Below are 57671 nucleotides of genomic sequence, written 5' to 3' on the forward strand. Positions count from 1 at the left end.
AATCTGTTCTTGGGGATATTTATTTAGAATCTCCTTAACAATACCCATCATCGAACCAAGATGCATTGGAATATGTTCAGCTTGAGCAATAATTTCGCCTTTACTGTTAAAAATAGCCGTCGAACAATCTTTTCTTTCTTTAATATTTGTAGAATATGCGGTTTTAACTAGAGTTGCTCCCATCTCTTCAGCAACCGACAAAAGTTGATTCACAATAAGTTCAATAGTAACTGAATCAATTTTCCCCATTTATAACGACTCCTTTCCATTACGGATGAGGAGATTCAAATAATGATCAACCGTCATCGTTTGGTCTGGTAATATAACTGTTGTTGAATCCATTTGCTCAATAATTGCTGGACCTAATAATTTATCACCTGGTCTCAGATCGTCGCGACTGTAAATTGGTGTTTTCACATAACCGTCAGAAAAAGAGACATTCCTGTAACTTTTAACAGGTACTTTTTCACGCGGCTCGCTTTCTACATAACGAACTGGTGCTTTTGGTTGTTCACCAACTGCTGTCAACCGGTAGTTAACAAATTCAATATCAGCATCTTGCTTACTATAGCTGTATACTTTCTCATGTTCCTTATGAAACAGCTCTTTTAATACATCCAAATCTAGTAATTGATCTTCACTAAAGGTAACGGTTAATTCGTAGTTTTGTCCGACGTACCGCGCATCAATACCATAAATATATTTTCTTTTATCTTCAGATACCTGTTCTTTTATTAACAGAGCTTCTCCCTCAGATTTCATCTCTTCAAACAATGTAAGAATGTCGCACTTATTTTCTTCGTTTGGCTGAATTGGGTAAGTTCGAACATAATCGGATCGAACATCAGCCACAAGCAGTCCCATAGAGCAATATGTTCCTGAGGCCGGCGGTACAAGGACTCTTGGAATATTCATCGCTTTAGCAACAGAAGCAGCATGCAAACCTCCAGCTCCCCCAAAGGAAACAAGTGTAAATTCACGAGGATCATAGCCTTTTTCCACGGAAACAAGACGAATAGCCCGGGCCATGTTCGCATTTACAACGTTTAAGATACCCTCAGCCGCGCGTTCCCTGTCTATGTTCGATTTTTGGCAAATATGTTCGTTTATTGCTTCTTCGGCTGCACTAATATCAAGATCCATTCGACCGCCAAGTAAGTGGTTTGGATTTATGCGACCAAGAACAGCGTGTGCATCGGTTACGGTTGGCCGCTTGCCTCCTCTGCCGTAACAAGCCGGTCCAGGTTTTGAACCAGCACTTTCAGGGCCAACTTTAAGCGCACCGCCTTCGTCAATCCAAGCAATTGAACCGCCGCCTGCACCGATCGTAACAATATCAAGCATTGGAATTTGTGCTGGAAATCCTTCAATTTCTCGTCCGGTTGAAATTTGCGGTGTTCCATTATCAATCAAACTAACATCAGCAGATGTACCGCCGACATCAAACGTAATCATGTTCTTATATCCAGTTAATTCACCTAGGTTTTGAGCAGCTACTACACCTGCAGCTGGGCCGGAAACCGCTGTTCGAATAGGCTGCGAAACTGATTCCTGGATGGAGATAATGCCGCCATTGGATTGAGTAATATAAGGGTCAACCTTAATCCCGTTTGTTTGCACTTTATCTCGAAATCTTTCCATATAGCGCTTAATAACAGGTCCAAGGTAAGCATTTAATACCGTTGTACTTAACCTTGAATATTCTCGGAATTCTGGAACAATTTCATGTGAAGCCGAGACATATGCCTCGGGAAAATGTTCTTTTAGAGTATTAACTATTTCCTTTTCATGCTTTGGATTAATGTAAGAAAAGAGGAGACAAACCGCTACCGCTTCTACACCTTCATCTTTAAGGGAACTAATACTTTCAAGCAACGCTTCACGATTTAATTCTTGATGAACAGAGCCATCCGCATATAAGCGCTCTTCCACTTCTTCACGGAGATAGCCTTTCACAAAAGGCTCTGGTTTCCTTTTAAACAAATCATACAGATTTGGCCGGGTTTGATCACCAATCTCAAGCAAATCTCGAAATCCTTTTGTTACTAAAAGACCAGTATCTGCACCTTTTCTTTCAATTAAAGCATTAGTTGCAACAGTTGTTCCATGTGCCAGATAATCAATAGATTGAAGGGGCACATCATACATCTCAGCAATTTCCTTTATACCCGTCATAATGGCAACTGAAGGATCATCAGGAGTAGAATAAACTTTATGGTTTTTAATTGTTTTGTCTCCTACATTGACTAAAGTTAAGTCTGTAAATGTACCGCCGACATCTACGCCAATCATGTATTTCATACGATTGTGTTCTCTCCTCTCAAATCTATGTTGTGTTCAAAAGCGCCAAAATACCCGCAAGTTTTTGTTGCTACTTCTGTAGCAAACGAAAGTGCCTTATCCACTTCACGTTCTTTTAAATAACTGTAACAAAAGCCAGCCATAAAACTATCACCTGCACCAAGCGTATCGACAGGTTTAATATCTTTTGCAGGTTGTTCGTAAATAACGCCATTGTGAATGGCTACACTTCCTCTTTCCCCTAAAGTAATAACAACCAAGGAAGCGCCCATATTTGAAAGATATTTTAATTGGTCTTTAACCTTTAACGGATCCAAATGTTGCCCAGAAAAGAAAGCGATATCAATAAACGATAAAAGGTTAAGCTGATCTTCTGTAGCTCTATGGGAAAAGTCATAAGAAATTGTTAAACCTAAACTATTCCACATTGCAATATGTTCATCAACATTACCATCTAATGTCGTATGGACTAAATCCGCCCCTTTTATCATCAAATTGGTTGATTCATTTACACAAAACTGATTCCTTACACCGTGATCGCTTCCTGTAAAATGGCGGTCACCATCTATAAGTTCAATATAGGCAGCTGCAGTAGCTCCTTCTTTTACAGCAAGTTTAGTTATGTCTACCTTTTCGTCAATAAGCGCCTCTCTAAGCGATTTACCAAAATAATCATTTCCGACAGCGCCAACATAGGCAGTCTCCGCACCAAGGCGGGAAGCGTGAACGGCAAAATTAACCGCTCCGCCTCCTGGAAATCCCTTTTTTAAGTGCTTATAGACATCTATACAATTATCCCCTACTGCAATAATTTGCATATTTCCTCTCTCCTAGTATTCTACTTTCCACATGTAGCGGCGTGTTGGCAGCGGATGATCTCTTTCTTGAGCTAAATGCCAAGCAAACCATTGTAAGGCAATATGTACGCCAAATGGTGCAAGATAAGGATGAATCTCAGGTAATTCTTTAAGATCAAAAACGATCGTATCCGCTTTATAACGATTAGCAAAGTTTAATGCTCTTTCCGCAACCGGACGGCTTTCATCAGTACCTAATAAGAAAATCATCGGTTGACCTTCTTCAACAATTTCAAAAGGCCCATGGCGAAACTCTCCTGCGTTAATATGAGAAGCGTGAATCCATTGCATTTCTAAAAGGGTACAAACTTTGAACTGGTAAGCAAGACCCGCAAGCATCCCTGTAGCAACTAAATAATAACCTTTTTTGTCTTTATACTGTTTGGCAAGAGCTTTACCTCTTTCTTCTGTTACATTAATGATTTCTTGAAGTTTCTCAGGTAAAGCGGAAAGCGCTTGCCATAATTCTTCACCAAATGCTTTATTGCCGCTTTGAATCACAAGTTGTGTGGTAACAAGATAAGACATGAAAAGTTTAGCTAAGTTAACAGCTGGCGTATTATAAACAAGTGAATTTTCAGCGCCTTTTTGTAGCGGCGTATCATTAAGACTGAAACTAATCGTTTTTGCTCCTCTTTCTTTCGCTAAATCTAAAGATTTTAAAACTTCTTCAGTCGTACCTGAATGGGAAGCAAGAACAACAGCCGCTCTTTCATTTAAACGTTCTGGTGCTCGGTTAACAAATTCCCAACCTGTATAAGCATCTGCTGGAATACTAGAGTATTTATCCAAGATGAGTTTAACAGGTTCCATAATAGCTCTTGAACCTCCGCAGCCAACAAAATAGACTTGATCTATTCCTGAAGCCAGCCATTCCTTAACGATAGCTTCGACCTTATCATGATAATCTTTATAAATCTTTGAAATACCATCCTTTAAAATTGAACCTTCCAAATAATTTAAACCAAATTTAGATTCAGTATTGATCATTTTTTCTCCTCCTATTTTATCATGAAAACAATTTAAATTATCGGAACAAATAAATTGTTCTATATTGTTCTATTAAATTATAAAAATATTGGGTGCTAATTGTCAAGAAAAAAATAGAACAATATAGGACATTTAAACCACAAAAAACATTAAAGGTTATTTAAATAAAAACAAAACCCCTTATATTTGGGGTTAAATAAACTTAATAGATTATTGACAATTCCAAAATCCAAGTATATACTTAGAACATAATAGGTCAATATGATTCAAGGGGTTCATTGCTATGTCGTATATTGACTTAAATTAATGAAAAATTAAAACGCTTACAAATTTATAAAAAAGGAGGACTAGAATGAAAAATATTAATGCTAGAATTGAACGTATCCCTGATAACCGTTATAACAAAAAACTGCTTTCTCAAACTGGACTAGGGTACATATACGATACTTTAGATGGTACATTGCTGTCATTTGTCTTACCTGTTGTAGCTGGTGTCTGGGCACTATCTTCACAGCAAACAGGGGTTCTTGGAAGTTCATTATTTATTGGTTACTTATTCGGCACTCTCTTTTCGGGATATCTCGCTGATCGCTTTGGAAGAAAGAAAATTATCATGTTCACCCTAGTCGTCTACAGCCTTGCAACTTTATTAAGCGCTTTCGCAACAAACTGGGGATTTTTCTTCTGGGCACGGGTGATAGCAGGATTCGGGACGGGCGGTGAAGCAGCAATTATTGCACCGTATCTTTCCGAATTAATATCTAGTAAATTCCGTGGACGTTACACTGGTCTTTTAACTGGATTCTTTGCAATTGGTAACATTTGCGCGGGACTAGTCTCTTATTTTATTGTACCTTTATGGGACAATGGTTGGCGAGTGGCAATTTTTATCAGCGCTTTGCCTATTTTTATGATTATTGTTTGGCGCCGGCATCTACCGGAATCTCCTCGCTGGCTTGAACATAAGGGACGTTACGAAGAAGCAGATAAAGAAATGACCAAGATAGAAGAGCAAGCTGAAAAATACTTAAAAAGAAAGCTCCCGGAACCTGAATTTGAGAATAGCGTCGAAGTCATCCCAGAGAAAACATCTATTTTAACGCTTTTCTCTAAACAATATGCAAAGCGCACGATTATGCTTTGGCTTCTCTGGTTTGCAATCATGTATGTCAATTTCGGTTTTTTGACTTGGCTGCCAACATTGCTCGTAAAACAAGGGTTTGAAATTGCTTCATCGTTTTTGTATTCAATTATCATTTATATAGCACAAGTTCCAGGTTATTTACTAAGCGCTTTTCTCCTTGATAAAATAGGAAGGAAATTAACACTTATGATAGGCATGATCTGTGCTATTATATCTGCTTTATGCATGGGCTTTGCATCTATTGCCTTTACAGTCGTTTTGTTTGGGGCTTGCATGTCATGCTTTATGACAATGAGTATAGGTGTTATCTATGCTTATACGCCTGAACAATTCCCAACCGCCATTCGTACGACTGGCATGGGATCAACTTCAGGTTTTAGCCGTTTTGGCAGCATTCTCGCCCCCATCGTCATTGGTGCCATTTACCCGCTCTACGGTTTTACCGGAGTATTTATAATGCTAACAGCTGTTCTTATATGCGGCGCTTTAGTCGTTTTAGTTCTTGGTTCAGAAACTAAAAATAAATCTTTGGATGAAGTGACTGAACAAATGGAATCATCCAAGGGAGAACCCTATAAAACTAATCATCTTTAATAGTTTTTAATACTATAAACCATAAACTTTGCTTCCTTTTATTATAAAAAACTCCTCTATCTGATAGAGGAGTTTTTATAAATACCTATTATTTCAAAGAAAGCACCATCCGCTCTCTCTTACGCTCAACTTCTAAAGGGGTTTCAAAAAAGTCCGTCAATTCTTGTTCAGTTAAAACATCGGATGTTTGCCCGGCTCTAAACACTTCGCCTTGTTTGAGCAGCAATGTGTGACTGAAGCATGGCAAAATTTCTTCAACATGGTGAGTCACATAGATGAGTGTCGGTGCATCCGGCTGGTTTGCTATTTTATCTATCATTGATAAAAGTTGCTCCCTGGCAAAGATATCAAGGCCTGTACATGGTTCATCTAAAATTAAAAGTTTTGGTGATGCCATGAGTGCTCTTGCTATTAAAATCTTTTGCCGCTCGCCTTGAGATAATGTTTCATATCTGCGGTAACGGAATTGTTCACATCCCAAGTTTTTTAATATTTTCTCGACTTTTTCGATATCACTTTCCTCTGGTTGCTGATAAAGACCGATTGAAGCGAATTTTCCGCTTAAAATAATATCCTCAACGGTATCATGGCCGTACAGCCTCTGCTGCAATGATGAGCTTACCCAACCGATCAATTTGCGAAGCTCCGGTAAAGGCGATTTGCCAAACTCGTAGCCTAGTACCGTTACATCTCCTTTTGTCGGAAACATATAGCCGTTAATCAAATTTAATAGTGCTGTTTTCCCAGCTCCATTCAGACCTAAAAGACACCAATGCTCCCCTTTCTCCACTTGCCAAGAGACATCTTTTAAGATTGTTTTGTCGTCACGCTGCCATGTCACATTTTTTATGTCGATGATCATGCTAAAGCTTCCCTTCTTCTTAACTATTAGTATATATTTTTTAAAATATATTGATTATTTGTTACTAGTATCATAGCAAAATGAAGGGGTAATTGTCTAAAAGACTCTAAATAGATTTATCCACCGCCAATGTTCACGGATAAAGATGACTGTCTCGGAAAACCGCTTGCTAAATCACCAATATCACTTGTCGTTCCGCCAAGTTCATTCTAACTTGGTTTAAATGGCTTTGCAGTTATCTGAGGTGAAATATATTACACCGTTACAGAAACAATTTATAAATATTATAAAAATTTGACATACTAATAAAAATAATGTACATTAACTAATGGCGAACATTTTCAGTTTAATATAAATAAAATATTCGTATTTAGAGGTGTAAACCATGGAAAATGTGTTTGATTATGAAGATATACAACTGATTCCGGCAAAATGCATCGTAAACAGCCGCTCTGAATGTGATACAACAATAAACTTTGGAGGACGCCAGTTTAAATTACCTGTCGTTCCCGCAAATATGCAGACGATCATTGATGAAAAGATTGCTATTTACTTAGCGGAAAATGGTTACTTCTATATCATGCATCGTTTTCATCCTGAAAAACGTGCATCTTTTATTAAAGACATGAAAGCACGCGGATTATTTGCATCAATTAGTGTTGGTGTTAAAGAAGATGAATATCAATTCATAAAACAATTATCAGATGAAAATCTCACACCGGAATACATTACGATCGATATCGCACATGGCCATTCCAATGCAGTGATAGAAATGATCCAGTATATTAAAAAACACTTACCGGATAGTTTTGTCATTGCAGGAAATGTCGGAACTCCGGAAGCAGTAAGAGAATTGGAACATGCCGGAGCTGATGCGACAAAAGTGGGCATCGGACCAGGCAAGGTATGCATCACCAAAATTAAAACTGGGTTTGGAACAGGCGGTTGGCAATTAGCTGCGCTGCGTTGGTGTGCAAAGGCTGCAAGCAAACCAATCATTGCAGACGGCGGTATTCGTACACACGGAGATATTGCAAAATCAATTAGATTCGGCGCTTCTATGGTCATGATTGGTTCATTATTTGCCGGACACGAAGAATCTCCGGGAGAAACCGTTGAAAAAGATGGAAAAACCTATAAAGAATACTTTGGTTCAGCCTCCGAATTCCAAAAAGGCGAAAGAAAAAATGTCGAAGGCAAAAAAATGTATGTGGAACACAAAGGTTCTTTAAAAGATACCTTAATAGAAATGGAACAAGACCTGCAATCCTCTATCTCTTATGCGGGTGGAAACCAGTTAGAAGCCATCCGTAACGTGGATTATGTTATTGTGAAGAATTCAATTTTCAACGGTGATAAAGTATACTAATGGCTTCAAATATATTAAGGAGAGCAAGTACTTTTTGTATTTGCTCTCCTTTGCATTTTTCATTTTGAAAAAGCGCCAAGGACACTATTTGCATTTCCAACATGCACACGTAAAGGCAGATAAAGTCTTTTTACAGAGGGAAATTTTGATTTCGTGTAACCAATATTCGGCCTCTTATCATTTAAAATATCTCTATCTATTCATCAATACGTTTTTGCTTCTTCAAAAGTATGTTCACTGTCATAGACGACTTGACCATCAGAAATTGTAAGCTTCACTTTTGTTTCCAGTATTTCTTCAGGACGAACTTCAAAAAGATTTCTATCTAAAACAACAATGTCCGCCAGCTTTCCAGCTTCCAAAGTGCCCAATTCATTCTCTCTAAATGTTCCATAAGCAGGGCTTTTCGTATAATCTTTCAATGCTTCGGCCAGTGAAATACATTCATGAACATGCCATGGCCGTCCATCACTTGAAATCCTTGTCACAGCCCGGTAAATTTCCAGCATTGGGTTTAAAGCGGCAACAGGAAAATCAGTGCCGAGCCCGACTGTTACCCCTGTGCTTTTTAATGTATTAATCGGAAAGACAAACGGTTCTTTTTCCTTGCCGATACGTGCAGTATATGTTTTCCTTTCGCTTTGAGCCATAAGTTCCGGCTGCATGGAAGCGAGTACACCCAATTCGCTGAACCGCGGAATGTCATCTTCTTGAATAATCTCCACGTGCTCGATGGTATGTCTCGAGTCCCTTTTTCCATTCGCTTTTTGCGCTTCTTCAAAGGCATCAAGAGCCAAACGGACCGCCCCGTCACCTATCGCATGGAAACGGATGCGAAATCCTTCTTTATCCGCTTCAACGACTTTTTTCTTAATTTCTTCTGGTGTATAAACCAATTCTCCCGAAGTTTCCGGATCATCCGCATAAGGGCCGACAAGATAAGCAGTACGGCTCGTGATGACCCCGTCAATAAACCCTTTCAAGCCTGAAAATTGAAGTTTATCAGATGCATAGTCTTTACGATATTGTTTGAGTCTTTCCATCTCAAAATCAATAGAAGGGAAAATATGAACTCGGGTTGTTAATTGGCCTTTTTCATCAAATTCTTTAAACAGCTCATAATACTTTTCATTATTATCGCCGTACATATCATTGACCGATGTCACGCCGACACTGGCAGAAAGCTTCAGGAACTTCTCCATTAATTCTTTTTCCTTGTCTTTTGAAAAATCATAAGCCTTTTGGTCAACCAATCTCGTTGCTTTTTCGTATAATATACCAGTTGGTTCACCATTATCATCTTTGTTAATAAATCCATAAGGCGGATTTTCAGTATCTCTATCAATATTGCAATATGCCAATGTTTTACTATTCACCCATGCATAATGCATTTCCGCATGATAGAGCAAAACGAGTCGATCCGGAATGACTCGATCCAATGAGGATTTGTCCGGCAACTGTTTGCCTTCCCAGTAGCCGGCATCCCAGCCGACCCCTATAATCCATTCTTCATCCGGACGTTCATCCGCATACTGCTTCACCATTTGCACAGCCTCTTCCTCCGACCTTGCTTCTGAAAGATTGACACCATTCTCTAATATCGTGCCCATGATCAGATGGAGATGAAAGTCATGAAAGCCCGGCACAATCAATTGATCAGCATAGTCATAGATTTTCGTATCCGGACCTTTAAACACCTCAACTTCTTCCTTTGTACCAACTGCTGCAATTTTGTTATCAACAATGGCAATAGATGCCGGGATTGGCTTATCCCCCGCACCGGTAAATACAGCGTTGCTTGACAAAATAATATCAGCTTGATTTGTATGACTCATAAAAGAATTCCCCCGATTTTTAGTGTTATCATCATGCTTCAGTATCTAAAAAGACATCTGAAGGCGATTGTTTAAACATTTTTGTCTGTTTCAAAAGATAAATGAAACCAATAATAAGCCAAACGCCTCCTAAGACCAATGAAAACTTACCTAGGTTTAACCATAATGCAAAAATAAGAACCGCCCCTATCAAGGGAAGAACGAGATATTTGATTGATCCTTTAAGTGAACGCTCCTTATTTTTAATAAAATAATGGGTAATAACAGAGATATTGACAAAAATAAACGCGAAAAACGCACCGAAGTTAATGAGAGATGTTGCGAAATTCAAATTAAATAACATCGATGAAAGTGCGACGGCACCAACAATTAAAATATTAAAAACAGGCGTATGAAATTTTGGGGATATGTATCCAAACAGCTTCTTAGGAAGAATATTTTCTCTTCCCATCGCATACATAATCCGGGATGCACTGGAGCCTGACGCGATGGCTGAGGTAACGCTTGCCACAATCCCCATAGCAACAAAAACTGATTTTAGAAACATGCCGCCGATTAAATAAAAAATCTTATATTGGACAGATTGCGGATCAGAAAATGAGCTGATATTCGGATAGACTATTTGTAATAAATAGGTTGCTATAACATAGATAACACTTCCGATGATCGGAATTAAATAAATAGCCTTAGGAAGTGTTTTAGTAGGATTTTTCGTCTCCTCCGATAAAGCTGTAACAGCATCAAACCCCAAATAGGTAAAACATAAGACTGGAATAACCCCGGCTAAAGCCGAAAATTTTACGTTGTGGTCATAAAAAGGCAAGATCGAAAAGGATGTTCCTCCTCCATCTCCATGCAGCAAATACTTTAAGGCAAAAAAGACAAAGAGAATAAACGACAGCATTTGCAGAAGAAAGACATAAGTATTAAAATTCGCAGCAAATTTAATACCAAGGATATTGATTGTTGTGATAACGATTACAAAAATAATAATCCAAACAAACATTGGAACAGCCGGAAAATACGCTTTTAATGAAATGCTTAAAAGTAAAGAGCTTATCATAGGACTTAGCATATAATCCAGCAATATTGCCCAGCCAACCAAGAATCCTAAATAAGGATTAATGGCTTTTTGAGTAAATGTATAAGCCGCTCCCGCTGAAGGAAATGCTTTTACCAACTGCGCGTAACTGTACGCTGTAAAAAGCATGACAAATAAAGCTGCAATATAACCCGCAGCAATCATCCCTTTACTTTCAAAGGCAGCAACACCATATGTCCCGAACACAGTCCCAGGCGCCATAAAGGCAAGTCCAAAAAACACCACATGGCTTAAACTCAACGATCTTTTAAGTTTCCCCTGTTTTTCATTGTTCAATTTAACCGCCCCCTTTTTCCGATATTAAAACAGCAGCATCAATTGTCTTGTTTCTATGCCCCCTCTTTCTATTTTAAAAAATAAAAATAAATGTTTCTATTCACTACTATGCAAAAATTATGCCAAATCACGTAATTGTCAAACATATCTATAAATATTAATTTCTTAATTATATCGTATATCGATTTATGACCTTTTGCATATTTTATTCATTTTTGACTAAAAGCTGTTAAATGCTGATTAAAAAACTCTCTCACCATAATCAAAGTGAAAGAGTTATACAACACATTTATATAAAGCTTTAAAATTTAATTTTAATATTTAAAAAAAGGCAAGGGTACTGCTGATGATAAAAAGGGGACAAAATGTACGGAGAACTTTCTATTTTAGAAAGCTGGTGTAACTTTTTAGCATATGATGCGTCAAGTTATCTGTTTCTATTATTGCAATGGGGATTATGTTTTATATAAGATATGCTTGGATTAGGAAAAGACCGATATGCCGTAAAGCTGATTATCAAAAAATTCAATAAGGGGTTAAAAATCCTTATTTGAAATAAACTAAACCTTAAATTATAAAACATTAGCCTAATTGCTTTTACACGTTATGAGATGGAATTTTAATCAAAAGAAGAAGTGGTAAATTATGCAGAACCATCAAACGAGGGTATAAGTACTGATGACCATTTTACGGATTCGGAATAAGTCCCTTGCCTTGAATAAACACGATTAATTTTAATGTCAAAGTGTTTTACATAATTCGTAAATATTTCATAAATGATTATACTCTATAACAAGTCATTTTGTGAAGGATTTTTTTGCAGATTAATGAAAAATTTTGAAAAAGATAGTCAAAAAGGCTTGGTATTTGTATACTACATTCACTGCTGAAAAATCGGAGAGGAAAATCCCCTCCTTTAATTAACGAAGATCCTGATTATTAATTGAAATTGGCGAACCGGTTGAAGTATGCTGATTAATCCAATCGAGTGATCCTTTTGAAACTGACTGCCAGTCAGGGATTTGTTCCTTATGCTGCTCTACCCAGCCCATGCAGTATTGCGGATCAATATTATTTTCTTGGCATTGTGTTAAGAATGACTGAATGGATTTTTCCGTACAATTTTGCCAAGATCCGCAAGTATCATTCCATATGTCCTCAATGATTGTTTGTGAAGAATGATTGTTTTCAATAGGCACAATAAATCGCTCCTTCTGTAAGGATAATCTAAACATTGACGTCATTTAGTATGTACTGTACATTTTCTGCCATTCATAACAAATGACCTTGCTATTTTTCCACTCGAAATTCCTCGTCAACCATTTTCTTTGCATCATCGATAATCGCATTCTCTTGAATGTCATGCATCACTTTTTTGTGAAGCTCTTTTTCTATTGCGTTTTCATTCTCATGATTCTTTTGTCTTGAAGTCTTATCGGACATATTAGCAGCCCCTCTCAAATTTCATTTATAAAAAAATATTTTATTACCATATCCTATAGGAATTCCGTTTTTCTACTCAATGGGTACGGTGGTTAATGGATTCAAATACTTCATCAAGTGTTTTGAACCCTTTCCGCTCTTTACCATTTTCTCCTTGGATTGTCCAAGTTTGCTCAGCAACAGCAAGTTCGTTCTTATCGTTTTTGATAAACGGCATATTGATCATATAAACCTTGCCATCCTTCTTAACCGTATAGCCTATATAATAATTTTCCCCTTCACCTTCCTCTTCATAAATGCCAACATGGTCAATATCGAACCTGATCATAACGTTCTCCAGGTCAGCGCTCATATGATTTAAAATTGTTTCTCTTGATATATATTCCATGATTTAAAACTCCTGTTCGTTGTTATATTGAAATATGGCTTACTTCATCTATATTGTACGAGAACAGACAAAAAGATAACCAAAAAATCCAAATTTCTTAACGGTGCTAAAACCTTAATTTCACAAGCTAACTAAAACTTAAACAATATTTATTTATACATTTGGCATCTAAAATGGCATCCACTATTTGGATAAATCTGTTTTTATGAATATTTTAAAAAGTGCTTGATAATAGAGCTTTATACCTATAAACTGAATATATGAAAATTGTCGAAAGAAGCGTGAAATTGGGGATTTTTATAAAATGGAGGGTTATTATGAAGACTGAAACATTAGATGAGCTTATTTCCACAGTAAAAGATGATGTTATTAAATGGCGCAGGCACTTCCACCAAAATCCAGAGCTTTCCTTCAAAGAGGAAAAAACATCTCAATTTATTTATGATACCCTGCAAACCTTTGAAAACTTAGTCATTACTCGCCCTACCAAAACGAGTGTCGTTGCTCGTTTGATTGGATCACAGCCCGGAAAAGTATTGGCACTGCGTGCGGATATAGATGCGCTTCCGATTCATGAGGAAACCGATCTGCCCTTCGCTTCCAAAAATCCTGGTGTCATGCATGCCTGCGGTCACGACGGACACACAGCTATGCTCCTTGGAGCGGTGAAGATTTTCACACAGCTAAAAGAACAGATAAAAGGGGAACTCAGATTCATTTTTCAACATGCTGAAGAAGATCCCCCGGGCGGAGCAGTTGAAATGGTTAAAGCAGGTGTAATGGAAGGTGTGGACATGGTCACAGGTATCCATGTTGCTTCCCAAATTCCGGTTGGAAAATTCGGCGTTGCATACGGAACGCTTACGTCAGCAACCGATAAATTTTATATAACCATTAATGGTAAAGGCGGGCATTCCTCACAACCGGAAAACACTGTCGATCCCGTTGTCATTGCCGCTCAAATTATAACCAACCTTCAACAAATAGTTTCGAGAAATATCAGCGCTTCGGAAAAAGCTGTTGTCTCAATCACTCAATTTAAAGCCGGAGATGCTTATAATATCATTCCTGATTCTGTTGTATTAGGCGGTTCGACACGTACTTTTAATCCCGATGTGCGAAAATTAATTCCTGAACGTATGGAAAGCATCGTTAAAGGTATTGCTGAAGGAAATGGCGCATCATATCATTTGGATTACATGTTTGGATATAACCCTGTAATAAACGATGAAGCCGTAACAAAGGTTATGGAAAATACGATTCGGGAACGATGGGGGGACGATGCGGTAGAATTTATCCCGCCATTAATGGGAGGAGAAGATTTTTCAGCATTTGCAGATAAGGCGCCGGGATGTTTCATACACATGGGAGCCGGCAATGAAGAAAAACATCCTATCCACCCGCACCATCATCCGAAATTTGCCATTGATGAAGATGCACTAATGATGGGTGTAGAACTGTTTATCTATTCATCATTTAAGCTTCTTGACTAAAATGTAAGATTCATATTTAATGTACCAACCGAATTTAAAAAGACGATAAGTTTGGTTGGTACAATAAAATGAAGAACCTTTTTAATGCTCAACCATACCAAGAATCATACCGTTATTATTCACCAAACGTTTTTTGAATTTTCAGCAACCGAAGGGATTGAAGCATATGACAAATAAGATGGCTCGAGCAAAAAACGTTAAATTGCACATATTTGTTTTTATTCTTGTCGTCATTTCTGAATTTATTGGAACCAGAAAATTTAATATAGGAATCGGGGTCATTGCGTTATTTCCTATGTTATATGCGATGGTATTAGGTGCTTTTATTAGCTGGCCGTCATTTAAATGGCTAAGTAACGGAGAAATGAAGAAGGCTGCCAATTTCTTAGGCATTTCTGTTATGCTGTTCGTCGTTAAAATGGGAACAATGGTCGGACCTTCTTTGAGCCAAGTTTTTCACTCAGGGGTCTCTTTTATATCACAAGAAATTGGACATATTTTAGGCACTATTGTTCTCGGTTTGCCAATTGCAATATTAATCGGGATGAAGCGTGAAGCAATTGGTGCGACTTTTTCAATTGACCGTGAAGGAAACCTTGCCGTTATCGCCGAAAAATACGGTGCAGACTCTCCAGAAGGCAGAGGTGCCCTAGGTGTATATATTTGCGGGACGCTTTTCGGTTCAATTTATATATCTTTTTTGGCAAGTATCTTGGCAAGTTTGAAAGTATTTGATCCCCTTTCCTTGGCAATGGCAGCAGGGATTGGTTCAGGAAGTATGATGGCAGCGGGCACTGGGGCACTGGCAGTCATTTATCCGCATATGGCCAAACAAATTGCATTATTTGCCGCGTCAGCCAATATGATCGGCAGCGCTGTCGGTACCTATCTTTGTATTTTCTTCTCCTTGCCAGTTACAGCACGTCTATACAAATGGCTTCAACCTATTCTAGGCCGTAAAAAGATAAAAGAAGCTTCACCAGTGATACGTGAAAGTGAGGATGCTAACATATGAAAGAAAAAGTCATCATACTTTGTATTGTCGGAATTATATCTCTAGTCGGAAACTGGATTGGCTTTGGTGTCACACCTATCGAAGCATTGCCAGGAGTCATCATTATGATAATCGTTGCATTAGCTGGTTATATCATTACTAACCTTTTACCGGTCAAGTTGCCGGCAGTCCTTTGGATATCCTTGTTAGCAGTGTTTGTGAGCACCCCTATTTTTCCCGGTCACGATATGATCGTAAAAGCCGTAGGGAAAATTGACTTTATGACCCTTGCCACTCCGATTCTAGCTTATGCCGGTCTGTCATTCGGAAAAGATATCGACGCATTTAAGAAGTTAAGCTGGCGGATTGTTGTCATAGCACTGGTTGTTCTTACTGGGTCGTATTTGCTGGCAGCAGTGTTTTCAGAAATTACGCTACGCTTTTTTTAGAAAGTTTCCGAACGATCAAGGTTTGAAGGGGCCTTCCTTAATTATTTAATTAAAATATGAATCAGCAGCTGACTTTTCTTTAAAGCTCGTCCCTTCTATGATAAAGGATTAACAAGTTTCACAAAAATTTACTGTATCCTTTTCACATTTACCCCTAATATTTAAAAAGCCTACTTCTTATAGATTGTAGGCTAATTTTTCATTTATCTGGAGTCAATGAATCCATGGAGGAAAGTGAAACCCTGGATTAGTCTATACTATTTAAAAATTATGATAAAATATAGAATAATGATAAAGGAGGCCGCTTAAATGCCGCGTAATGATGACTTTACTAACAGCGAGTCCGAAAGTCATAACGACAATCAAAATGTAAAAGCAGATTTTTGGGCAAAGATGAAAATATTTTCCGGCAAACGCTCAACAAGTGGCGTTGAAGGATCCGAAGACGGTTATAATAAAAAGAATGAGAAAATTGTTAGGAAAAATTTTTGGACAAAGATAAAAAAATTTACGGGTAAGATTCCCTTTGCAAAAGATGCTGTTTCACTCTATTATTGTGCCATTGATTCAAAAACGCCTCTCTATGCAAAAGGAGTCGCCTTTGCAGCATTAGCGTATTTTATACTCCCGATAGATGCTATTCCAGACGCCATTTTTGGTGCAGGAATGACGGATGATGCTGCAATTATCACTGCTGCCCTCACTGCGATTGGAAAAAATGTGACAGACGCACATAAAGAAAAAGCTGAAAAGTTCTTTAATCCTGATAGCCGGGATGACAAAGATAAGAAAAATGATAACAGAGAATAAAGACACTTTCCTTCTCACTCTTTCCCTTAGTGAGGGGATTTTCATTATAAACCGATTTTAACCCAAAGCTTTTGATTCTTTATTTCAAACGATTGAATATTGCCAACGGGTATGGCTCTTACTTTATCAAATTGATTTAAGTCAAAACTAATAATTCCTTCTTTATAACTCATTCCGGGCGGTATACTGAAAATGATACGTTTTATCCATCCCTGATTTAATGGCTTCATACCCGCCACTCCAAAGTACAGTACCCGTTTTTCCGCTCTTAACGGTTTTAGATCAATTTCAAAGTCAAATTTTAACAGCAGCTTTTGAACTTTACCGCTAAGCTTTATAAAATCTTCATTAAAGTTCACATCTATTTTTTTAATCATTTTTTCCTGACTAGCTTTCTTCTTCAGGAACCACAAGAGCATCTCAGAAGTTATCGGTATAGATATTCCCTTTTCAGATAACTTCTCTTTTGCATTGGCCAAGATGACTTCTTTATTTTCCTTTAAATCATTTAGTTGCTGACTGGCCTTTTGAAAAACCTTTTTCACTCATCATCATCACCTTCTGCAGATTTATAGAGTAAAACTTCCATCAGTGGGTTTTTTGTTCATCCCCACAGATGGTTAGGTTAAACTTACCAGAGGTTTACTGTCCGTTATATTCCGCCTAAACGTTAATGATTCTCAAGTGTTTTTAGGAGGGAACCTTACGGACATTTCACCGGGATAAACCTTACCTATTTATATTCAGCCGCAAATTAAATACAACATCGACCTTTTTCAATTCAGATGTTTGATCAATAACTCCGCTAATTTCTTCGGAGTATTACGAAATGCATCATTTGTACTTCCTGCCATATGCGGCGTCACAGTTACATTGTCAAGCTGCAAAAAAGGGCTTTCACCTTCAAGGGGTTCGTGATCAAAAGTATCTAAAGCCGCACCGGCAATTTCATTATTTTTCAATGCTTTAATAAGATCGTCTTCTTTAATGAGGCCGGAGCGCGCCGAGTTAACAAAGATTGCAGTTTTCTTCATTTGCCGGAAGTGCTCGTAGCGAATCATATGTTTGGTCTCTTCCGTTAGCCGAGCATGCAGTGAAACAACATCGGCCTCCCTGAGCAAAGTGTCTAAATTGACTTGTTCAAAATCAGTTTGACCGTTAAAGTACGGATCAAAGAAAATAATACGCGCATCGAATCCGTTTAAGAAACGGCCGACGAGCTGACCAATGTTACCGAAGCCGATAAGACCAATTGTTCTATCTTCGAGTTCTGGAACGAAGTCATTGTTAGGAAAGTCCTTCCGCCATTGCCCTTGTTTTAAAGCGGCATGAGAACGGGCGATATTCCGCATTTCTGACAAGATTAATCCTACAGTGAATTCGGCAACGCTTCGAGCATTGCGTCCAGGTGTATTAATGACAGTAATATTATTCCTTTTCGCGAAATTCACGTTAACATTTTCCTTGCCGCCGCGAAGAACGCCAATGGTTTTTAGTTGGCTGGCCGAACGAATAACTTCCTTATTGAGAGGGGCAAATTGCGTTATAATGATATCAAATGTTTCTATATCTTTAAGTAAAATTTCGGGCAGTTTAACGGCTTCGCTCCCGCCTTGTTCGATCGCTAAGTTATCTTTTTGCAGCTGCTCTAAATTCTCATGTTTCCATTCCCTGATGGTGACCTCAATACCGGCATCAACGAGCTTTTTTAATCCTTGTTTCATTATATCCTTTGGTATAAATAAATCTGCAATAGCTAAGCATTTCAATATAAACACTTCCCTGTAAAAGAATATATCAAACTTACTTTTACTTAATTAAAAAGATCGCTCTTAAACTCTGGGTTTCGCTCTTAACCCTTGGGCTTCGCTCCTAATCCCTTAATTTTGCTCTTAATTTTTGAAATTCGCTCTCAATCCTTATCGTTCGCTCATCCAAAGCTAGTTTTTTAATTATTAAATATCCCTTAACGCATTAACATTCCGCCAGTGGCATCCAATGTCGCACCTGTGAGATAGTTTGCTTTATCTGAGACGAGGAAAACAGCAATGTCGGCAATTTCTTTTGGTGTTGCCGGGCGGCCAATTGGGATACGGTTAATATAGTAATCTCTATTCTTTTTAAGTGAATCTCTTATCATATCGGTTTCTACAATACCTAATGCCAAATTATTAACATTAATGCCGTTTTTGGCTACCTCGCGTGCGAGCGAAATTGTAAAACCGACCATCCCCGCTTTGCTTGCCGCATAATGAGCATGTCCTGTCGTTGAACCATGAAAAGCTGCCTGAGAAGTGATGTTCAGGATTTTTCCTTTTTTGTTTCGTTCTAGACAATAGTTTATAAAGGTCCGGCATGTTAGGAAGACGCTTGTTAAGTTAATATCCAGCGTTCCTTCCCAGTCCGGCAAGCTCATATCCTTAACATGGCTCTTCGGCCACACACCCGCATTATTAATAAGTACATCTACGCCGCCCAAATCTTCAATACTCTTTTTTACGATTTCAATCGTCTCATCGGCATTAGCAAGGTCAACTTGATAAGCAAAAGCTTTACGGCCAAGCGATCTAATGTCTTCGACAACCTCTTGCGCCTTATCTCGATTGCTTCGGTATGTCAATGCTACGTCAGCACCTTCCTTGGCTAGTGCTAAGGCAATCTCACGGCCTACGCCTCGTGACCCTCCTGTGACAATTGCTGTTTTTCCTTTAAGGCCTAAGTCCATCGTATTATCCGCCTGCCTTCCATATTAGTTCCATCTTTTTTAACGTTTCTTTGTATCTCTTGTACTTCCCTTCATAGATAGATGCATTTTCTTTTTTCGGCTGGATGATGCGTTCAACTTTTACCATTTTGTCAGCCGCTTGTTTGATAGATTTATAGTGCCCCGTCATCACACCCGCGCACATTGCTGTGCCAAGCGTGCCGTGTTCTTTTACTTCAACCATTTCAAGCGGGATTTGCAGACAGTCAGCGAACATCTGCATCCATACATCCGATTTTGTCACACCCCCGGCAATACGTGAGGCGCCGGGCTTCCTACTATATTTAAACAAGCGCTCAATATGATACATGTGACTGAATACAATCCCCTCGTATACCGCACGGACAAAATGTTTCTGCTTATGCCAGCTGTTCATGCCGATAAAGCAGCCATTGGCATTAGGCACCGAATTTGAACCAAATAAAAATGGGAAAAACAATAGATCACTTTCCCTGGGATCCGTTGAAGCAACTAATTCGTTGCAAAGGTCATAAACCGAACGGCCTTGCATCTCGGCCTCAATTTTTTCTTTAGACAAAAATCTATCGATAAACCATTCCAGATTACTGGCTGATGTCGGGCTTGCTTCAGTTGTCAGCCAATAATTTGGCAGACAATAAATCGATGTCATAAACAAATCTTTATCAATGACCGGCTTTTTAGTTATAAATTCATTGATGCTCCATGTACCGGCGACGATGCATAACTTATTTTCTTCTGCGAGACCGGATGCGACTGCTGAAGCCGCAATATCAAATAACCCGCCGGCAATCGGTGTACCTTCCTTAAGACCTGTTATTTGTGCGGCTTCTTCGGTAACGTAACCGCATATATCGGTTGAATGTCTAAGCGGAGGAAGCTTTGATATGAAATCGTGCAGTCCGAAGAATTCAAGCAAATCCTTATCAAAACACTGATCTCTTACGTTAAGCAAGCTTGTACCTGAGACATCCGTCAGCTCCAAACAGGCTTCCCCCGTCAGCTTAAAGCGCAGAAAATCCTTAACCATAAAAATATAATCCGTTTGTTCAATAACAGCTGGGTCATGGTCTTTAAGCCAGGCAAGCAAGGCGACTGGCTGACCTGCCCATACCGACTGCATCGTTTTAGGGAGAACATCTGTTTCAAAACGCGGATCCGCATACCATTTATAGATATATTTTTTGGCTCTTTGATCAGTTGAAATAATGCCGTTATAAGTCGGCTTACCATCCTTTGTTGTTAAATAAAGGCCGTTCCCATGACCCGTGATCGATATCCCCGCGATTCGATGAGCATCGATTCCGGACTTCCTTATTACTTCTTTAATAACCGCTACGTTCGCATCCCAAAGCTCATCTATATCACGTTCCGTATGGAATGGCTTTGGCATGATCATATTCGTCTTTCGTGAGGCAATTGCCGCTTCTTTTCCCGTCAGCGTATAAAGGGCTGCCTTAGTAACGGTGCCGCCGTTATCAATACCAAGCAAATAGTTCCCCAAAACCGTCCCTCCTTTGGAAAAAATAAAAACCCCAAAGTTGACCATAAATCTCTGTCATTCTTTGAGGTAAATATCATACTTATTTTGTCATCACTATTTTAAAATCGGTTTTAAGATATCCGGGATCAGTGTTTTTATACAAATTATGTGCGACTTTCATTCATTATGACTGAAAAGCTTCATAAGCTTCTTCAGCTGAACCGTTCCCATGAATGATGACATTCAATCCGGCGACAACCCCCGCTGGATTTTCATTTTCCGTAACATTGCGGCCGACAGCTACCCCTTTCGCACCAGCATCCATACAGTGCTCAACAAACCTAAAATAGTCTAAGATGTGATTGGCTTTCGGACCGCCTAAAGCAAGAACAGGGCGTTGGGCATTTCTTATAATCCGGGCGTCGCCTGATTCACCAGAAAATCGTGTCTTAATAATATCTGCACCAAGCTCAGTTCCGAGCCGCGCCCCGGCGGCAATGACATCAGGCTGATTTGAAGCTTTATTTGTTACCGTATAGCCATAAGGAAGTGTTTCACAGATTAATGTCATATCCCACTTGTCAGCCTCCCGAGCTAATTCCCTGGCAACCTGATGTGAAGCTGCTTCATTGGCCGCTCCCGGGAACGTCATTGCTATAACACCATCCGCCCCAAGCTTTAATGCATCCTCAACTGTAATTAAACCAGCTGTATCCGGCACATTCGAATCAAATATCCCGGTTGACATATCGGCACGAACGATCATCCCCACTTGAGTCAATGCATTTTCATACGTTTTCGCCATCCCATACGTCACGATCACCGCATCAAGGCCATTTTCAATCATCTTAGGCAATTGAGCTATCGTATCATCAATACCCGCTGTTTTTGTTGAAAAGTAAAAGCCGTCTAAAGCCAATGTTATCGACTTGCCGTCGCTCGCAAATATATGAGACATCCGTCTGGTTTTTGACATACGCTCTCCCCCATTTCTTAAAGAACAAGAAATCCCCGCAAAGCATTGACGGTATGGGTCAACTTTTTGTGGGGACTAGTCACATACGTAAAACGTATATATTTTTAATCTATGTTTTTGCTTGTCCAAATATTAGGGTGCGTCAAAATTAACTTAATGGAATTTACTAGATATATCATCCTGATGCAATAGTAATTTCTTGAATTTAAATTACTTTGATAATTTCATTTTCAAATAATTGAGGATGTTCGGAACGACAAGCGAATTGGGATCATCCTTTAGTGAACCCCCTTCAATACCTTCAAAAATATTAAACCAATAATGTCCTTTATTAGGGATGACAAGTGTTTGTGTGTCGAACCCTTTTTGTTCCAATAACAATGAAAATGCCTCAGACTGACTGGCAGGAACGACATCATCCGAATCACCCCAAATAATGAAAAAAATAGTATTAAAAGGCTTTTCAAGCATTTTAATTTTATAGTATGGTGAGGCCTCTTTATACTTTTCAGGCATTTCATTACAAGACCCGCCCATAAGCTGGCCGACGGGATCGTTATCTCTCGCTTCCATTGTGTACTGTTGCCAGGCAGGTAAATCATAGACACCATAAACGCCGATCACAGCCGTGATATGATAAGAAGGATCTTTTTGGCTGTCTATGGTGATATATGTTGCAAGATGGCCGCCTGCAGAATCACCGAGGATAACGATATTATCGGTGTCAATCTTCCACTTTTTCGAGTTTTTAACAAAAAATTGTACAGCATCTTTTACATCATTGATAACATCAGGATACGTTGGGGTTTCAGGTGTTGATAAGCGATAATTAAAGGTCATTGTTACATATCCTTGTTGGGCGAGATATGGCCCCCACTCGCAGTACATCTCTTTATAGCCCTGCAGCCATGCGCCGCCGTGAATAAGGACGATTCCCGGATATTTATCCCCCTCAGTTGGATAATAGACATCAGCTTTCAATGGCCCGTCATCGGTTTCTTTAAAAATAATATCTTTTTCTTCGTTGATTGGCATCATTTGTTAAACTTCCTTCCCTAAAGTTAATTTGCTATATGTCCATAATCAGTTTCTATACTATTTATCTTTAAATATACCCCTAATTTCCGTAAAAACGAATTCAAAATTCCAATAACCATATCAATTTATAACACTACCACACTAAAGATTTATAGTATTAAACTATAAAATTATCAAAAATAGGTATTAGAATTAATAAGTTTATACATTTATAATGGCTACATAAAAGCACCCAAGCGAAAAGGGGAATGAAGTTATGATGAAAAGATTTGAAAACGTTTTTATACATTGATAAGGTTTTCGTTCAAGGTGATACACCAGGAAATCTGAATCTTATAAAATTACGGAGGTTATAACATGCTTCTTTCTAATCAGAGTAACGCCAAGAAAACAAAAGTAAGATGGAATATAGCTTTACTGATGTGGCTTGCTATATCTATTAACTATATTGATCGAACAAATCTTTCGGCAGCAACACCTATAATAATGAAGCAATTTCATATTTCACCGGATATGATGGGGATTATTTTATCAGCCTTTTTTTGGCCATATGCACTTCTTCAAGTACCAGCCGGATGGTTTTCTGATAAAATTGGTCAACGTGTATGTTTAACAATTTCTGTTGCATGGTGGTCAATCGCAACGATTGCAACGGCATTTATTCGCGGTGTCGGATCACTATTCGCTACAAGGTTTTTTATGGGTATTGGTGAATCAAGCGCCTTTCCGAGCTGCGCAGGGGTTACTGCAAGATGGTTTCCTGACAAAGAAAGAGGAAAAGTTTCAGCTATATATGACAGCGGAACAAAAATAGGTACCGCTGTAGCGATGCCCGGCGTTGTGTGGTTACTTTCTAGATTTGGCTGGCAAGCGCCATTCATTATTTCCGGTCTGCTTGGTCTGATTTGGGCGGTTATCTGGTGGCTGTATTATCGTGATCCGGAAAAGCATAAGTACGCCAATCAAGCAGAAGTTGATTATATTCGAGATGGTCAAATGAAAAAAGAGGGCGTTGATCAAACTCAGCCTATTAAATGGTATCAACTGCTTCGATATCGGAATATTTGGGCTATGTGTATAGGCTTTACCGCATTTACCTTTGTCATGTACTTTTTTATCACGTGGTTTCCTACCTACCTTGTACAAGAACAAGGAATGAGTTTGTTGAACATGGGGTTTGTTGCTATGATCCCTCCACTTACAGGTTTTGTTGCAGAACTTATAGGCGGATGGTTAACTGATTATTTATATATGAAAGGTCTTTCTCTATCGGTTGCACGTAAGATCAACTTGGTTGGAGGAATGTTACTGGCAACATCTATAGCCTTTGCTGCAATTGTCCATTCCACTGTATTGGCTGTAGTTCTATTCTCCCTTTCATATGCCGGCTTAGAAATTGCCGCCGCAGCAATTATGGCATTGCCGGGCGACGTCGCTCCTAAAAATATGACTTCAATCGTATTCGGTCTTCAAAATGCCGTCTCTAATTTGGGAGGCGCTTTAGCTCCAATTGTTGTTGGACTTATCATTGCAAAGACACATTCATTTGTCCTTACTCTTCTATTTTCAGGTGTTATCACGCTGATTGGTGCAATAACCTATCTTTTCTGGCTTGGAAAAGTCGAACCGATTGATGTTGAAAAAAAGAAAGATAACAGATCGCCACTTAGCAAAACCGTTAAGTAAAACTTGGGAGTAATGAAATTTTGTAATTTTTAATTTAATATCAATTCTAAAACCCTCTGAACTATGGATTACATGGCTCAGAGGGCTTATCGTTATTTTAAAGCGGATAGAAACAATTACTAAGTTATCTTCTTATTTTAGAAATCGAAACTCGCATTCAATATTTAGTAAAATCCCCATTGCTCTTATCCAGCTTATTTTCCAGCACCTCATTAAATTGCTCCACTTCATTTCGAATGCTAATCGTTTGTTCCCATGAATCAATAATAGCAAGAGCCTTCTTATTTAATCGCAGAGCTTCAGCATAATCCCCTGTACCGGCTGACAGTTGGGCCCTGCCATAATAGTAATATATAAGCTCTATCTGGTTAGGTTGGGTTTTGTCATATAACACATGCCCGAAAGCTTTTTCTGCCTTTTCGGCCTCACCGCACTCTACATAGGCAACCCCTAAATTGAAATAAGCTTCAATCGTTTTTTCACCGCCATAAACGGCACTGATTTTATTCGCTTCTTCATACCACCGGACAGCTTCTTTGTATTGGCTGCGCTGTAAACAGAGATCACCTTTAACTAGTAAAAGGCGATGCTGAATGATAGGTGATGAAGGGATATTCACAGCCTCATCTAATATATCAGCTGCTTTATCAGGTTGGTTTTCTTTCAAAGACAGCCTTGATTTAAAAGCAAGTCCTAACACTTTTAAATCGCACACATCAGGATTATCGGCATCCAAGTGTTCTAATACTTGGAGTCCCGCTTCAATCTGTTGGAGTCCTCTATTTAAATCGTTTATCTCAATAAGTGCCCAACCTGCTGTATCAATTTGAAACAATGCTTCAAGTATCGGTTCATCTAATTGTCTTGCAGCTTTAGCCGCCTTAAGACCGTATTCTATTCGTAACGGCAAATTAACCCTGCTTAAAAAATGGCTGACTCGTATTACTAGTTCAATTAAGAATTCACTTTGTCCTTCCATATAAGCCCACTCTAAGGCTTTATATATATTTGGCCACTCCTGTTTAATTTTTTCGAGATCACGGCCAAGAAGGTAATTCCAATAAGCTGCGCTGGGCTGTTCCCGTTTTAAATAGGTGTCCAAATAATTAATATAATATTGAACCCAGCGTTTGCGTGATGCCAATTCCATCTCTTGATTCTCAGATAAATTCTGCTCACCGTAAGCTATTACCGTTTGATGCCCCCGATAGTGAAGTTGTTCATTTACCCGCTCAGGCTGAATTAATGCATAGGTTCTCATCTGTTCAACAGCATGATGAAAACGCCGAACGTCCAATCCTGCTGCTTGCGCCCAGCTGTTTGCATCTGGAGGCCTAGTGAAAAAACAGAGCACCTGCCAAAGGCGCCGAGTATCCTCATGACAGCGTATCCACGTGCGTCCAAAAAGATATTCAAAGAGTCCTAATAAAGAATAGCTTGCTTCTTCTATTTCCTTAATAAGCCTTTGAATGGGAATATCATTATCTATGATATAGGCAATACTGAGTGACAAGGCTTTAGGATTACCTGCAGTTGCCGAAATTAACTGCATATGCATTTCACTGGATGCATGAAGTAACTGCTTGATCTTTTTTTGTTTGTCCGGGGGATGAAACATCTTATCGTGACGGGAGACCTCCTGAATAAGAAAATCGAGAGCCTCGGTTTTTTGAAGTCCGCTTAATTGAATGATATTCATGTCCCGAAAGGCTTCACCGTAATTTTGATTTAGATTTTCCCGGGCAGTTAGGATTACCTTAACACCTTGCGGGAGATCATTAATAAATTGGGAAATATCACTGTCTGCAGTATCAATACTGTCAACAATAAGCAATATTTGCTCTTCTCTGGCATACGCTGCGAGGGCATGACGAACAACCAATTGCTTTTCATTAATCGATTTATCTATGAGTTCAGCCCGTCCAAGCTGATAGGCAATTGTGTTAAGAAAGTCGTTGAAACTAAGATTTTTCAAATCAGCGCTCACCCATATCATACAGCGAAACCTCGGCCAACACTTGTCAAGGGTGATCCCTTCTCGATGCAGCCTGCCAACACAGGCATAGGCCGCTTCAAGCGCAATCGTTGTTTTCCCCATTCCTGCCCATCCGGTAATTAGGCACATCGGTGAAGGAGATAACATCCATTGCCGAATCGCTTCCAATTCATGCCGGCGTCCAATAAAAGTGTTTGACCAGCGTGTCGGCAAGTTATGTCCCAAAGGCTTGACTTCCATGGCAAACTTTTGATTATCCGGCTTGTCATCAAACAGCCGTTCAATGACTTTTTTAATGTCTTGATCAGAAGGAGCACCAAATAATCCGTTTTTCTGCTGCTTTTTAGCCTTCTTAAGACAAGAAGCTATCCATAAAGGTATGGCCGGTTTGACAACGGGAATAGAGGTCGTCTGCAATAGTTCCGTAAACCATCTTATATCCATTTCACTGTTTTCAAGGATGATCCATATGACGCCAAAAAGTTTGGCATCTTCAATCCGCCCAGGTATATATTTACTTCCCATTTGCCCCATCCAGCTTTTAATGGTATTTGCCGAAACGCCAAGTTGATCCGCAATCTTGTCCAGATAAGATTGCCCCGTTGAGAACGTTTCCGGTTTCTTCCGCTTGGTTTTATAGTCAGGATGCTGTCTTAATGCCTTAATGCCGGAAGATAACAGTTTGGCAAATCCGTTCTGGTCTTCAAGTTCAGCCATAACCTCTGCTCACTTCCTTTAGCGATTCTTTATAACTTATTTTAGCCAGTACATTCCTTTTTGTACATGGAAAACAAAAAGTACAGTACCACTGTACTTTTATACAGTTGAAAATGCTAGAAACCCTTTGAGTTAATGTGTAACGTTAAATATGAAACAAGTGATTTTAAAACTGAATGCACTTACATTTTTGATGAGAGTATGAATCTATCTTTCTTATCAATATTAGAGTTTCACAATTAAAGCGATTAAATTTTATAAGCATTGTATCCAAGATTAAATACTAATAAAGAAAGGAAATTGACGAATGTTAAAAAACACTGTACCTCAAACAATGAAAGCAGCCGTTATGCACAGCCCTCGGAAAATCAATATCGAAACACTGCCTGTACCGGAAATTAATCCAGATGAAGTTTTGATCAAAGTCATTGCCGTGGGCATATGCGGCTCAGATCTGCATTATTATACACACGGCAAAATCGGTAAATATGTTGTAGAAAAGCCGTTTATCCTTGGTCATGAATGTGCCGGGGATATTGCAGCCGTCGGGTCAGATGTCAAAGAGTTTAAAGCAGGCGACCGTGTAGCGATTGAACCGGGCGTAACCTGCGGACACTGTGAAGCTTGCAAAGAAGGAAGATATAACCTTTGTCCGGACGTTCAGTTCTTGGCTACGCCGCCCGTAGATGGAGCGTTTGTCCAGTATATTAAAATTCGAAAAGACTTTGTTTTTCCGATTCCGGATACGCTTTCTTACGAGGAAGCTGCCCTTATTGAACCCTTCTCCGTTGGCATTCATGCCGCAAATAGAACCAAACTGCAGCCTGGTTCCACGATTGCTATTATGGGAATGGGGCCGGTTGGTCTGATGGCTGTTGCCGCAGCCAAAGCATTTGGCGCAGGAAACATCATTGTAACTGACCTTGAACCGCTTAGACTTGATGCGGCAAAACAAATGGGGGCAACCCATGCAATTAATATTCGTGATCAGGACCCGGTTAAAGAAATCCGTAAGTTAACAAACAACAAAGGGGTTGACGTTGCTTGGGAAACAGCAGGAAATCCATCGGCACTGCAGTCAGCACTGGCATCAGTTCGCCGCGGCGGAAAACTTGCCATTGTCGGATTGCCAGCCCAGAACGATATTCCGCTTAATGTACCGTTTATCGCAGATAATGAAATTGATATCTCTGGTATTTTCCGATATGCCAATACGTATCCAAAAGGCATCAACTTCCTTGCCTCCGGTATTGCGGATACAAAGAATTTAATTACAGACAAGTATTCATTAGAAGAGGCACAAGAAGCAATGGAGCGGGCGCTTAATTATAAGAATGAATGTTTAAAGGTAGTTGTCTATCCGAATCGCTAATTTCCGTTATTGAATAGTATCGCATCTTTTCATATAAAAGGAGTACGAAATTTGCTTAGAGTTAATAAAGGGCACGTCTTAGGCGGATTTTAGTACTCCCGCTGTATCAATAGATCTAAAGATCGAAGTAAACTAACAAATGTAACCGGATTCAGGAGGGATGATAAATGATCAACACAGCACAATCAGAAAAATTGAAGTCTGGGGACTTAACGGAGACAACATTCAGCGGGCGTTTATCATGGTTAGAGCGGTTTGGATATGGCTTTGGCGATATGTCTTATAATATTATCTTTCAATTTGTAAACGCATATCTCCTATTTTATTTTACAGATGTCGACGGTATTAAGCCCGCAATTATTGCAACATTGTTTCTGTTAGTACGTATTTTAGATGCTGTCTGCGACCCTCTAATGGGATTCATTTTAGACAAAACCAATACACGATGGGGAAAAGCCAGACCATACTTATTATGGGTTGCCCTTCCGTTCGCAGTATTTACTGTTTTATGTTTTACAACACCCCACTTTGGATTAACAGGAAACATGATTTATGCCTACGTGACTTATATTTTGCTTGGGATGTCTTTCAGTATGCAAACCATACCAGTCAATAGCTTAACCGCCCGGATGACTGATAATGTACAAGAACGAACGGTTTTAACAACGGTACGTATGATATTAGTTTATATTGGCATCCTTTTATCCATCGCATGCGCAACGCCGCTTGTTACAGCGTTTGGCGGTCATAACCAGTCAAAAGGATTTCTGTTTACTGCTCTTCTCTATGCAATTGTAAGCATCATTTTAAACCTTTTCAGCTTTTTTACTGTCAGGGAAAGAATCGCTGTTAAAAAAAGGCATAACCATGGATTCAAAAAGACAATATCTGTGCTATTTAAAAACAAACCGTTGATTATTCTTGCTTTATCATTTTTAGCGTTTGCAATCGCTTTTAACATTCGATTAGGTACAATGGTCTACTATTTTACGTATAATATGCATCACAAAGAATTAAAATTTATCGGAACTGTTTTATTTTTTGGCGCCGCGTTAATCAGCAACTTATTTATACCTTTGTTATCTGAAAAATGGGGTAGAAAGAAATTAATGATTATCTCAGCATCTCTTTCACTGCTTACGTACGCTGGGTTGCAGTTTACACCCTATACTTCGGTCACACTTATTTTAATCTGGTTTTTTACTTCCGGCTTCTTTACAACACCCTTAAATACGCTTGCTTGGGGGATGCTTGCAGATTGCGTAGACTTCGCAGAATGGAAGACTGGTGTTCGAGCAGATGGTGTAGTTGTGTCCAGCATGAGTTTTATCAACAAATTAGGTGTTGCTATTGCCGGTTCTTTCGCTGCATTCTACTTGGGACGGTCTGGTTATGTCGCTAATGCCCATCAGACACTCTCATCCCTTAATGCCATTCGGAACATGAATGCTTTGATTCCAGGAATTTTTATTTTACTTTCAATCTTAATCATATGTTTCTATCCTCTATCGGAAAAAAGGTATCAAACAATGATTTCAGAAATGGAACAGAAAAAGCAGGATAAATAATGGATAATTAAGTAAAAGATGATCAGCATAATATTGGCTGCTTAAAATAATCTTTAAAAAGGCATGAAAAATTACCTCTGAAGAATGTTGCCCCCTTCAGAGGTATATTGATTTTTTCTTATCATATTTAAAAATAGAAATTCGATTAATGAAGATAGTTAATGGCCTGAAACACTTCCCCAAGCGTTTTACAGCCTTTGTAGTCACCATTTTCCTCCTGGATCATCCAACATTGCTCGGCTATGGCTAGTTCATTCTTATCATTTTTAACGAATGGAATATTAATCATATAAACCTTCCCGTCTTTTCTAACCGTATAACCTATATAATATTCCCTTCCTTCGCCTTCCTCTTCATAAAGGCCAATATCTTCAAGGCCATAATTATTCATAACGTTCTTCATTTCTGATTTCATATCATTTAGGACTGTTTCTCTCGGTACGTATTCCATATCCTAAATCTCCCTTCTTAATATCATCGGGTTTTTTAGACAAAATGTCTTTACCCCTATATTTTGGGAAGTATTAGTCAAATTGATAACAAGAAATGTAATTTTATGCTTTAAATTAAGAAATTTGTTTTACCTCAAAAATTTGTGAGCTTTTTAAACAAACGTTTAATTAAAGTGGATATGATTAACTTAGATTCGATCGAATTCCTTTTAACGCTAATGATAAAGTTACCTCAAAAAACCAAAAGAGAACTCATTCAATTTTATAATCCCATAGGAAATTGATTGAAATCTTTATAGCAGTCAAGCTCAGGTGATAGGAATATCTTTTGTGTTATGATAAAACTGAATTTATTAACTTATCAAAATTTAATTTTAGGAGATGGTGATGTGAGTATATTTGCAAAAGATGTCTTGAAAGGAAAGCATGCACTAGTTACAGGTGCCACAGGCGGCATAGGCTCAGAAACTGCAAAAGTCTTAGCCGGAATGGGTGCCAGTGTGACCATTACAGGGAGACGACTTGAGAAATTGGATGAGCTTTCAAAAGAAATTAGCGAGATGGACCTGAATAGTAAAGTATTTTCGTATGCAGCGGATCTTGGAAAAGAAGAAGAACGCGAAAAACTTGTAAGTGCTGCCGAAAAAGCGCATGGTCCGGTTTCACTGCTTGTAAATAATGCGGGTGTTTTGGGCGGCGGCACCGTTGATCAACTTGAACAAGCAGACATTGAACGGGTCATGTATATCAATTACACTTCAACCGTTTTGTTAACGCAACTGATCTATAAAACAATGAAACAACAAAAAGATGGTGCCATTGTCAACGTGGCCTCATTGTCTGGTTTGCGGGGTACATACGGGGGAACTGCCTATGCCTCCTCAAAATTTGCCTTGATCGGTTTTACCCATTCAATGGCCGTTGAAGCAATCGAACACGGCATAAGAGTTAATGCTGTTTGCCCCGGCTTTGTTGATACAGAAATGGGAAGAAACTCTGTGCAAAATAAGGCGGATCGTGAAAATCGCTCTGTTTCCGAAGTCATAAAGGGATCAATTCCATCAGGACGTATGACAACACCAAGTGAAGTAGCCAACACGATTGCCTTTTTGCTAACGGACGCAGCAGAAAACATCGTTGGCGAGTCTGTTAAAATATCGGGCGGCAGTGTATTGCGGTAGGTATTTTTTAGAGTATACAAGCTATTAGATCAGGTTTAGTCATTTTCCACTAGAAATCAAAATTTTAATTTTTCACAGCATACTAAATACCATAATTTAATAATTATTTTTAGTTTACTTTTAAAATTCCCCCTTTTTAGGGAAAATCTTTATCCCAAGCCGAGCCCTTAGGCGCATATACTACATTGTATTTGGATATGAGGAGGATACGGATGGATAGGCAATTGTTTGGAGGTTATTCTGGTTACGGAAGTTATATGGGCTATGGCGGTTATCCGGGTTATGGAGGCTATATGGGATCCGGCGGCGGATACCCTGGCTATGGCGGCTATACCGGGTACGCCGGTTATCCAGGTTATGGCGGTCATATGGGCTACGGGGGCTTCCCTGGTTACGGCGGTTATATGGGCTCAGGCGGCGGATATCCTGGCTATGGCGGCTATACCGGGTACCCTGGTTATCCTGGTTATGGCGGTCATATGGGCTACGGGGGCTTCTCTGGTCACGGCGGTTATATGGGCTCAGGCGGCGGGTACCCTGGTTATGGCCGATGCCAACAAGACACTATTATTACAGAGAACTAAAATCGAATATTGATCTAATTAAAAATTAGCTTTGTGATTAACGTGAAAAAGGCAGCAACTTAAAAAGGTTGCAGCCTTTTTTATTACCTGAGATAGAAGCTTCCTATTAAAGGAAATGAACATTTTTGCTTCCAAAGATGTCTCTTACAATGTAAACTAAATAAGTAACCCTTTAACACTGAATAGTAAACGCAAAATAGATTCCAGAAAGTAAAAATAACAAGAACACTCTTTAAAAAGTGAAAATATAAAGTTTTTCTATTAAATGATAAATCTGATGAGGTGATTGGTTGCACAAGCATAAAAAGTCTGACATTCGTGAATGGAAGAAAAAATTAGCAGCATTTGAACGTCCGCATATCTCGACAAGTGTAAGACAGCTGATTAATTCAGTAGGGCCGTTTATCATATTATGGGTTTTAGCTTATTTAAGCTTGCAGATATCGTTTTGGTTAACTTTATTATGCGCCATTCCGGCGGCAGGATTTTTAGTGAGAACGTTCATCATTTTTCATGATTGTACGCATTATTCATTTTTCAAAAGCGTTAAAGCTAATAAAATAGTAGGTACAATTACCGGAATGTTTACCTTTTGTTCATATGAAAAGTGGAAAAACAGTCATGCAAAGCACCATGCTTTTAATGGAAATTTAGAGAAACGCGGTTCCGGTGATGTATGGACGATGACTCTTCAGGAATACGCAAACGCTTCTTGGCTGAAACGTTTATGGTACCGCACATACCGTAACCCGATTGTGATGTTTTTAATCGGGCCGTTATATATCTTTTTAATCGCTTACCGCTTTAACAATAAGAACGCACCAAATAAAGAAAAGAGACACGTTTGGATCACTAATATGATTCTCGTTTCTGTTATATTGCTGCTGGGTTACACGTTAGGATGGAAAGCATTTATTTTAGTTCAGCTGCCGATTTTTTATATTGCTACATTCATAGGCGTATGGCTATTTTACGTACAGCATCAGTTTGAAGATGGCTACTTCGAAAATAGCGACAATTGGAATTTTGTCGAAGCTGCATTAAAAGGAAGCTCTTTCTATAAACTGCCGAAAATTTTGCAATGGTTTTCAGGAAACATCGGATTCCACCATGTGCATCATTTGAATTCCCGCGTGCCAAACTATCATCTGGAAAAAGCACACAAAAGTGATCCCCGGCTTCAGGATGTGCCGACGCTGACACTGTTGATGAGTTTGAAATCACTCACCTTCAAGTTATGGGACACTCAGTCAAAGAAATTTATTGGAAACCGCGGCATTAGAAACTATATTAGAGAAAACAATTAGCATAATGATATTCCGGGCTGATCTTATGAGTCTACGAAATAGTGACTTTTGGGATCAGCCTTACATATGTTCTTTTTGAAATCTAATTTTCTTAATTAAGTTTTAAATACTAATTAGAAGGGAAAAAATTTATCAAGGAGGAGGTTCGTGATGAAAAATATCGTATTTTATGATGCCGAGTGCCCCTTGTGCTCAAGTGTGAAGACTGTTATTGAAAAATTAGATTGGTTTCACCGGATTAAATGGATGCCTGTACAAGAAATTGAACATAGCGACCGCTTTCGTTTTTTGCAAGGACGTGATATTTATGACCGCATTCATATGATTTCATCAAAAGGACATTTGCATGCCGGAATTTACACGATAAGAAAATTGTTAACACAGCTGCCGCTGACCTTCCCTGCAAGTTGGATACTGTACTTACCCTTCATGGATAAAATCTTAGATCCATTGTACATGTGGATTTCTAAAAATCGTTACCAGTGGTTTGGACGTTTAGAATCTTACTCTTAAGTTAGTTTTTTATGGCTCTCACAAGATCAGTTTAGCTCCTTTATCAAAAGGCATTCCAAATCGGGATGTCTTTTGTATCAGGTTTTTATTTCCAATTGGGCGAATGTCATAAATGCCATGCTGCAGCCTAAAGGAGTTTGGAACACAAAAAGGGAGTCTCCCCCAGCTGTCGAATTGAGTAAACGATACAAACTCATAAGGTTGGGGGAAATTCCCGGATTTTTTTATACGGCATAGATGCTTGTTTAAGCTGTGCCATTTTAGACACTTTGAAGCCATTTTTCAACTATTGATATTAATCCAATCCTCACCGCGATAACGAAGAAGTCATGTTTACAACTGTTCGCCCTCTCGCTTGTCCTTTTAATAGTGTAGGAAGAACGTCCGGAAGTTGATCTAAAGTAACTTCTTGTTGAATAAAATCTTCTAAGTTAGACGGTTTGAAGTCTGTTACTAGGCGATCCCAGGTTTTAAGCCGCATTTCCATCGGACAATAGACGGAATCAATCCCAAGTAAATTGACACCCCTTAAAATAAATGGGAAAACAGTTGACGGCAGATTTGTCCCTGCTGTTAACCCGCTTACAGCGACCGAGCCGCCGTATTGAATTTGGCTTAGGACAGATGCAAGCGGTTCACCGCCAACTGGATCAACAGCAGCCGCCCATTTTTGTTTTCCTAGTGCTTTGATCTTTCCATCATATACTTCATCGCGTGAAATAATCGATGCTGCTCCGAGCTTTTGCAAATAGTCGTATTCCGATTCTTTACCTGTACTTGCTTCAACCTGATAACCGAGAGCCGAAAGAATTGAAACAGCAAAACTGCCGACGCCGCCGGTTGCACCTGTGACAAGCACCTTTCCTTTTTCCGGTGAAACTTTATTTTCTTCCAGACGTTGAACAGACAATGCCGCCGTAAAACCGGCTGTTCCGATAATCATTGCTTCTTTTAAAGAAAGACCCTTTGGAAGCGGAACAATCCATTTAGCTGGAATACATGCATACTCACTGTACCCTCCAAAATGGGAAACACCGATCTCATAGCTTGTCGCAATGACTTCGTCGCCTTCCTTAAAGCGTGGATCATCGGACGAGATGACAACACCTGCCAAATCAATGCCGGGTACAAACGGATAAGTTCTGACAATATTGCCATTGGGAATAGCAGCGAGGCTGTCTTTATAATTCACACCTGAATAGTGAACACGGATTAATACTTCACCTTCTGGCAAGTCTTGAAGATTTAGCTTTTCAACCCCAACAGAAAATTGATCATTTTGTTTGTTTACGACTAGTGCATTAAACAATTGGGACATGTACGCTCCTCCTTTATAAATAATGTAAACTGTATAAGAGAGCTGATTTATTTTTCCTTATTTTAACACATAAAATGACTTTTAACGTTTTCTTTGCTTATAGCTTTGAAGGAGGAGGACTTTTAAAAAATTTCTACTAAAATATTCCACTCTAAGATGTCCCCGTCATCTTTTGGCAGTTTTTTATTCTTTACTTTGTTGATTCTTCCACCAACAACGAAACAACCTCATCCTCAAACAACGGCTTTGCATCCTTTAATCCAATCTCATACGCTACCCTGCTGATACAAGGCTGTTTCAACATACTTTTATCTAACAAATTCAAGTCCCAAAAAATATCCCTGCAGTTGCCATCGGCCAAAACCTTCTTATTAGCCATGACAATCACTCTTGTGAAATGACGGATGACAAATTCCATATCATGGGTAATAATAATGACTGTTTTTCCTAATGCTTGTAAGCGATTAATGATATGGGTTAATCGCTCGACTCCGTATAAATCCTGCCCTGCTGTCGGTTCGTCAAATATTAAAACATCAGTGTCCATGGCTATAACAGAAGCAATTGTGATAAATTTTCTATAAGAGAGCGGCACGTTGTAGGGATTTTCCTCCAGATAATCTGATAAGCCTGTTAATTCTATGGCCAGATTAACCCATTTCTCCGCCTCTTCTTCTGTAAACCCTAGAACTTTCGGGCCAAATTTTATTTCATTAATTATATTACTGTGGAAAATCTGATCATCAGGGTTTTGAAAAACATAGCCTACCCTTCTGGAAATTTGGGCTGTTGTATAATCTTTTGTATTTAAGCCACCTACAGTGACGTCCCCTTGATCAGGTTTAAGCAGACCATTCATTAATTTTACAGTTGTTGTCTTGCCGGCGCCATTTTGCCCTACAATCGCAGCCTTTTCCCCTAATTCAAAAGAAAGCGAGACATTGTCGACTGCCTTAAATCCATTGGGATATTCAAAAGACACCTCTTTCAGCTCAAGAAATGGCATGGTTTGTCCGCCTCTTTTCTATGAAAGATACAGCTTGATTTAAAGTTATTGGTATCTCCTTAAGAGGGAAGCCTTTGTTTTTAAGACTCATCCCTAATTTGGTATATTCCGTATATGGAACTCCCCATTCCGGCAACCGCTCATCAGTCAAAACGGCTTTTGTTTCACCTTGTAACATAAGTTCACCATCTTTAATCACAATGACTTCATCTGCATATTCCGCTATGAGATCAATTTTATGTTCAACAAGGATAATAGTCTTGCCTTTTTCTTTCATTAGCTTAATAAGTTTGAAGACTTCCTCTGTCCCTTGAGGATCAAGTTGGGATGTTGGTTCATCAATGACAAAGATATCCGGTTCCATCACTAATATCGATGCCAGGGCGACCAATTGCTGTTGGCCTCCGGACATTTCAATCGGATTTTTATTGACTAACGACTTTAAATGGGCAAGCTCTATGATTTTTCCAACCCTTTGAAATATTTCATCACGGGGCACCCCAAAGTTCTCCAATCCGTAAGACAGTTCCTCAAATACTGTTTCTTTAATGCCGCTGATTTGGTTAAATGGATTTTGAAAAATGTAGCCTATTTTAATAGCTAAGTCGCCAAACTCCTGTTCAGAAATATTCTTGCCATCAATCCAAACCTCACCATTAAGATCTCCTTTATAAAAGTGAGGGATAAATCCGCGAATGATATTGCATAGTGTTGTTTTTCCGCTGCTGTTTGCACCTGCAACGGCGTAAAATTTCCCTTTTTCTAATTCGACAGACAGGTTCTTAATCGTTGGTTCTTCTGAAGTTGGATAGGTATAAGACACATTTTTTAAACTTATATAAGCCATGCGGCAATCCTCCAGATAATCAAAATCAGCGTAATAATGACAGCAATAATACATATAACTTTATCTCTTTTTGTATCATCAAGCTTAAACAGATGCGTTTTCTTTGCAGAAGAAGAAAAACCTCTTGCTTCTAAAGTTAATGCTTTTTCTTCAGTTCCTGCTATTGAACTGAGAACGAGCGGCCCTAGTGTTGGAATAAAAGCCTTAGCCCTGACAAATACATTGCCTTCCGTTTCCACGCCTCTGGCCTTTTGAGCGCTCATAATTACTTGGGACCGCTTGCGCATCTGCGGAATCATTTGCAATGTTGCTAAGACGACATAGGCCGCTTTTGAAGAAAGGCCGCTTTTTTCCAATGAATATATAAAATCTTTAATAGAGGTTGTTTGAAAAAATAATAAGATAGCACTGCCAAATGCAAGTACAGCAGAAGCAATTTTAAGACCATAAAGTATGCCTTCATACTTTATAGATAATATGCCTAATGTCCATAAAATTTCCGGATTTGTCCCTTGATAAAAAAGGGATTGAATAAGTAAGATAAATAATGCCAAAACACCAATTGTAAGCAAAAAATACTTTATAAAACTTTTATACTTTCCGCTGATAATGGCAGCGATTTGGATGAATACAACTAAGCATAATCTAGTAACAAAATCAGGCAGCACAAAAGCCAGCACAATACAGCAAACAGCAATGACTAACTTTGTTATTGGATAGAGACCGCATATGATATTGCTTTTCTCAGCAGTCATTTTAAATTTCCTTTCGCTGATTTTTTCTGCTTAATATAAATGCTTCCTTGAGAAAACTTAGATAAATAGCGGGTGGACATGCTTCTAATAATAAGAAATACAATAATGCAGGATATTATTTTATCTGCCAGTTCGGTAATGAGGCTTGATGTAAGAACAGATTGAATAAGACTGTGTCCCATCGCTAAGAACGCACTTGTCACCAAACTCGACCCTCCGCCTGAAGCACCGCCAAAAATGAAAACAGTGATCGGCAAGCTAGAAATAATGGCTGTCAAAACAATAATTAAAGATGAAATAACAGTTTTTACAAGGGTGGTAAACATTTTTCCTTTTGCTAAATAGCCGGCAACAACAGCAATACAAACACTTACAAAGGCATACGGGAATAGCTGAGGGGCAAATATGGCGTTAATCGCATTGCTTAGAATGCCTGTTACCGCCCCAACCCAAGGTCCGGCAATACAAGAGATTAATATTGTCCCAATCGTATCCAAGAAGACTGGAAGTTTTAATAAATTGACAAGCTGCCCTCCGACAATATTAATGGCAATGGCAACGGGAATTAACAAAATAGCCATCAATGAAAAATCCTTTTTAATAGACAATGTAGACCCCCCTTAAATTTTATAAAGCTTTTGAAATACTATGAATCACCTTTTTCCTAAACGCTTCTGCATCGGCATTCAAACACACTTTGACATGGCCATCTTCCGTAAATTTTGTTACCGTACAACCGGATGCCGGTCCCTCCGTTACCACTGTTACATCTGCGTTTTTTGTTTCAAATATCTCTGGATGTGTTATATAGATGATCGTGCACATATCATGAACCGCATACTCAAATCGACTGGAAGAAGAATCTCCGTAAAAAGTTAGAAGCTCGCTTAGCATTTCCCCTGTTTTGTTAAGATTCCTTATAGTATCAATGTTATCTTTGGTAATGGTTGCCTGACGCGTGACATCAAGCCCGCACATGACAATTGGGATACTTTCATCAAATACAATTTTTGCGGCATGAGGATCAACGTATATATTAAATTCAGCAACAGACGTCGCATTACCGCCTTTCGCGGCTCCGCCCATTAAAACAATTTTATTCAAATTCGCCTTTACCTCTGGGAATAATTTAATCAGTAAAGCAATATTAGTAAGTGGTCCGATTGGAATTAGGGTAACAGGTTCTTCCGAGCTAAGGATGACATCTTTCATGGCGATAACAGCATGCTCTTTATGTAAAAGATTAATAGGGGCCTCTTCAGAAAATTGATAACCGCCAACACCGGTTTCCCCATGAACGACGCTCGCGGTTACTAACGGATTAAGCAAGGGCGCTTCAGAACCCTTTGCTACCTTTACGTCCTTTCTTAGAAAATGCACTAAATTCATAGCGTTTCTTGTGGTATTTGTTATTCCAACATTGCCTCCAACCGTTGAGATTAGCTTGACATCAAGCGTTTCTTCAAACAGCGCAGCTGATATAGCAACAACATCATCAATGCCCGGGTCTGTGTCAATAATGACTGGGATTGCCATGAAACCCCTCCTTAACTTGAATACAGCATGTTCAAGCCTCTTGATATTAGTATTAATAATATTCAGGCATAAATGGTTGTATGACTTCTTTACTACTTGAATTTCTTGGATAATATACGTTTTTCTAACATTACATTGTGATATCTATCATTGCTATACTTTTATAGGAGAATTACCCTTTATATCCATTAAAATGAGAAATAATCCACCCAACGTTAAATTGTTTTGGAGTGGATTATTTTATAAACCAGACTTTATTTTAAGCTTATCCAATATTAAGTGTATTGGGGAAATTACTTAAGGATTTACTAGGGTAAAATACAAAGGGTATTTTGAATTGTTTGTGTAAATAGGTTATTAGATTACTGATGATTTAAGCGATATTAAGTCGACCCACGTCATTATTTCCCGGAAAATGATTTTTTAAGACGATTTCTAGTAGTCAGCAGTTAGTACACCAACTAGTGTTACCTTAAAAAGGAGGCCCATATTATAAAAACACGACAAAATGTTTATCGAAGATTTTGCAGATAAAATAACTAAAGAAATTGATATCAATCAAAAGATTAAACAACAAAAATAATCCACCCAACTGTAAAAAATTGTTGGGTGGATTTATTAGATCAATCAAATACCAAAGACTCTAAATCCCTTGGATACTCCGTAATTATTTTGTTTCCGTCTGGTGTAAGGATAACTGTATCAGAATGACGAAATCCACCTAAACCTGGTATATAGAAACCCGGTTCAATTGAGAAAGCCATTCCATCCTCTAACACAAGGTCATTGTCAAATCTTAAATAAGGCTCCTCATGCTCTGATACTCCTATACCATGACCTACCCGATGAATCGCATACTTACCAAAGCCTTCTTTTTCAATCACATCCCTGGCCACTTTATCCACTTGGGCAGCAGTTACACCAGGTTTAATAAACTCCAAGGCTGCTTGCTGCGCATTCTGTGCGGTTTTAAAGGCCTTTATTTGTTGCTCTGTCGGTTTTCCGATAATAACGGTTCTCTCTAATTCCGCCCTATATCCATTGAAAGCAACCTGACGACTATGAATCATAACATCCCCAACATTAAGTTTACGCGTATTAGAAAAAACATGCGGCATAATACTTCTTTTTTCGCCAGAAGGTGACATGACAAAAAAGCCAAGTGTAGCGTTAGGGTGTTTACTAGCCGTTTTAGAAAATAATGCTGTATTACCAACTGCGTCAATCTCTAATTCTGTTACTCCAGGTTTACAAGACTCTAATGATTTACTGACAGCTAAATTTACAAGTTGCCCCGCCTCGATCATTAAATCAATTTCATCTTGATCCTTAATATAACGCATCTCAGTTATTTTACGACCAACATCCACTGCCTTGTAGCCAAGCTTTTCAACTTCAAAGACTAGTTCGGCAGGAGCATGTGCCAAATCAAAGCCTATTCTAGTGTCCTTGGAATATCCCGACAAAATTTTTTTTACTAATGTCGTATGATTTGCAGCCTGTTCAGACATTTCAGGATGCTCGTAGTACACATGAATTTCATCCGCATTCGCTTCACTTTTAGCATGTGCTTCCTCCAACCCTGGTACAACTAAATCAACCTTATTTTCCATTATTGATAGAACGATAGGTCTTGAATAAAGAATAGCTTTAAAACCACTTAAATAGAATTGATTATCAGGATTCATCACAATAGAAACAGCAATGTCATTTTTCTCCATAAAAGATCTCAATTCGGTTAAACGGTGACTCACATTCATTTCAACACACTCCTTTAGGTATTTTAGCATTTTTAGTATCCTTAAATTACTGTTGGGTTTAGCGAATGTTTTTCATTTCGTCTAAACTTACAATAATCATTCATACGGTTATTTCTCCTAACAATTAGAACTATCTAACCAAATATCAATTAAAATTATAAAGAACCACCAATTATCTAACTCTCTATGCTAGTTGAACTGTCCGAACTAGGTGTTAGCCTTTTTGAAGTTGTCAATGTTACAATAATAAGGACAATTATCGCCGCAGGTATAGAAATTACTGAACTGTTTAAACCAAATGGCTGTCCCAATCCCACTTCCCATACCAAGGTTACAATAACCCCTACTAACATTGATGAAACAGCCCCGGCTGCATTGGCACGTTTCCATAAGAATAGAGATAAGATGGCAGGGGTAATTCCAGCCCCGTAAACTGTGTAAGCATACATTTGTACTGATAGTACAGTCGGGAAAAAGTTTATTAATAAATAAGCCAAAAGACCTAAAACGATAACAAATATTCTCGTAAACATAAGTAACTGTGCATCTGTATATTTCTTCTTTGAAAGTCGATCAACAATGTCATAGGTTACATTAGTGGCTGCCGATAATAGAAACGAGTCCCCAGTTGTAATAATAAAGGCAGTTGTTGCTGCTAAAAGCAATCCACCGACAAACTGCGGCATAACAGCAGACGTTGCCATCAAAGCCATACCTGGATCTATATTATGAAATAAAGAGGCAGAGGCAAATGCAATAAGAGAAATTGTCGGAGCAACGATTAAATAACCAATAAACCATACAATTTGTGCTTTTTTTGATGTCCGATCCCCCTTCGAGGCGGCCATTCTTTGATACATGTTTTGGTCCCCCAGCAGCAGAAACAAGGTTGGCAGTAGATACCCAATTAATTGAGGAATAGACAAAGGACCTGTAAAGGTTAAATGACTATGTGGTGTATTGCTAATAACCCCATGCCATCCGCCTGCAATTATATAGATTGTCGGCAAAGTAACTAACAAACCAATAATCATGATAAACGTGCTAATAAAATCCGTATTGGCTACCGAGCGCAGACCACCAATTGCTGCGAGAAAGATAATAAGCACCGCACCAATGGTTGTTCCCCATCCGACGGAAAGGCCGGTTGTCACATTAAGAATAAAACCAACACCTTTATATTGATAGGAAACTATACCTACATAAGCCAAAATAATGATAATGATAGTTAATACTCTCGCGAATTGCCCATATTTTTCTTCCATTATTGATGCAAGAGTATATTTTTTTCGATCCCCAATTGTTTCTCTTATTTTTGGTAAGATAAAATAAAGTATTCCAATTCCAACAAGAGCTGGAATGTTACTTAAAAGTGAAGGAATAATGCCGAAACTATATGCCATGGAAGTTTCCCCACCAGATACCGTCCCGCTTCCCACCCATGATGCTAATAATGTCCCAGCTAAAACAAAGGTACCTAATCCTCTTCCAGCAAGTATGAAATCCTCACTCTTGGATACCTTTTTTGAAAAGAAAAATCCGATTATCACCATGAGGATAGCATATCCAACTACATACCATAAAAGATTTAAATTTGGGGTTATATGCATGTTTACAACTCCTTTTTATAGTGTAAAGCCATAAAGTGGATGAAATAACAAATTAATTTCCGATAACTTCGGACACTGGTTTTAACTTTAACCATTTCCCCGTCATTAATTAACATTCCTTTCAAGTCAACGCGAAAATACTATTCTTTCCATCCACAACAGATATAACTATCAGTTCAAGCATGGTCTTTGAGGTTGTTTTGTAGTTTCAGAAAAGGGTGCGGAATTTCATACTTCTTAAGCAGCAGCTAAGGTCAATTACATATCAAAGAATCCAAATCTCTTGGATAATAGGTGAGAAACTCTATCCCATTTTCCGTAATTAGAACAGTGTCGGAGTGGCGAAATCCTCCTAACCCTTTTACATAAATCCCAGGTTCAACCGTTACAACCATTCCTGGTTCCATGATTGTATGATCTCCTAAATCGAAAAAGGGAGCTTCGTGTCCTAGTAATCCGATATTATGCCCCGAATGATGACGGGTTAAATGTTCAATTCCATTATCTTTATAAAATATTTGTATTGCTTCTTGAACAACTGAATAAGGTTTCCCGGAATTGATATGATCAAGGGCGGTCTCTTGCGCTTGAACCATCAAGTTAAAATATTTTTCCTGTTCCTTGTTTACTTCCTTAACAAACATCGTACGTTCTAATTCACTTTTATACCCCCATACATCCGCAGCTGCTTGTGAAACGAGAGTGTCTCCTGTTTTTAACACTGCATTCTGGGTATTTGCATGCGGAAATGCGGAATGAGGGCCAATTTGTCCACGGTAAAATGCATTTGCTGGATTTCCATGCGGTTTATATTCAGGACCGAGCGTTTCAATCATAGCCAAAGTGGCTTCCGTAGTTGCCCTATTTGAAATTTCAATTTCACTAAGGCCTTCTTTCGAATACTTCTGTAATAAACGGTGTGCAAAATTCCCCCATCGGCAAGATTCTTTAATTAATTCTATTTCTGCAGAGGACTTAATCATCCTCATATTTTCAACCCATCCAAAAATAGATTTAAATTCACGGGCATATAAAAATTGGTCAATTTGTTCGCCCCGATACCCTTTAGACGAACTATATCCTTTTGCATCTAAGCCGACAATCTTACCTTCAAAATTTGCTTCCAATAAATATTCCTTAAAATATTCCATCGGATGGCGAAGTCCAGGATATTCAGGATAGGAATGTACAAAATCTACCTGGGCATATTCTTCGGCATGGTCATGTTCTAACATTGGTACAAAAAGGTGCGTTTTCCCTTGTGAATCTAAAAAAAAGCTGATAGGCCTTTCCGAGGAACGGAAATGAAAGCCTGTTAAATAGAAGATGTCAGTTATACTGAACAATATGGCACAGTCGATTCTATTTTCTTGAAGCCTAGAATATAATTTTTTTTGGCGATTAATAATCTCATCTTTTGAAATAGATAAACGCATAATTATCCCCTTTCCTCTTAAAATAAAATATAAAAGAATACCAAACTGAATATTTTAACTACTTAAAATAATGTTATAATACGTTTGAAAATACGTCTAATATATTTTTCATTATTAATTAATACATTATTTATATTAGTAGGTGTGACATATATGGAACTGAGACATTTAAGATACTTTATAGCTGTGGCAGAAGAATTACATTTTGGAAAAGCAGCAGAACGGTTAAAAATTGCTCAACCACCTTTAAGCCATCAAATTAAACAATTGGAAACAGAACTTGGCGTTCCGCTGCTTTATCGAACAAAACGCAAAGTTGAATTAACAGAAGCAGGGAAAGTTTTTCTTAAAAGGTGCTATCAAATACTTAGTGATGTAAATAAGGCATGCGAAGAAGCACAAAGTATATACCGGGGAGAAATTGGACAGTTAACCATAGGGTTTGGCGGAGCTGTTTATGACCTCCTGCCTCCCATACTTGACATCTATCAAAATAAATACCCAAACTTAAAAATTATATTTCAACAACTTACAACTTCGGATCAAGTAAAAGCTCTAACCGAAGGAAAAATTGATGTCGGTTTGCTCGTTTCGCCTATTGATAGCCCACATTTGAAATTTGAAGTTATACGGGAAGAACCCTTTATTGCAGCTTTACCAAAAACTCACCGCTTAGCAAAACTAAAACAGCCTATTGATGTATCGGAATTAGCCAATGAACCATTTATTATGACACCAAGAAGCGTAGGACCCAGTTATTACGACGCTATCATCAGCCTTTGCTTTCAAGCAGGGTTCAGTCCTAAAACATCTCAAGAAGTACAAGAATTGCAAACCATCTTAGCCCTAGTCGCTTCAGGAATGGGAGCAGCTTTACTGCCTTCATCATTTCAATTTTTAAAAAACGATGATGTTGTTTATTTACCCCTAAAAAAAAGTAAAGCCACCTGTAAAATTGCGGCGGCATGGCACAAAGATAATAAATCTCCAATTGTACATTCTTTTCTTAATCTAATCAGGGAATTAATGATACCTTATATGTCTTAAGGTTCGCGACTTAAACCGGAATGCAAAAGCAGCGAATAAAACGGTCTAACATAGAAAAAGGTTCAACTATTGGCAGGAATAAAGTTAAGGAACACCTGGAAATTATGAACCATGCATTTATATTTACTTAATTTATATAAAATCCCCGAAAATCCATCCTACTTCAATGTCATGTTCAAAGCTGCCGCAACATTACGAGCCGTTTGTTCCATATATCTAGCAGCATTCTCGTATGCATCCGATAGATTAGTAACACCTGGAACAATACTGTACAAGGCATCAATTCCGTGATCCAGCACAATATGGCTGTCGTCTGACAGAGAGCCTGCCAGTGCTACTACAGGCACATGATATTTCTTTGAAACTTTCGCAACGCCAATCGGGGTTTTTCCGTAAATCGTTTGACTGTCAATCCGGCCTTCACCTGTAATGACAAGCGCTGCATCTTTTACTATATCGTCGAAATGTACAGCCTCAAGAACAATATCAACACCGCGCTTTAATTCTGCGGATAAAAAAGCAACAAGCCCTGCTCCAAGTCCTCCGGCGGCACCAGCTCCAGACATTTCCTTTACTTTCTTCCCAATTGTTTGTTCAATGATATTAGCGTAGTGATTGAGATGTTGGTCGAGCTGGTAAACCATTTCTGGAGCAGCTCCTTTTTGCGGCCCAAACACGGCTGATGCGCCCCTTTGGCCAGTTAATGGATTATCAACATCACAGGCAACTTCTATTTTTACCTTTTTCAAACGAGGATCTAAACCTTCCAAATTAATAACCGCTAATTCGGAAAGTGAACCGCCGCCTGGACCTATTTCACGGCCGTCTTTATCCAAAAGCCTCCCGCCAAGGGCTTGGACCATTCCTGCACCGCCATCATTTGTTGCACTGCCGCCAAGACCGATGATGATATGATTAACACCTGAGTCAAGAGCCGCTTGAATAAGTTCTCCTGTTCCTTTGGTCGTCGTGATCATTGGATTTCTCTTATTAGCCGGAACAAGATGAAGCCCTGAGGCGGCAGCCATCTCAATCACAGCTGTCTTTTCATTGCCAAGTAGTCCAAAGAAGGCCTCGACAGGTTCTCCTAATGGCCCTGTCACTGTCTTTTGAATAATTTTCCCCTGAGTCGCGTCAACGAGTGACTGAACAGTCCCTTCGCCGCCATCCGCCATGGGCAGTTTTATATAATTTGCATTAGGTATAACGGCCTTAAATCCCCTTTCAATCGCACGAGCTGCTTCAAGCGCTGATAAGCTTTCTTTAAAAGAATCCGGTGCAATGATGATTTTCATTTATTTTCCCCCTCAGGCTATACGTATTGTCTTTAATATTATTGTAAGCGCTGTATTATTTGAAATCATTATTAATACTGACCAACATAGAAGGTTATTTATCCTGTCTTTTTGTGCAATTGCACAATTTACTTTCTTAATTGGTAAACTAGGCTTGCCGCATATAATTCTAATAGATCCTTCGTTTTTCTTGGATCTTTGCCCGTGATTTTATATATTTTCTCAAGCCTGTATGTGCATGTATTACGATGAATATACAACTTTTTCGCAGTTTCGTTTAATTCGCCATTCTCTTTAATATAAACCTGCAACGTCTGATATAGCTGATCGTTTTTATCTTGTTTAAGCAAATGATCAAAAAATTGAAATGCACTATCCATGTTCGGTGATTCCAGGTCCGACATTAGAACCTCAAAACAAAGATGATCATAATAATAGATACCAGATTCCGGGTAGAGTTTTTTACCTGCAAATAATGCCTTTCTTGCCGTTTCAAATGAGTGTTTTAAACCCTTAATCCCTTCAAAAAAATGCCCGACGCCTACCTTTATCCCTTTAAATTGAATACTTTTAACAACATGATTTATATAAGAAGAGATATCTTGCCCCTTTTTTGTTATTGATTTAAGTACGATTAAATCGGAATCAAAAGTCCGTGAAACCAGATCATTCTCACCTAATTGATTTGAAATCTGTTTAATGATTTCCTGTTCAGCTTCTCTATGTTTGTTATCTTCTATATTTATGATGAATGCGATACGGGGGATAGATAAGTTTATGCCAAGCGATTGTGAGTGTTCAACGATCAGCGATTCATCAGCCAAATCATCATATATCAGCTGATTGACCAATTCTTCCTTTAACCGTTGTTTCCATTGGAACCTTTCCATTAAAAAGGATTGCTGAAGCGCCATTTCTGCAGCCATTTTGACCAGCTCGGCATATTGCCGGATGTCTTTAGGGTCACCTGTGATTCCGATAACGCCTACGATTTTTTTATAAAATAAAATTGGTAAATTAATGCCAGGCTTAGCGTTATTTAGTACCTTTGCTTCATTTTCATCAATTTCTATGCTTTTATTTTTTTCTAAGACCTGGACGGCACCTTCATGATATTCATTTATTCTGCTTAGATCACCCGAACCGATGATCCGCCCATTGTCATCCATTACATTGATATTTTTATGTAAAATCGCCATTGTTCTATTAACGATATCTTGAGCTAATTCTTTTGTTAATAAGGACATGATTCATTATCACCTTTTGAAAGATTTTTCTTAATAAAAGGAATGTCTATTCACTTTATTGGAAACCAAACAATTTAATATAAATTCAAAACCGCTGTAACTATTCTGTCACTATCATGTCATCATGCATCTGTAAAATATTTAGTTGAAATAGGCAACATTTTGTCGATATATGTTTAAATACGGCATTTTAGATACAGGAGACTATTAACATTATAATCTAAAGGGGGTTGAGAAAATAATGAAGGCATTCAGTGTGATTTTTGCTATATTCACACTTTCATTAATCATACCGGCCGCTTCCTATGCAAATACTGTCCAGCCGCAAAGTGGTAACGGTAAATGGGATTATAAAGGAAAAGACGTTTTTACACACCAAAGCAAAATATTTAAATCTGATGGCGGAACTTTTAAAATATGCCTCAGTAAAAACAGTGCACAAGGAGAATACCGCTTATACGAAAAAGATCCCTTATATCCGGATTTAGTCCCCTCAGGCATTTCCGGCGTGGGTCCCTATTTTCCAAAGGAATTTGATTTAAACGGCTGTTATAGGTTTTACGGGATTAATAACTTTATAGATGGCCCCAACAACCAAGCAGAGCTTTATATTAAGAAATTTACGGGCGGAAATTCAACCGTCTATGCTTGGGATTAATGCCGATATTTAATAAAGCCGTTGTTATTAACGATCATGCCATGATAAATACGGTTACTTTTTAATCTTTATTTCCATTTGATTAAAATATTTTTCTCTTATCCTATATATAAATATCCCTTTTTAATAGATATGAAAATAATCTTATCTATTAAAAAGGGATTAAATCATTTAATAACAACTAATAATGGCTTCTAAGAATGGGTTACTGTTAATTTCTTAAGATGTTCATGACTGTTGATACAGACAAATGCCGTATCTTCGCCATTAATATCTATAACTGTTATTCCTGTATTAAATTGTTTAATAGCCCGATAATTTGACAGCGGCATCCCAAGACGTCCGGCAATAAAAAATCGATTCAACGTATTATGTCCAAGTACTAACAACGTGTCGAATGGGTGCCGATTAGCGATCTCTTCAAAAAAACTGTCAGCACGGTTATAAATTTTTTGACCGCTCTCCCCTGTTTTTCCTGCGCGATGAATCGCCGGGTTCTTCAGCCATTTGGCCCAAGCAACAGGATCTTCAGCAATGAATTCTTCTTTCGTTTGTCCTTCCCATAAGCCAAAATCAGCCTCCAATAACCTCTCATCAATAACGGCTTTAATTCCGTGCCGTTCAGTTATTTTCGCCGCAGTTTCAGAGGCTCTGCTAAGCGGTGATGTATAAGCCGCATCAAACGGTATATCTGCTAAATAATCAGCGGCAGCTTCAGCTTGTTGTTGGCCCTTTTTTGTTAAAGGAACGTCCGTACGGCCGCAATACTTATCTCCTTGTAAATTCCATTCCGTCTCCCCGTGCCGAAGCAAATATATACGTGTCATATCTATTAAACTCCTTTAATATATTGTCGATCTTCTAACTCTTGTAAAAAGCGCTGATACCCTGCTTCGTAATCAGATTTAAACTGATTAGGCTCCACCTTCTTCTCTATTTGAGTTAATTCCATGCCCGCTGTTTCTAAACTGTTGTAGCAAGTTTGCGATGCAGCTAAAATCGCTGCACCAACTGCACCAGTAACATAACGCATTTTAATAATCGGCTTATTAAGGACGTTTGCCCTTATTTGCATCCACGTATTGCTGTTACTTGCGCCTCCTGCTGTATAAACCGCTTCAATGGTTTCTCCGGAAAGTCGTTGAATTAAATCGTAAGCCATTCTCTCAATGTAAGAAACGCCTTCCATCTTAGCAGTATACAATTCAGCAGCAGACAGGTTTTGTGGAGCAAACCCCCGAGCCTCTGTTGAAATAAAAGGAAAGCGTTCACCCGCGCCATACAAGGGATAAGCTATTTGACCTGTTGGAGTAAATTTGTTTGCTTCTTCATCCAGTTGTCGAAGATTTGCACCTTCGTATTCCCGGGTGATCCAATCCGCACCCGTATTGCTGGCTCCTCCTGGCATCCAATAACCTTGGGGATGGCGGTGACTATATAAACGTCCTTCAGGATCATCAATATATCCCTTGGTTACACCTTTAACAACGAGTGTTGTTCCAATGGTTGTATTCCAACCGCCTAAGTGAACGGCGCCAGAGGAGACTTGGGAAGCGCATCCATCAGTCATCCCGGTTGTCACAATTGCCTTTTCTGGCAGACCAATTTCTTTAGCAATCTTGGGGGAAACAGCCCCTAGCGGTGTACCTGATGGCAGCACATTTGGAAACCAATCTCTGGGTAATCCTAACCTTGTAAATATATAATCCGGCCATTGTTTATTGATAAGATCATACCCGGTTTTAAGAGCATTTGTCTCATCAGTAACGCCCGGCTCACCCCTGAATTTATTAATAATAAAATCTGCAGCATGAGCCCAACCCGCAATGCGTTCAGCTTTTTCCGGATAATGACGTACATACCAAAGAATTTTTGGTAATCCTGAAGAGGCATTAAAGGATTGGTATCCATCACTATTGTTTTCAATAGCTGCTTGCCGGCAAAGATTAGCTTCCTCAGCGGGTCGAGTATCACTATACATCATGGCCGGGTGCAGCGGTTCGCCAGTAGAATCCAAAGGTATTACCGTGCCGGAAGTTGACGTTACAGTCAGTGCTTTGATGCTATCAATCATCATACCTTTTTGACGACATTGATAGATCAGCTTTTTGAGCAATGCTTGAGTAGTTTGCCACCATATCTCAGGTGATTGCTCTTGACGTGATTCCCTGGTTAATTTGAAATTTGCTTCCGTTTGTTCGATGAGGCTCCCGTCCTCGCCAAGCGCTGCTGTCCTTACGCCTTGTGACCCTATGTCGATACCGATAAATACTTCTTGCTGCATAGTCTATTAACCTTCTTCCATAAGGTTTTGCCGATATTTTTCAGCGTCAGATTCAGAGATTTCCGCAATATCAGACGGGCTGAGCACTTTAGGTGTTCCAACAGATTTGCTGACCCAAAATATTTTTGCTGCATCCTCTATAATTTCAGAACGGACATAGGCTTGTTTCAAATTGCTTCCAAGTGTAATCAGGCCATGATTCTTTAAAAACAAGGCTTGATAATTTTTATCTTGCAGCACTTTTTTAACCGCTTGAGCTAATTCATCAGAACAAGGGACAACGTAATCAATATAAGGTACCTTCCCGACAAGGGCGACATAATCAGGAAACATCGGCGGGATTTCATTATATTCTGTACTAATAATACCAATAGTATATGGCGGATGAGTATGGACAATAGCATTAATTTCTGGCCGCGACCGGTAAATTTCTAAATGCATAGCAATTTCAGATGATGGCCGGAGTTGATTTGGAAGTGTCTCTCCAGTCGTTATATCAACTGCAACCCAATCGCCTTTTGACAGCTCATCAAAACTGTAACCGCTTGGCGAAATCCACATCAAGTCGCCGTCTCTGTGACTGATATTGCCTCCAGGTCCAGCAACGAGTTTATTATTAACAATCCTTTGTCCATATGCTGTTAGATCAATAAGTATGTCCTCGGTAATATTGGTTGTCATTGACTCCCAACCCTTTCTATTTTTTTTATGCCGTGTATTTTAAATGGCGTCTGTGTTACCAAGCTGTATAACCGCCGTCAACGGTGAAGACACTGCCCGTTACGAAAGAAGAAGCTTCTGAAGCTAAGTATAACGCAATACCTTGTAATTCTTCCGGCTTTCCTGGCCTTCCCATTGGAGTCATATCAGCCCATGTTTTGACCATTTCTGCATTTTCCTCATAAAATGGTCTTGTAAGTTCTGTTTGCATATAGCCTGGTGCTATCGTATTAACTTTAATATTGTGTTTTGCCCACTCCGAGGCTAAACTTTTAGTCAACATAATGACCCCGGCTTTTGACGTATTATAAGAAGATTGAGGCTGCGGGGTATTAGCAATTAACCCTGACATGGAAGAAATGTTGACAATGCTTCCGCTCTTTTGTTGAATCATTTTTTTCCCAACAGCTTTCGATACTAGAAATGGACCGTTTAAATTAATGTCGATTACTTTCTTCCAATCTGCAAATGACATCTCTTCAGCTTTTTCATGAATCGTGATACCGGCATTATTAAACAAAACATCAATTTTTTCAAATCTTTCTATTACCTTATCTGCCATAAGATTAACTTCATTTTCATTTGTCACATCTGTTTTAATAGGAAGAACTTTCACACCCGTTTGATTCCTTATTTCCTCAGCTGCAGCTTTAGCCTCTTTTAAATTAATATCAGCAATAACAATATCAGATCCCGCCTCTGCCAACGCTTGAGCCATTGATTTTCCCAGTCCCATGGCAGCACCCGTAATAATGGAGACTTTTGAATCAAGCTTAAATTTATTTAATACACTCATTTTCAATAACCTCCCTCTATTTATAAAAAATTTCTTGCCGAGCTGAAGTCATGTTTTCTTCTTTTTTGTTCACTTCGGTAACCTTTAGAAAATGGGCTACGACTGCCCCAAAAAGGTACAAAACCGTATAAGTCCAAATAACGCCAACCGCCCCAAAGTAAGGTAAAACCAACGTTGCAATACCGGGTCCGATAAAGTTGCTTAATCCCGCCGATAAATTATGCATCGAGACTGCTGCCCCTTTATGATTCGGTTCCAAAGTCGGAAACACCGCTGACATCGGCACGAATGCAGACATTGTAATGCCAAATAAAACGGCAATGAATAAGGCTACCCAAAAATTTGGACCAACAGCCATAGGCACATAATAAAACATCACAGTTGTCACAGCGCACCCGACACAACCGAACCATTTAACCTGTTTAATCCATCCAATTCGGTCAGCAATAATTCCCCAAATAACGTTTCCAAAAATAGTAGAAATATAGACAGCTCCCCAAATACGCAGCCATTCGGACATCGAAAAACCGACTTCCTTTGTAAAAACAAGCGGCAGAATAACAACGAGTCCAAATAAGGAAAGCTGATTGATGACTCGGACAACGACAGCTTTAGCAATTTGGCGATTTTCAAAAAATAGTGTAACCCCTTTCAATAATTCTTGGAACTTTTCCTTTCCTGTGTTTAATTCTTTTTTATATCGGCTGAAATCATCACGAATTAAAAAGAGACTTATGAAACCGCCTAATAAAACCCAACCGATGGACATCCACAAAGTTCCCATAAACCCAATATAGGGAATAGTAAAGCTTGGTATATAAGTTCCAAAAAATCCTACACCGATCGAATACATACACCAAAACCAGCCCATCGCAGAAGCAAGTCTTTGTTTTGGTGCTATATAGGCAATCCATACAACAAAAGCATAAATGAACATTGGATACCCTAAACCGCGGATACCGTACATGGTGAGCATCATTCCATAGTTTCCTTTACTCAAACCAAATACTAGAAAACATATATGAAAAATAATCCAAAGGCTAAATCCCGCTACCATTACTCTTTTGGGCCCCAATAACTCTGCTAATACTCCTGATAACCAGGATGCGACGGCTACGACAAGACCGTATACAGTAAAGAGCATGGAAGCCTGACTCGCTGAAAACCCAAGATCAACAACATATTTTGATAAAAAGGCTTGTTCTATGCCATCGCCTGTCATAAAGATCGCAATGGCTATGTAGCCCCAAATTAACACGATAGGCATACCCAACAATTGTTTTTCTCGCGGAGAGGACAGAGCATTATTTGTATTCATATATATACCTCACTTTAAGGGATGTATTTGGAGGAGCCCCGCAATATTTTTACGGGGTAAGAATAACTTTTAGAGACTCCTTGCCTGATTTCATCATTTCAAAGCCTTTTTCAAATTCCTCAAGCGGTAATTTATGAGTCACGACTCCTTCAGTCGGCAGGGATCCGTCGGCAATTCCTTCAATCACTATTGGATAGCAGTATGGCCCAAGATGCGATCCATAGATATCCAGTTCCTTACGATCGCCTATTATACTCCAATCAATCGTTACTGAGTCTTTAAAGACACTGAATTCAACAAAACGGCCTAGTTTTCGGATCATGTGCAATCCTTGTTCAACAGATTTTGGATGTCCTGTTGCCTCAATGTAGACATCACATCCATATCCATCAGTCATGTTTTTAATCTCTTCGACAACATTTACTTTTGCCGGATTCAACACAATATCTGCACCGAATTGTTTTGCGAGCTCTAATCTTTCATCTATTAAATCAAGGACAATTAGTTTTCTTGGTCCTGATTTTTTAGCAGCCCCAACCATGCCTAAGCCTAATGTTCCGGCTCCGGAGATGACCACAACATCTTCTAGCTGTATTTTTGCTCTTTGTACAGCATGAACAGAACAAGCATAAGGTTCAATGAGAATGGCCTTTTCAAGCGGAATTTCTTTAGGCACTTTATGATTAATAGCATTTGCAGGGAATTTCATGTACTGTGCCATACCCCCGTTAACATTTTTCTGGAAGCCATAAATGTCGTGCCTTTCACACATCCAATATTCACCGCGGCGGCAAAAGCGGCAATGGCTGCAAGGAACGATTTGTTCGGAAATCAAGCGATCACCAATGCTATATTCAGTCACGCCTTCACCAAGTGCGACAACTTCACCCAGAAACTCGTGTCCTGGAATAACAGGCTCCTTTACATACTTTGGCTGCGTTTCACTTCCCCAAAACATTGGAGCGCCTTCCCAAGCCTTGACATCCCCTGCACAAATACCGCATGCTTCTACCTTAATGACAACTTCGCCTTTTTCAGGGATTGGCACCTCTATATTTTCTAATCGATAATCTTTAGGTCCATAACAAACAAGTGCTTTCATTTCTTTTGGCAGATTTGGCAGATTTGACATATTAAAATCCCTCCCTAGTTAGTGTTTAAAAGGTTTAATGCTTTAATAGTTTTAACCCGGGGTGTCGCCCAGAAAGCTCATACCTTTCTTCTCTTAATTTAACAAGTGTTTTTACTTGTTCATCTGACAGCTCTTTAGGTTCTGGCAGTTTTGTTGTCAGAAATAACAATTTTGCGTAATACTCCATTGTTTCCATTTTAAAATAAGCATTATTTAAATCACTGCCATAAGTTAATGCACCATGATTAGCTAACAAAATAGCATCATAATCCTTAAGGTAAGGAGAGATAGAATTAGGCAATTCTTCTGTAGATGGTGTTCCGTATTCCGCAATTGGCACTTCCCCCAGCATAATCGTTGATTCAGGCATGATTTGTTTATTAAGCGGAATCCCGCAAACAGCAAAGGCGGTTGCATGCAAGGGATGTGCATGAACAACAGCATGAATATCTTTCCTCTCAGCGTATACCCGGAGATGCATTTTAATTTCAGAAGAAGGTTTTAAATCGTTAACATTTTTTTCAATTAATTCTCCTTGACCGTCAATTTTACAAATCATTTCAGGTGACATATATCCTTTAGATACGCCAGTTGGTGTGCAAAGCAAGACATTATCGCTTAACTTTATTGAAATATTTCCATCATTGGCTGCACCCATATCTTTCATGTACATTCGCTTGCCAATGTCACAAATTTGTTCCCTTAATAATTTTTCTTGATCAACCATGAAAAAACAATCTCTCCTTTCAATTGCCTGATTTGTTTAAATATTAAACCTAGTTTTCTTTATTGTCAACATAAACAAAGATAAAATATATTTTTTAATGTTGATTGTTGTTGTATTTTTAGTATAATAATAAAAAAGCTTTTGAAAAAGAGAGGGCTTATGATGAATCAACCAAAAGTTAATTTGGCCTTTGATATAGGAGCTTCAAGCGGAAGAATAATAGCCGGTTTTTACCAAAACAATAAAATACACACCGAAGAAGTCTATCGTTTCAAAAATGAACCAATTATAGTTAATAATAAGCGATGTTGGGATTTGAAAGAAATCTATCATCAACTCACCTTAGGGTTGAAAGCGGCTTCAAGTAGATATCGAAATATTGCGAGTATTGGTGTTGACACTTGGGGATTGGACTATTGTCTGCTGGATGATGAGATGAACCCCTTACACACGCCTATTAATTACAGAGATGATAGAACAGAAGGCATTCCGGAAGAATTGCCTATCCCTTTCGAATCATTTTATGATAAAACCGGTATTCAATTTATGCGATTTAATACAGTTTACCAATTATACAGTGATTTTAAGGAGAACCCTGACTATTATCAAAAGGCAGCGCACTTACTATTTATACCGGACTTAATCAATCATTTTTTAACAGGCAGTTCATTAATGAATGAATACACAGTGGCTACGACAAGTCAATTAATCAATGCTTATACAAAGAACTGGGATGATGAATTAATTGAACAGCTTGGATTTCCGAAACGAATCTTTAAAGATATCATTTCTCCCGGCGAAACGGCTGGACTTTTACGGCACGATCTTGCTGAAGAAACCGGCATTAAGCCGATCCCTGTTATTTCAGTTGGGAGTCATGATACTGCAAGTGCTGTTGCGGGAATTCCTTTACGGTCAAAAGAAAGTGCTTACTTAATTTGCGGTTCCTGGTCATTAATTGGTATTGAAACTGAATCTCCTATTATTACCCCGGAATCCTTGACGTATAACTTAACAAATGAAGGCGGTGTATTTAACACTTTTCGTGTTCTTAAAAACATTAATGGCACTTATTTGTTACAGCAACTTAAAAAATGTTATAACAAAAGTAGTCATGATGCGATAGACTTTCCAGATATTATACAAGCAGCTAAAGATGCGGTTAACCGGCATTTTATTATCGAACCTAACCATTCGTTATTTATGTCATCAGATCATATTATTAATGATATTAGAGAATATTGCAGATCAAACAAACAAGGGATACCTAACACTTTAGGAGAATACGCCATAGCCATCTATAATGGATTGACGAACGAATTCAGCCAGCAGATAAAACATTTGGAAGCAGTTCTTAATCACCCCATCGAAACAATTCATATGGTCGGCGGAGGCAGTCAAGATCAATTGCTGTGTCAAATAACTGCAGATCTTACTCAAAAGAAGGTTATTAGCGGTCCGGTTGAATCAAGCGCCTTAGGCAATATTTGCATGCAAATGTATGCGCTTAATCAATTGTCTTCACTTTCAGAAATACGGCAACTTATATTAAACTCAAGTCATTTAAATGTCTATGAACCTACATTAACAACTTAGAGGAGAAAATGTCATGTTACCTGGAGAAAGAAAACAAAAAATAACTGATCTTATTCGTAC

General features: G+C 38.7%; 53 protein-coding genes (2 of these 53 cut by a window edge). 17 read left to right on the forward strand and 36 right to left on the reverse strand.

What is annotated here, in order from left to right; translation table 11 throughout:
* The 4 genes in view from ACFQRG_RS21385 to ACFQRG_RS21400 are tightly spaced (at most 12 nt apart) and all read right to left on the reverse strand, a layout consistent with a single transcriptional unit that may run on beyond the window.
* Positions 1-249 carry the 5' portion of a hydantoinase B/oxoprolinase family protein gene (locus ACFQRG_RS21385; RefSeq protein ID WP_380970089.1) on the reverse strand. 1497 nt of this gene lie to the left of the window's left edge, so the window shows 249 of its 1746 coding nt (coding positions 1-249); it begins with the start codon at positions 247-249; its stop codon lies off the left edge, out of view.
* Positions 250-2301 carry a hydantoinase/oxoprolinase family protein gene (locus ACFQRG_RS21390; RefSeq protein WP_380970092.1) on the reverse strand — a complete coding sequence of 684 codons (2052 nt, stop codon included), beginning with the start codon at positions 2299-2301 and terminating at the stop codon, positions 250-252.
* The gene (locus ACFQRG_RS21395) at positions 2298-3119 is read right to left on the reverse strand and encodes a PfkB family carbohydrate kinase (protein ID WP_380970095.1); all 822 of its coding nucleotides are present in this window, start codon (positions 3117-3119) and stop codon (positions 2298-2300) included. Before ACFQRG_RS21395 ends, ACFQRG_RS21390 begins: the two co-directional genes overlap by 4 nt.
* 12 nt (positions 3120-3131) lie before the next feature.
* Entirely contained in the window at positions 3132-4148 is a 1017-nt protein-coding gene (locus tag ACFQRG_RS21400) for an SIS domain-containing protein (protein WP_380970098.1), read from the reverse strand.
* A 352-nt stretch (positions 4149-4500) separates the two neighbouring features.
* Between ACFQRG_RS21400 and ACFQRG_RS21405 the strand changes: the two genes are divergently transcribed.
* Positions 4501-5886: an MFS transporter gene (locus tag ACFQRG_RS21405; RefSeq protein WP_380970101.1), complete on the forward strand. Its 1386-nt coding sequence runs from the start codon at positions 4501-4503 to the stop codon at positions 5884-5886.
* Between the two features lie 88 nt (positions 5887-5974).
* Here ACFQRG_RS21405 and ACFQRG_RS21410 read toward each other — a convergent pair whose 3' ends face one another.
* The gene (locus ACFQRG_RS21410) at positions 5975-6748 is read right to left on the reverse strand and encodes an ABC transporter ATP-binding protein (protein WP_380970104.1); all 774 of its coding nucleotides are present in this window, start codon (positions 6746-6748) and stop codon (positions 5975-5977) included.
* Positions 6749-7133: 385 nt separating this feature from the next.
* Between ACFQRG_RS21410 and guaC the strand changes: the two genes are divergently transcribed.
* Positions 7134-8117 carry a GMP reductase gene (gene guaC / locus ACFQRG_RS21415; protein WP_380970107.1) on the forward strand — a complete coding sequence of 328 codons (984 nt, stop codon included), beginning with the start codon at positions 7134-7136 and terminating at the stop codon, positions 8115-8117.
* A gap of 203 nt (positions 8118-8320) precedes the next feature.
* Here guaC and ACFQRG_RS21420 read toward each other — a convergent pair whose 3' ends face one another.
* The 5 genes from ACFQRG_RS21420 to ACFQRG_RS21440 all read right to left on the reverse strand — a co-directional run bounded on the left by ACFQRG_RS21420 (position 8321) and on the right by ACFQRG_RS21440 (position 13161).
* The gene (locus tag ACFQRG_RS21420; protein ID WP_380970110.1) at positions 8321-9952 is read right to left on the reverse strand and encodes an amidohydrolase; all 1632 of its coding nucleotides are present in this window, start codon (positions 9950-9952) and stop codon (positions 8321-8323) included.
* 31 nt (positions 9953-9983) lie between these two features.
* On the reverse strand, positions 9984-11330 hold the full coding sequence (locus tag ACFQRG_RS21425) for an APC family permease (protein ID WP_380970113.1): 1347 nt from the start codon (positions 11328-11330) through the stop codon (positions 9984-9986).
* 920 nt (positions 11331-12250) lie between these two features.
* Entirely contained in the window at positions 12251-12529 is a 279-nt protein-coding gene (locus ACFQRG_RS21430) for a hypothetical protein (RefSeq protein WP_380970116.1), read from the reverse strand.
* Between the two features lie 91 nt (positions 12530-12620).
* Entirely contained in the window at positions 12621-12773 is a 153-nt protein-coding gene (locus ACFQRG_RS21435; protein WP_380970119.1) for a hypothetical protein, read from the reverse strand.
* 76 nt (positions 12774-12849) lie between these two features.
* On the reverse strand, positions 12850-13161 hold the full coding sequence (locus ACFQRG_RS21440) for a DUF5634 family protein (RefSeq protein WP_380970122.1): 312 nt from the start codon (positions 13159-13161) through the stop codon (positions 12850-12852).
* 317 nt (positions 13162-13478) lie between these two features.
* Between ACFQRG_RS21440 and ACFQRG_RS21445 the strand changes: the two genes are divergently transcribed.
* The 4 genes from ACFQRG_RS21445 (at position 13479) to ACFQRG_RS21460 (ending at position 16907) form a co-directional block, all read left to right on the forward strand.
* Complete coding sequence (locus tag ACFQRG_RS21445; protein ID WP_380970125.1) at positions 13479-14654, forward strand: M20 metallopeptidase family protein; 1176 nt, start codon at positions 13479-13481, stop codon at positions 14652-14654.
* A 166-nt stretch (positions 14655-14820) separates the two neighbouring features.
* Positions 14821-15669, forward strand: a complete 849-nt coding sequence (locus tag ACFQRG_RS21450; RefSeq protein WP_380970128.1) for a DUF3100 domain-containing protein — start codon at positions 14821-14823, stop codon at positions 15667-15669.
* On the forward strand, positions 15666-16097 hold the full coding sequence (locus ACFQRG_RS21455; protein ID WP_380970131.1) for a hypothetical protein: 432 nt from the start codon (positions 15666-15668) through the stop codon (positions 16095-16097). The genes ACFQRG_RS21450 and ACFQRG_RS21455 overlap by 4 nt, the downstream gene beginning before the upstream one ends.
* 309 nt (positions 16098-16406) lie before the next feature.
* The gene (locus ACFQRG_RS21460) at positions 16407-16907 is read left to right on the forward strand and encodes a YkvA family protein (protein WP_380970134.1); all 501 of its coding nucleotides are present in this window, start codon (positions 16407-16409) and stop codon (positions 16905-16907) included.
* Between the two features lie 44 nt (positions 16908-16951).
* On the opposite strand, the gene ACFQRG_RS21465 is transcribed toward ACFQRG_RS21460, so the two are convergent.
* The 6 genes from ACFQRG_RS21465 to ACFQRG_RS21490 form a co-directional block, all read right to left on the reverse strand.
* Positions 16952-17452: a hypothetical protein gene (locus ACFQRG_RS21465; protein WP_380970136.1), complete on the reverse strand. Its 501-nt coding sequence runs from the start codon at positions 17450-17452 to the stop codon at positions 16952-16954.
* A gap of 231 nt (positions 17453-17683) precedes the next feature.
* On the reverse strand, positions 17684-18676 hold the full coding sequence (locus ACFQRG_RS21470) for a 2-hydroxyacid dehydrogenase (protein ID WP_380970139.1): 993 nt from the start codon (positions 18674-18676) through the stop codon (positions 17684-17686).
* A gap of 197 nt (positions 18677-18873) precedes the next feature.
* Positions 18874-19632, reverse strand: coding sequence for an SDR family NAD(P)-dependent oxidoreductase (locus ACFQRG_RS21475; protein WP_380970142.1), 759 nt, complete (start codon positions 19630-19632; stop codon positions 18874-18876).
* Positions 19633-19636: 4 nt separating this feature from the next.
* Positions 19637-21154, reverse strand: coding sequence for an FGGY-family carbohydrate kinase (locus tag ACFQRG_RS21480; protein WP_380970145.1), 1518 nt, complete (start codon positions 21152-21154; stop codon positions 19637-19639).
* A 163-nt stretch (positions 21155-21317) separates the two neighbouring features.
* The gene (locus tag ACFQRG_RS21485) at positions 21318-22109 is read right to left on the reverse strand and encodes a class I fructose-bisphosphate aldolase (RefSeq protein WP_380970148.1); all 792 of its coding nucleotides are present in this window, start codon (positions 22107-22109) and stop codon (positions 21318-21320) included.
* Between the two features lie 210 nt (positions 22110-22319).
* Complete coding sequence (locus ACFQRG_RS21490; RefSeq protein WP_380970151.1) at positions 22320-23147, reverse strand: alpha/beta hydrolase fold domain-containing protein; 828 nt, start codon at positions 23145-23147, stop codon at positions 22320-22322.
* A gap of 357 nt (positions 23148-23504) precedes the next feature.
* On the opposite strand from ACFQRG_RS21490, the gene ACFQRG_RS21495 reads away from it, so the two are divergent.
* The gene (locus tag ACFQRG_RS21495) at positions 23505-24833 is read left to right on the forward strand and encodes an MFS transporter (protein WP_380970154.1); all 1329 of its coding nucleotides are present in this window, start codon (positions 23505-23507) and stop codon (positions 24831-24833) included.
* A 157-nt stretch (positions 24834-24990) separates the two neighbouring features.
* Here ACFQRG_RS21495 and ACFQRG_RS21500 read toward each other — a convergent pair whose 3' ends face one another.
* On the reverse strand, positions 24991-27546 hold the full coding sequence (locus ACFQRG_RS21500) for an NB-ARC domain-containing protein (protein WP_380970157.1): 2556 nt from the start codon (positions 27544-27546) through the stop codon (positions 24991-24993).
* Between the two features lie 307 nt (positions 27547-27853).
* Here ACFQRG_RS21500 and ACFQRG_RS21505 point away from each other — a divergent pair, with 307 nt between their 5' ends.
* On the forward strand, positions 27854-28918 hold the full coding sequence (locus tag ACFQRG_RS21505; RefSeq protein ID WP_380970160.1) for an NAD(P)-dependent alcohol dehydrogenase: 1065 nt from the start codon (positions 27854-27856) through the stop codon (positions 28916-28918).
* A gap of 167 nt (positions 28919-29085) precedes the next feature.
* Positions 29086-30486 (forward strand): glycoside-pentoside-hexuronide (GPH):cation symporter, encoded by a 1401-nt coding sequence (locus ACFQRG_RS21510; protein ID WP_380970163.1) that lies wholly within the window; start codon positions 29086-29088, stop codon positions 30484-30486.
* Between the two features lie 145 nt (positions 30487-30631).
* Here ACFQRG_RS21510 and ACFQRG_RS21515 read toward each other — a convergent pair whose 3' ends face one another.
* Positions 30632-30937: a DUF5634 family protein gene (locus ACFQRG_RS21515; RefSeq protein ID WP_380970166.1), complete on the reverse strand. Its 306-nt coding sequence runs from the start codon at positions 30935-30937 to the stop codon at positions 30632-30634.
* A 390-nt stretch (positions 30938-31327) separates the two neighbouring features.
* Here ACFQRG_RS21515 and ACFQRG_RS21520 point away from each other — a divergent pair, with 390 nt between their 5' ends.
* From ACFQRG_RS21520 to ACFQRG_RS21535, 4 genes are all read left to right on the forward strand, one after another.
* Complete coding sequence (locus tag ACFQRG_RS21520; protein WP_380970169.1) at positions 31328-32119, forward strand: SDR family NAD(P)-dependent oxidoreductase; 792 nt, start codon at positions 31328-31330, stop codon at positions 32117-32119.
* Positions 32120-32331: 212 nt separating this feature from the next.
* Positions 32332-32703 carry a hypothetical protein gene (locus tag ACFQRG_RS21525; protein ID WP_380970172.1) on the forward strand — a complete coding sequence of 124 codons (372 nt, stop codon included), beginning with the start codon at positions 32332-32334 and terminating at the stop codon, positions 32701-32703.
* Positions 32704-32993: 290 nt separating this feature from the next.
* Positions 32994-34010, forward strand: coding sequence for a Delta(5) desaturase DesA (gene desA, locus ACFQRG_RS21530; protein ID WP_380970175.1), 1017 nt, complete (start codon positions 32994-32996; stop codon positions 34008-34010).
* Between the two features lie 150 nt (positions 34011-34160).
* Positions 34161-34523, forward strand: a complete 363-nt coding sequence (locus ACFQRG_RS21535) for a thiol-disulfide oxidoreductase DCC family protein (RefSeq protein ID WP_380970178.1) — start codon at positions 34161-34163, stop codon at positions 34521-34523.
* Between the two features lie 307 nt (positions 34524-34830).
* On the opposite strand, the gene ACFQRG_RS21540 is transcribed toward ACFQRG_RS21535, so the two are convergent.
* The 9 genes from ACFQRG_RS21540 to ACFQRG_RS21580 form a co-directional block, all read right to left on the reverse strand.
* Positions 34831-35841, reverse strand: coding sequence for an NADPH:quinone oxidoreductase family protein (locus ACFQRG_RS21540; RefSeq protein ID WP_380970181.1), 1011 nt, complete (start codon positions 35839-35841; stop codon positions 34831-34833).
* A gap of 190 nt (positions 35842-36031) precedes the next feature.
* Positions 36032-36847, reverse strand: a complete 816-nt coding sequence (locus ACFQRG_RS21545; protein ID WP_380970184.1) for an energy-coupling factor ABC transporter ATP-binding protein — start codon at positions 36845-36847, stop codon at positions 36032-36034.
* On the reverse strand, positions 36834-37694 hold the full coding sequence (locus tag ACFQRG_RS21550; RefSeq protein ID WP_380970187.1) for an energy-coupling factor ABC transporter ATP-binding protein: 861 nt from the start codon (positions 37692-37694) through the stop codon (positions 36834-36836). Before ACFQRG_RS21550 ends, ACFQRG_RS21545 begins: the two co-directional genes overlap by 14 nt.
* A complete protein-coding gene (locus tag ACFQRG_RS21555; protein WP_380970190.1) occupies positions 37682-38449 on the reverse strand; it encodes an energy-coupling factor transporter transmembrane component T family protein in 768 nt (255 codons plus the stop codon). The genes ACFQRG_RS21550 and ACFQRG_RS21555 overlap by 13 nt, the downstream gene beginning before the upstream one ends.
* Positions 38446-39057, reverse strand: a complete 612-nt coding sequence (locus ACFQRG_RS21560) for an ECF transporter S component (RefSeq protein ID WP_380970193.1) — start codon at positions 39055-39057, stop codon at positions 38446-38448. Before ACFQRG_RS21560 ends, ACFQRG_RS21555 begins: the two co-directional genes overlap by 4 nt.
* A 19-nt stretch (positions 39058-39076) precedes the next feature.
* Positions 39077-39985, reverse strand: a complete 909-nt coding sequence (locus ACFQRG_RS21565) for a nucleoside hydrolase (RefSeq protein WP_380970195.1) — start codon at positions 39983-39985, stop codon at positions 39077-39079.
* A gap of 623 nt (positions 39986-40608) precedes the next feature.
* Positions 40609-41745 carry a M24 family metallopeptidase gene (locus ACFQRG_RS21570; RefSeq protein ID WP_380970199.1) on the reverse strand — a complete coding sequence of 379 codons (1137 nt, stop codon included), beginning with the start codon at positions 41743-41745 and terminating at the stop codon, positions 40609-40611.
* Positions 41746-41921: 176 nt separating this feature from the next.
* Positions 41922-43355: a sodium:solute symporter family protein gene (locus ACFQRG_RS21575; RefSeq protein ID WP_380970202.1), complete on the reverse strand. Its 1434-nt coding sequence runs from the start codon at positions 43353-43355 to the stop codon at positions 41922-41924.
* 254 nt (positions 43356-43609) lie between these two features.
* Positions 43610-44791: a M24 family metallopeptidase gene (locus tag ACFQRG_RS21580; RefSeq protein WP_380970205.1), complete on the reverse strand. Its 1182-nt coding sequence runs from the start codon at positions 44789-44791 to the stop codon at positions 43610-43612.
* A gap of 153 nt (positions 44792-44944) precedes the next feature.
* Between ACFQRG_RS21580 and ACFQRG_RS21585 the strand changes: the two genes are divergently transcribed.
* On the forward strand, positions 44945-45838 hold the full coding sequence (locus ACFQRG_RS21585) for a LysR family transcriptional regulator (protein ID WP_380970208.1): 894 nt from the start codon (positions 44945-44947) through the stop codon (positions 45836-45838).
* A 158-nt stretch (positions 45839-45996) separates the two neighbouring features.
* On the opposite strand, the gene ACFQRG_RS21590 is transcribed toward ACFQRG_RS21585, so the two are convergent.
* Positions 45997-47133 (reverse strand): glycerate kinase family protein, encoded by a 1137-nt coding sequence (locus ACFQRG_RS21590; protein WP_380970211.1) that lies wholly within the window; start codon positions 47131-47133, stop codon positions 45997-45999.
* A gap of 128 nt (positions 47134-47261) precedes the next feature.
* Positions 47262-48380, reverse strand: coding sequence for a CdaR family transcriptional regulator (locus tag ACFQRG_RS21595; protein WP_380970214.1), 1119 nt, complete (start codon positions 48378-48380; stop codon positions 47262-47264).
* Between the two features lie 241 nt (positions 48381-48621).
* On the opposite strand from ACFQRG_RS21595, the gene ACFQRG_RS21600 reads away from it, so the two are divergent.
* Positions 48622-49038, forward strand: a complete 417-nt coding sequence (locus ACFQRG_RS21600; RefSeq protein ID WP_380970217.1) for a hypothetical protein — start codon at positions 48622-48624, stop codon at positions 49036-49038.
* 194 nt (positions 49039-49232) lie between these two features.
* On the opposite strand, the gene ACFQRG_RS21605 is transcribed toward ACFQRG_RS21600, so the two are convergent.
* The 7 genes from ACFQRG_RS21605 to ACFQRG_RS21635 are packed head-to-tail and all read right to left on the reverse strand — an operon-like array spanning position 49233 to position 56015.
* Entirely contained in the window at positions 49233-49865 is a 633-nt protein-coding gene (locus ACFQRG_RS21605; RefSeq protein WP_380970219.1) for a histidine phosphatase family protein, read from the reverse strand.
* A 5-nt stretch (positions 49866-49870) separates the two neighbouring features.
* Complete coding sequence (locus ACFQRG_RS21610; protein WP_380970222.1) at positions 49871-51322, reverse strand: FGGY-family carbohydrate kinase; 1452 nt, start codon at positions 51320-51322, stop codon at positions 49871-49873.
* 6 nt (positions 51323-51328) lie between these two features.
* The gene (locus ACFQRG_RS21615) at positions 51329-52003 is read right to left on the reverse strand and encodes a class II aldolase/adducin family protein (RefSeq protein WP_380970225.1); all 675 of its coding nucleotides are present in this window, start codon (positions 52001-52003) and stop codon (positions 51329-51331) included.
* A 55-nt stretch (positions 52004-52058) separates the two neighbouring features.
* Positions 52059-52838 (reverse strand): SDR family NAD(P)-dependent oxidoreductase, encoded by a 780-nt coding sequence (locus ACFQRG_RS21620; RefSeq protein ID WP_380970228.1) that lies wholly within the window; start codon positions 52836-52838, stop codon positions 52059-52061.
* 16 nt (positions 52839-52854) lie between these two features.
* Positions 52855-54156, reverse strand: coding sequence for an MFS transporter (locus ACFQRG_RS21625; RefSeq protein WP_380970231.1), 1302 nt, complete (start codon positions 54154-54156; stop codon positions 52855-52857).
* Positions 54157-54205: 49 nt separating this feature from the next.
* The gene (locus tag ACFQRG_RS21630; protein WP_380970234.1) at positions 54206-55288 is read right to left on the reverse strand and encodes an MDR/zinc-dependent alcohol dehydrogenase-like family protein; all 1083 of its coding nucleotides are present in this window, start codon (positions 55286-55288) and stop codon (positions 54206-54208) included.
* Between the two features lie 34 nt (positions 55289-55322).
* Positions 55323-56015 carry a class II aldolase/adducin family protein gene (locus ACFQRG_RS21635; protein WP_380970236.1) on the reverse strand — a complete coding sequence of 231 codons (693 nt, stop codon included), beginning with the start codon at positions 56013-56015 and terminating at the stop codon, positions 55323-55325.
* A gap of 159 nt (positions 56016-56174) precedes the next feature.
* Between ACFQRG_RS21635 and ACFQRG_RS21640 the strand changes: the two genes are divergently transcribed.
* Both ACFQRG_RS21640 and ACFQRG_RS21645 read left to right on the forward strand, forming a co-directional pair.
* Entirely contained in the window at positions 56175-57611 is a 1437-nt protein-coding gene (locus tag ACFQRG_RS21640; RefSeq protein ID WP_380970240.1) for a rhamnulokinase, read from the forward strand.
* 13 nt (positions 57612-57624) lie between these two features.
* A protein-coding gene (locus ACFQRG_RS21645) for a DeoR/GlpR family DNA-binding transcription regulator (protein ID WP_380970243.1) crosses the window boundary here: on the forward strand, positions 57625-57671 show its start. 709 nt of this gene lie beyond the right edge of the window; the window shows 47 of its 756 coding nt (coding positions 1-47); the start codon lies at positions 57625-57627; its stop codon lies off the right edge, out of view.

The organism is Scopulibacillus cellulosilyticus (assembly GCF_042665295.1).
In the GTDB taxonomy this organism is placed as follows: Bacteria; Bacillota; Bacilli; order Bacillales; family Sporolactobacillaceae; genus Scopulibacillus_A; species Scopulibacillus_A cellulosilyticus.

Bases quoted from the DNA above. Each gene is read 5' to 3' on its own strand.
- ACFQRG_RS21390 (WP_380970092.1), bottom strand. From the start codon at position 2,301: ATGAAATACATGATTGGCGTAGATGTCGGCGGTACATTTACAGACTTA.
- ACFQRG_RS21395 (WP_380970095.1), bottom strand. From the start codon at position 3,119: ATGCAAATTATTGCAGTAGGGGATAATTGTATAGATGTCTATAAGCAC.
- ACFQRG_RS21400 (WP_380970098.1), bottom strand. From the start codon at position 4,148: ATGATCAATACTGAATCTAAATTTGGTTTAAATTATTTGGAAGGTTCA.
- ACFQRG_RS21405 (WP_380970101.1), top strand. From the start codon at position 4,501: ATGAAAAATATTAATGCTAGAATTGAACGTATCCCTGATAACCGTTAT.
- ACFQRG_RS21410 (WP_380970104.1), bottom strand. From the start codon at position 6,748: ATGATCATCGACATAAAAAATGTGACATGGCAGCGTGACGACAAAACA.
- guaC (WP_380970107.1), top strand. From the start codon at position 7,134: ATGGAAAATGTGTTTGATTATGAAGATATACAACTGATTCCGGCAAAA.
- ACFQRG_RS21420 (WP_380970110.1), bottom strand. From the start codon at position 9,952: ATGAGTCATACAAATCAAGCTGATATTATTTTGTCAAGCAACGCTGTA.
- ACFQRG_RS21435 (WP_380970119.1), bottom strand. From the start codon at position 12,773: ATGTCCGATAAGACTTCAAGACAAAAGAATCATGAGAATGAAAACGCA.
- ACFQRG_RS21440 (WP_380970122.1), bottom strand. From the start codon at position 13,161: ATGGAATATATATCAAGAGAAACAATTTTAAATCATATGAGCGCTGAC.
- ACFQRG_RS21445 (WP_380970125.1), top strand. From the start codon at position 13,479: ATGAAGACTGAAACATTAGATGAGCTTATTTCCACAGTAAAAGATGAT.
- ACFQRG_RS21450 (WP_380970128.1), top strand. From the start codon at position 14,821: ATGACAAATAAGATGGCTCGAGCAAAAAACGTTAAATTGCACATATTT.
- ACFQRG_RS21455 (WP_380970131.1), top strand. From the start codon at position 15,666: ATGAAAGAAAAAGTCATCATACTTTGTATTGTCGGAATTATATCTCTA.
- ACFQRG_RS21460 (WP_380970134.1), top strand. From the start codon at position 16,407: ATGCCGCGTAATGATGACTTTACTAACAGCGAGTCCGAAAGTCATAAC.
- ACFQRG_RS21475 (WP_380970142.1), bottom strand. From the start codon at position 19,632: ATGGACTTAGGCCTTAAAGGAAAAACAGCAATTGTCACAGGAGGGTCA.
- ACFQRG_RS21485 (WP_380970148.1), bottom strand. From the start codon at position 22,109: ATGTCAAAAACCAGACGGATGTCTCATATATTTGCGAGCGACGGCAAG.
- ACFQRG_RS21490 (WP_380970151.1), bottom strand. From the start codon at position 23,147: ATGATGCCAATCAACGAAGAAAAAGATATTATTTTTAAAGAAACCGAT.
- ACFQRG_RS21495 (WP_380970154.1), top strand. From the start codon at position 23,505: ATGCTTCTTTCTAATCAGAGTAACGCCAAGAAAACAAAAGTAAGATGG.
- ACFQRG_RS21500 (WP_380970157.1), bottom strand. From the start codon at position 27,546: ATGGCTGAACTTGAAGACCAGAACGGATTTGCCAAACTGTTATCTTCC.
- ACFQRG_RS21505 (WP_380970160.1), top strand. From the start codon at position 27,854: ATGTTAAAAAACACTGTACCTCAAACAATGAAAGCAGCCGTTATGCAC.
- ACFQRG_RS21510 (WP_380970163.1), top strand. From the start codon at position 29,086: ATGATCAACACAGCACAATCAGAAAAATTGAAGTCTGGGGACTTAACG.
- ACFQRG_RS21515 (WP_380970166.1), bottom strand. From the start codon at position 30,937: ATGGAATACGTACCGAGAGAAACAGTCCTAAATGATATGAAATCAGAA.
- ACFQRG_RS21525 (WP_380970172.1), top strand. From the start codon at position 32,332: ATGGATAGGCAATTGTTTGGAGGTTATTCTGGTTACGGAAGTTATATG.
- ACFQRG_RS21535 (WP_380970178.1), top strand. From the start codon at position 34,161: ATGAAAAATATCGTATTTTATGATGCCGAGTGCCCCTTGTGCTCAAGT.
- ACFQRG_RS21540 (WP_380970181.1), bottom strand. From the start codon at position 35,841: ATGTCCCAATTGTTTAATGCACTAGTCGTAAACAAACAAAATGATCAA.
- ACFQRG_RS21545 (WP_380970184.1), bottom strand. From the start codon at position 36,847: ATGCCATTTCTTGAGCTGAAAGAGGTGTCTTTTGAATATCCCAATGGA.
- ACFQRG_RS21550 (WP_380970187.1), bottom strand. From the start codon at position 37,694: ATGGCTTATATAAGTTTAAAAAATGTGTCTTATACCTATCCAACTTCA.
- ACFQRG_RS21555 (WP_380970190.1), bottom strand. From the start codon at position 38,449: ATGACTGCTGAGAAAAGCAATATCATATGCGGTCTCTATCCAATAACA.
- ACFQRG_RS21565 (WP_380970195.1), bottom strand. From the start codon at position 39,985: ATGGCAATCCCAGTCATTATTGACACAGACCCGGGCATTGATGATGTT.
- ACFQRG_RS21570 (WP_380970199.1), bottom strand. From the start codon at position 41,745: ATGAATGTGAGTCACCGTTTAACCGAATTGAGATCTTTTATGGAGAAA.
- ACFQRG_RS21575 (WP_380970202.1), bottom strand. From the start codon at position 43,355: ATGCATATAACCCCAAATTTAAATCTTTTATGGTATGTAGTTGGATAT.
- ACFQRG_RS21580 (WP_380970205.1), bottom strand. From the start codon at position 44,791: ATGCGTTTATCTATTTCAAAAGATGAGATTATTAATCGCCAAAAAAAA.
- ACFQRG_RS21585 (WP_380970208.1), top strand. From the start codon at position 44,945: ATGGAACTGAGACATTTAAGATACTTTATAGCTGTGGCAGAAGAATTA.
- ACFQRG_RS21590 (WP_380970211.1), bottom strand. From the start codon at position 47,133: ATGAAAATCATCATTGCACCGGATTCTTTTAAAGAAAGCTTATCAGCG.
- ACFQRG_RS21595 (WP_380970214.1), bottom strand. From the start codon at position 48,380: ATGTCCTTATTAACAAAAGAATTAGCTCAAGATATCGTTAATAGAACA.
- ACFQRG_RS21600 (WP_380970217.1), top strand. From the start codon at position 48,622: ATGAAGGCATTCAGTGTGATTTTTGCTATATTCACACTTTCATTAATC.
- ACFQRG_RS21605 (WP_380970219.1), bottom strand. From the start codon at position 49,865: ATGACACGTATATATTTGCTTCGGCACGGGGAGACGGAATGGAATTTA.
- ACFQRG_RS21610 (WP_380970222.1), bottom strand. From the start codon at position 51,322: ATGCAGCAAGAAGTATTTATCGGTATCGACATAGGGTCACAAGGCGTA.
- ACFQRG_RS21615 (WP_380970225.1), bottom strand. From the start codon at position 52,003: ATGACAACCAATATTACCGAGGACATACTTATTGATCTAACAGCATAT.
- ACFQRG_RS21620 (WP_380970228.1), bottom strand. From the start codon at position 52,838: ATGAGTGTATTAAATAAATTTAAGCTTGATTCAAAAGTCTCCATTATT.
- ACFQRG_RS21625 (WP_380970231.1), bottom strand. From the start codon at position 54,156: ATGAATACAAATAATGCTCTGTCCTCTCCGCGAGAAAAACAATTGTTG.
- ACFQRG_RS21630 (WP_380970234.1), bottom strand. From the start codon at position 55,288: ATGTCAAATCTGCCAAATCTGCCAAAAGAAATGAAAGCACTTGTTTGT.
- ACFQRG_RS21635 (WP_380970236.1), bottom strand. From the start codon at position 56,015: ATGGTTGATCAAGAAAAATTATTAAGGGAACAAATTTGTGACATTGGC.
- ACFQRG_RS21640 (WP_380970240.1), top strand. From the start codon at position 56,175: ATGATGAATCAACCAAAAGTTAATTTGGCCTTTGATATAGGAGCTTCA.